The organism is Streptomyces hilarionis, from assembly GCF_024539675.1.
GTDB classification, from domain to species: Bacteria; Actinomycetota; Actinomycetes; order Streptomycetales; family Streptomycetaceae; genus Streptomyces; species Streptomyces hilarionis.
On the sequence record NZ_JAHHIT010000043.1, the window covers coordinates 1 to 57,215 of the forward strand.

General features: G+C 70.0%; 49 protein-coding genes (1 of these 49 running past the window's edge). 27 read left to right on the forward strand and 22 right to left on the reverse strand.

The genetic code is table 11. The features are described 5' to 3' along the window. Positions 1-322 precede the first annotated feature (322 nt). The 7 genes from KMS84_RS09730 (at position 323) to KMS84_RS09760 (ending at position 7,221) form a co-directional block, all read left to right on the forward strand. The gene (locus tag KMS84_RS09730; protein ID WP_256915704.1) at positions 323-1,147 is read left to right on the forward strand and encodes a M24 family metallopeptidase; all 825 of its coding nucleotides are present in this window, start codon (positions 323-325) and stop codon (positions 1,145-1,147) included. Further along, positions 1,144-2,994, forward strand: coding sequence for an SDR family oxidoreductase (locus KMS84_RS09735; protein WP_256915705.1), 1,851 nt, complete (start codon positions 1,144-1,146; stop codon positions 2,992-2,994). Before KMS84_RS09730 ends, KMS84_RS09735 begins: the two co-directional genes overlap by 4 nt. 190 nt (positions 2,995-3,184) lie before the next feature. Then, positions 3,185-4,135: a MerR family transcriptional regulator gene (locus KMS84_RS09740; RefSeq protein ID WP_256915706.1), complete on the forward strand. Its 951-nt coding sequence runs from the start codon at positions 3,185-3,187 to the stop codon at positions 4,133-4,135. A gap of 122 nt (positions 4,136-4,257) precedes the next feature. Beyond that, positions 4,258-4,821 (forward strand): RNA 2'-phosphotransferase, encoded by a 564-nt coding sequence (locus KMS84_RS09745; protein ID WP_256915707.1) that lies wholly within the window; start codon positions 4,258-4,260, stop codon positions 4,819-4,821. A gap of 51 nt (positions 4,822-4,872) precedes the next feature. Then, positions 4,873-5,316 carry a hypothetical protein gene (locus tag KMS84_RS09750; RefSeq protein ID WP_256915708.1) on the forward strand — a complete coding sequence of 148 codons (444 nt, stop codon included), beginning with the start codon at positions 4,873-4,875 and terminating at the stop codon, positions 5,314-5,316. Positions 5,317-5,357: 41 nt separating this feature from the next. After that, a complete protein-coding gene (locus KMS84_RS09755; protein ID WP_256915709.1) occupies positions 5,358-6,260 on the forward strand; it encodes an LLM class flavin-dependent oxidoreductase in 903 nt (300 codons plus the stop codon). A 73-nt stretch (positions 6,261-6,333) separates the two neighbouring features. Further along, on the forward strand, positions 6,334-7,221 hold the full coding sequence (locus KMS84_RS09760) for a Cof-type HAD-IIB family hydrolase (RefSeq protein WP_256915710.1): 888 nt from the start codon (positions 6,334-6,336) through the stop codon (positions 7,219-7,221). Here KMS84_RS09760 and cydD read toward each other — a convergent pair. The 4 genes from cydD to hisC form a co-directional block, all read right to left on the reverse strand. After that, entirely contained in the window at positions 7,205-10,765 is a 3,561-nt protein-coding gene (gene cydD / locus KMS84_RS09765; RefSeq protein WP_256915711.1) for a thiol reductant ABC exporter subunit CydD, read from the reverse strand. The two genes, KMS84_RS09760 and cydD, sit on opposite strands and share 17 nt — an antisense overlap. Before the next feature lie 95 nt (positions 10,766-10,860). Next, a complete protein-coding gene (cydB, locus tag KMS84_RS09770) occupies positions 10,861-11,865 on the reverse strand; it encodes a cytochrome d ubiquinol oxidase subunit II (protein ID WP_256915712.1) in 1,005 nt (334 codons plus the stop codon). 20 nt (positions 11,866-11,885) lie between these two features. Further along, positions 11,886-13,394 (reverse strand): cytochrome ubiquinol oxidase subunit I, encoded by a 1,509-nt coding sequence (locus tag KMS84_RS09775; protein ID WP_256915770.1) that lies wholly within the window; start codon positions 13,392-13,394, stop codon positions 11,886-11,888. Positions 13,395-13,569: 175 nt separating this feature from the next. Continuing rightward, positions 13,570-14,649 (reverse strand): histidinol-phosphate transaminase, encoded by a 1,080-nt coding sequence (gene hisC, locus KMS84_RS09780; RefSeq protein ID WP_256915713.1) that lies wholly within the window; start codon positions 14,647-14,649, stop codon positions 13,570-13,572. Between the two features lie 417 nt (positions 14,650-15,066). Between hisC and KMS84_RS09785 the strand changes: the two genes are divergently transcribed. The 3 genes from KMS84_RS09785 to KMS84_RS09795 all read left to right on the forward strand — a co-directional run bounded on the left by KMS84_RS09785 (position 15,067) and on the right by KMS84_RS09795 (position 19,387). Next, positions 15,067-16,179, forward strand: a complete 1,113-nt coding sequence (locus KMS84_RS09785) for a LacI family DNA-binding transcriptional regulator (RefSeq protein WP_256915714.1) — start codon at positions 15,067-15,069, stop codon at positions 16,177-16,179. A 967-nt stretch (positions 16,180-17,146) separates the two neighbouring features. Continuing rightward, positions 17,147-18,232, forward strand: a complete 1,086-nt coding sequence (locus KMS84_RS09790; RefSeq protein ID WP_256915715.1) for a metallophosphoesterase — start codon at positions 17,147-17,149, stop codon at positions 18,230-18,232. A 279-nt stretch (positions 18,233-18,511) separates the two neighbouring features. Further along, positions 18,512-19,387 carry a hypothetical protein gene (locus KMS84_RS09795; protein ID WP_256915716.1) on the forward strand — a complete coding sequence of 292 codons (876 nt, stop codon included), beginning with the start codon at positions 18,512-18,514 and terminating at the stop codon, positions 19,385-19,387. A 514-nt stretch (positions 19,388-19,901) separates the two neighbouring features. Here KMS84_RS09795 and KMS84_RS09800 read toward each other — a convergent pair. Further along, entirely contained in the window at positions 19,902-21,335 is a 1,434-nt protein-coding gene (locus KMS84_RS09800; protein ID WP_256915717.1) for a VWA domain-containing protein, read from the reverse strand. A 285-nt stretch (positions 21,336-21,620) separates the two neighbouring features. Further along, positions 21,621-23,546 (reverse strand): phosphomethylpyrimidine synthase ThiC, encoded by a 1,926-nt coding sequence (thiC, locus tag KMS84_RS09805; RefSeq protein WP_256915718.1) that lies wholly within the window; start codon positions 23,544-23,546, stop codon positions 21,621-21,623. 697 nt (positions 23,547-24,243) lie between these two features. Here thiC and KMS84_RS09810 point away from each other — a divergent pair. Then, positions 24,244-25,815 carry a YibE/F family protein gene (locus tag KMS84_RS09810; protein ID WP_256915771.1) on the forward strand — a complete coding sequence of 524 codons (1,572 nt, stop codon included), beginning with the start codon at positions 24,244-24,246 and terminating at the stop codon, positions 25,813-25,815. A gap of 224 nt (positions 25,816-26,039) precedes the next feature. On the opposite strand, the gene KMS84_RS09815 is transcribed toward KMS84_RS09810, so the two are convergent. The 4 genes from KMS84_RS09815 to KMS84_RS09830 all read right to left on the reverse strand — a co-directional run bounded on the left by KMS84_RS09815 (position 26,040) and on the right by KMS84_RS09830 (position 28,380). After that, complete coding sequence (locus KMS84_RS09815; RefSeq protein WP_256915719.1) at positions 26,040-26,486, reverse strand: SsgA family sporulation/cell division regulator; 447 nt, start codon at positions 26,484-26,486, stop codon at positions 26,040-26,042. 100 nt (positions 26,487-26,586) lie between these two features. Beyond that, on the reverse strand, positions 26,587-27,450 hold the full coding sequence (locus tag KMS84_RS09820) for an IclR family transcriptional regulator (protein WP_256915720.1): 864 nt from the start codon (positions 27,448-27,450) through the stop codon (positions 26,587-26,589). 217 nt (positions 27,451-27,667) lie between these two features. Further along, positions 27,668-27,880 (reverse strand): DUF5326 family protein, encoded by a 213-nt coding sequence (locus KMS84_RS09825; RefSeq protein WP_256915721.1) that lies wholly within the window; start codon positions 27,878-27,880, stop codon positions 27,668-27,670. A gap of 182 nt (positions 27,881-28,062) precedes the next feature. Then, a complete protein-coding gene (locus tag KMS84_RS09830) occupies positions 28,063-28,380 on the reverse strand; it encodes a cupin domain-containing protein (protein WP_189923720.1) in 318 nt (105 codons plus the stop codon). A 58-nt stretch (positions 28,381-28,438) separates the two neighbouring features. On the opposite strand from KMS84_RS09830, the gene KMS84_RS09835 reads away from it, so the two are divergent. The 5 genes from KMS84_RS09835 to KMS84_RS09855 all read left to right on the forward strand — a co-directional run bounded on the left by KMS84_RS09835 (position 28,439) and on the right by KMS84_RS09855 (position 32,173). Then, on the forward strand, positions 28,439-28,816 hold the full coding sequence (locus KMS84_RS09835) for a phage holin family protein (protein ID WP_256915722.1): 378 nt from the start codon (positions 28,439-28,441) through the stop codon (positions 28,814-28,816). Positions 28,817-28,823: 7 nt separating this feature from the next. Next, complete coding sequence (locus KMS84_RS09840; protein WP_256915723.1) at positions 28,824-29,315, forward strand: low molecular weight protein-tyrosine-phosphatase; 492 nt, start codon at positions 28,824-28,826, stop codon at positions 29,313-29,315. Next, on the forward strand, positions 29,312-30,469 hold the full coding sequence (locus tag KMS84_RS09845; protein WP_256915724.1) for a cystathionine gamma-lyase: 1,158 nt from the start codon (positions 29,312-29,314) through the stop codon (positions 30,467-30,469). The genes KMS84_RS09840 and KMS84_RS09845 overlap by 4 nt, the downstream gene beginning before the upstream one ends. 228 nt (positions 30,470-30,697) lie before the next feature. After that, a complete protein-coding gene (locus tag KMS84_RS09850) occupies positions 30,698-31,603 on the forward strand; it encodes a LysR family transcriptional regulator (protein ID WP_256915725.1) in 906 nt (301 codons plus the stop codon). 87 nt (positions 31,604-31,690) lie between these two features. Next, the gene (locus KMS84_RS09855; RefSeq protein WP_069769274.1) at positions 31,691-32,173 is read left to right on the forward strand and encodes an NUDIX domain-containing protein; all 483 of its coding nucleotides are present in this window, start codon (positions 31,691-31,693) and stop codon (positions 32,171-32,173) included. Positions 32,174-32,246: 73 nt separating this feature from the next. Here the strand turns inward: KMS84_RS09855 and KMS84_RS09860 are convergent, their stop codons facing one another. Further along, positions 32,247-33,536, reverse strand: a complete 1,290-nt coding sequence (locus KMS84_RS09860) for a globin domain-containing protein (RefSeq protein WP_256915772.1) — start codon at positions 33,534-33,536, stop codon at positions 32,247-32,249. Between the two features lie 483 nt (positions 33,537-34,019). Here KMS84_RS09860 and KMS84_RS09865 point away from each other — a divergent pair, with 483 nt between their 5' ends. After that, positions 34,020-34,886 carry a GNAT family N-acetyltransferase gene (locus tag KMS84_RS09865; protein ID WP_256915726.1) on the forward strand — a complete coding sequence of 289 codons (867 nt, stop codon included), beginning with the start codon at positions 34,020-34,022 and terminating at the stop codon, positions 34,884-34,886. A gap of 74 nt (positions 34,887-34,960) precedes the next feature. Here KMS84_RS09865 and KMS84_RS09870 read toward each other — a convergent pair whose 3' ends face one another. Beyond that, the gene (locus KMS84_RS09870) at positions 34,961-35,380 is read right to left on the reverse strand and encodes a GlcG/HbpS family heme-binding protein (protein WP_256915727.1); all 420 of its coding nucleotides are present in this window, start codon (positions 35,378-35,380) and stop codon (positions 34,961-34,963) included. 106 nt (positions 35,381-35,486) lie between these two features. After that, on the reverse strand, positions 35,487-36,704 hold the full coding sequence (locus KMS84_RS09875; protein WP_256915728.1) for an MFS transporter: 1,218 nt from the start codon (positions 36,702-36,704) through the stop codon (positions 35,487-35,489). Between the two features lie 144 nt (positions 36,705-36,848). On the opposite strand from KMS84_RS09875, the gene KMS84_RS09880 reads away from it, so the two are divergent. Next, complete coding sequence (locus KMS84_RS09880) at positions 36,849-37,319, forward strand: MarR family winged helix-turn-helix transcriptional regulator (RefSeq protein WP_256915729.1); 471 nt, start codon at positions 36,849-36,851, stop codon at positions 37,317-37,319. Positions 37,320-37,329: 10 nt separating this feature from the next. Further along, complete coding sequence (locus tag KMS84_RS09885; RefSeq protein WP_256915730.1) at positions 37,330-37,782, forward strand: GNAT family N-acetyltransferase; 453 nt, start codon at positions 37,330-37,332, stop codon at positions 37,780-37,782. Between the two features lie 82 nt (positions 37,783-37,864). Here KMS84_RS09885 and KMS84_RS09890 read toward each other — a convergent pair whose 3' ends face one another. Both KMS84_RS09890 and dnaB read right to left on the reverse strand, forming a co-directional pair. Continuing rightward, positions 37,865-39,250 (reverse strand): serine hydrolase domain-containing protein, encoded by a 1,386-nt coding sequence (locus tag KMS84_RS09890; protein ID WP_256915731.1) that lies wholly within the window; start codon positions 39,248-39,250, stop codon positions 37,865-37,867. A gap of 204 nt (positions 39,251-39,454) precedes the next feature. Next, entirely contained in the window at positions 39,455-40,948 is a 1,494-nt protein-coding gene (dnaB, locus tag KMS84_RS09895; protein WP_256915732.1) for a replicative DNA helicase, read from the reverse strand. A gap of 459 nt (positions 40,949-41,407) precedes the next feature. Between dnaB and KMS84_RS09900 the strand changes: the two genes are divergently transcribed. Next, positions 41,408-42,745, forward strand: coding sequence for an MATE family efflux transporter (locus KMS84_RS09900; RefSeq protein WP_256915733.1), 1,338 nt, complete (start codon positions 41,408-41,410; stop codon positions 42,743-42,745). 121 nt (positions 42,746-42,866) lie between these two features. Here KMS84_RS09900 and rplI read toward each other — a convergent pair whose 3' ends face one another. The 4 genes from rplI to rpsF form a co-directional block, all read right to left on the reverse strand. Continuing rightward, complete coding sequence (gene rplI / locus KMS84_RS09905; protein ID WP_256915734.1) at positions 42,867-43,313, reverse strand: 50S ribosomal protein L9; 447 nt, start codon at positions 43,311-43,313, stop codon at positions 42,867-42,869. An 18-nt stretch (positions 43,314-43,331) separates the two neighbouring features. Next, positions 43,332-43,568, reverse strand: a complete 237-nt coding sequence (gene rpsR, locus KMS84_RS09910; RefSeq protein ID WP_020130672.1) for a 30S ribosomal protein S18 — start codon at positions 43,566-43,568, stop codon at positions 43,332-43,334. A gap of 81 nt (positions 43,569-43,649) precedes the next feature. Then, on the reverse strand, positions 43,650-44,255 hold the full coding sequence (locus KMS84_RS09915) for a single-stranded DNA-binding protein (protein ID WP_256915735.1): 606 nt from the start codon (positions 44,253-44,255) through the stop codon (positions 43,650-43,652). 78 nt (positions 44,256-44,333) lie between these two features. Then, positions 44,334-44,624, reverse strand: coding sequence for a 30S ribosomal protein S6 (gene rpsF, locus KMS84_RS09920; RefSeq protein ID WP_006604399.1), 291 nt, complete (start codon positions 44,622-44,624; stop codon positions 44,334-44,336). 286 nt (positions 44,625-44,910) lie between these two features. On the opposite strand from rpsF, the gene KMS84_RS09925 reads away from it, so the two are divergent. The 3 genes from KMS84_RS09925 (at position 44,911) to KMS84_RS09935 (ending at position 47,661) form a co-directional block, all read left to right on the forward strand. Continuing rightward, positions 44,911-45,222 carry a hypothetical protein gene (locus tag KMS84_RS09925; RefSeq protein ID WP_256915736.1) on the forward strand — a complete coding sequence of 104 codons (312 nt, stop codon included), beginning with the start codon at positions 44,911-44,913 and terminating at the stop codon, positions 45,220-45,222. A gap of 210 nt (positions 45,223-45,432) precedes the next feature. Beyond that, entirely contained in the window at positions 45,433-46,554 is a 1,122-nt protein-coding gene (gene femX, locus KMS84_RS09930) for a peptidoglycan bridge formation glycyltransferase FemX (protein WP_256915737.1), read from the forward strand. A gap of 75 nt (positions 46,555-46,629) precedes the next feature. Further along, positions 46,630-47,661, forward strand: coding sequence for an alanine racemase (locus tag KMS84_RS09935; protein WP_190148210.1), 1,032 nt, complete (start codon positions 46,630-46,632; stop codon positions 47,659-47,661). 127 nt (positions 47,662-47,788) lie between these two features. On the opposite strand, the gene KMS84_RS09940 is transcribed toward KMS84_RS09935, so the two are convergent. Together KMS84_RS09940 and KMS84_RS09945 are read right to left on the reverse strand one after the other, a co-directional pair. Continuing rightward, positions 47,789-49,288 (reverse strand): glycosyltransferase family 87 protein, encoded by a 1,500-nt coding sequence (locus tag KMS84_RS09940; RefSeq protein WP_256915738.1) that lies wholly within the window; start codon positions 49,286-49,288, stop codon positions 47,789-47,791. Between the two features lie 131 nt (positions 49,289-49,419). Continuing rightward, positions 49,420-52,098 (reverse strand): transglycosylase domain-containing protein, encoded by a 2,679-nt coding sequence (locus KMS84_RS09945; protein WP_256915739.1) that lies wholly within the window; start codon positions 52,096-52,098, stop codon positions 49,420-49,422. 352 nt (positions 52,099-52,450) lie between these two features. Here KMS84_RS09945 and KMS84_RS09950 point away from each other — a divergent pair, with 352 nt between their 5' ends. From KMS84_RS09950 to KMS84_RS09965, 4 genes are all read left to right on the forward strand, one after another. Further along, positions 52,451-53,134, forward strand: a complete 684-nt coding sequence (locus tag KMS84_RS09950) for a PadR family transcriptional regulator (protein WP_256915740.1) — start codon at positions 52,451-52,453, stop codon at positions 53,132-53,134. 44 nt (positions 53,135-53,178) lie between these two features. Next, complete coding sequence (locus tag KMS84_RS09955) at positions 53,179-54,261, forward strand: inositol-3-phosphate synthase (protein WP_256915741.1); 1,083 nt, start codon at positions 53,179-53,181, stop codon at positions 54,259-54,261. 94 nt (positions 54,262-54,355) lie between these two features. Then, positions 54,356-55,630, forward strand: a complete 1,275-nt coding sequence (locus KMS84_RS09960; protein WP_256915742.1) for an MFS transporter — start codon at positions 54,356-54,358, stop codon at positions 55,628-55,630. A gap of 110 nt (positions 55,631-55,740) precedes the next feature. Continuing rightward, complete coding sequence (locus KMS84_RS09965) at positions 55,741-56,256, forward strand: LppU/SCO3897 family protein (RefSeq protein WP_256915743.1); 516 nt, start codon at positions 55,741-55,743, stop codon at positions 56,254-56,256. Positions 56,257-56,364: 108 nt separating this feature from the next. Here KMS84_RS09965 and KMS84_RS09970 read toward each other — a convergent pair whose 3' ends face one another. Continuing rightward, positions 56,365-57,215 carry the 3' portion of a CCA tRNA nucleotidyltransferase gene (locus KMS84_RS09970; protein WP_256915744.1) on the reverse strand. 616 nt of this gene lie beyond the right edge of the window, so only the last 851 of its 1,467 coding nucleotides appear in the window; its start codon lies off the right edge, out of view — the gene reads right to left on this strand; its stop codon occupies positions 56,365-56,367.

A 57,215-nucleotide genomic window follows, 5' to 3' on the forward strand; every position in this document is an offset into this window, starting at 1 on the left:
GGACCGGGGGGACAGGGGGGCGGCGGAGGTCTCTCCACGGGCCGGGTTCCGGCTATTGACGCAGCCTCTAACAACTGTCACATTCGGTGATGTCAGGTTACGGACGCGTAGCGCAGTCGACGGGCCCGCGAGGCCCACGGGACCGGCGGGACGGGGCGGCATGACGGCGACACCGGCGCAACCGACGACACCCACGCCCGCGACTTCCACGGCCACGGCCACGGCTTCCGCCGCTGCCACGGCCACAGCCACAGCCACAGCCACAGCCACAGCCACAGCCACAGCCCGTGAACTCCCCGACCGACTTCAGGGGTTCCGGCGGGTGCAGCGGCTGGCCTACGCGTGCGCGCAGGCCGTCGCCGCAGAGCTGCGCCCGGGCGTGACGGAACGCGAGGCGGCGCGGATGCTGCGCGAGTGGTGCGGCGAGCGGGGCGTGCGCGACTGGTTCCATCTGCCGTTCGCCTGGTTCGGCGACCGCACGGCGTTCACCGGCTTCCGGATCCCGCTGCAGTTCTTCCCGACGGACCGCCGCCTGGAGCAGGGGATGCCGTTCATCCTCGACCTGGCGCCGGTGCTGGACGGGTACACCGCGGACGTCGGCCACTCGGGAGCCCTGGGCCCGAACCCGGTGCAGGAGAGACTGCTGGCCGATCTGGAGGCGCACCGGGAGCTGATCCTGCGCGAGGTGCGCGAAGGGCGCTCGCTGCGCGAGATCTACGCCGACGTCGACCGCCTCATGGCCCGCCAGGGCTACACGAACCGGCACCGCGCCTATCCGTTCGGCGTGATCGCGCACAAGGTGGACCGGGTGCGGGAACGCCGTTTCGCACCCCGGGTGTTCGGGTTCGGCACGCAGTCGCTCAAGGGGCTGGTCTCCGACGCGCTGCACGGCCACCGCGAGGGCTGGTCGCCCCTCTGGTCGCCGTACCGCTTCTCCGACCACCCGCCGCAGCCGGGCCTGTGGGCGGTCGAACCGCATCTCGGGTTCCGTGGCACGGGTGCGAAGTTCGAGGAGATCCTCGTGGTCACCGACTCGGCCGATCCGCGCGAGCGCGCCTTCTGGCTGGACGACGACCTGCCGCACGTGCGGCGTTGGGCGCAGGGAAAGGCGGAGACGATGCCGAAGGACGAGGGGGAGGGCCCGTGACACTGCCGCAGGGCGCGCGAGAGCGCCGGGTGCGGACCGGTGGGATCGACCTGTGCGTGGCCGAACTGGGCGATCCGGGCCGGCCGACGGTCGTCCTGGTGCACGGCTACCCGGACAGCAAGGAGGTGTGGACCGAGGTCGCGACGCGGCTGGCGGACCGCTTCGGGCTGCACGTGGTGCTGTACGACGTCCGGGGCCACGGCCGGTCCGGCGTCCCGAAGCCGCTGCGCGGCGGTTTCACCCTGGAGAAGCTCACGGACGACTTCCTGGCCGTGGCGGACGCGGTCAGCCCTGACCGGCCGGTGCACCTGGTCGGGCACGACTGGGGCTCGGTGCAGGCGTGGGAGTTCGTGACCGTGCGGCGCACCGAGGGGAGGATCGCGTCCTTCACGTCCATGTCCGGCCCGTCCCTCGACCACTTCGGGCACTGGATCGACAGGCGGCTGAAGCGGCCGACTCCGCGCCGGGTCGGCCAGCTCCTCGGCCAGGGCGCGAAGTCCTGGTACGTGTACCTGCTGCACACCCCCGCGCTGCCCGAACTCGCCTGGCGGGGCCCGCTCGGCAAGCGCTGGCCGGGCATTCTGCGGCGGATCGAGAAGGTCTCCACGGACGGGTACCCGACGCCCTCACTGCCGTCGGACGCCGCCCACGGAGCGTGGCTGTACCGGGACAACGTGCGCGGCCGGCTGCGTCGTCCGCGACCCGACGCGCACGCGCACGCGCCCGTGCAGCTGATCACGCCCCTGGCGGACCGGTTCCTCTCGGAGCGGCTGTACGACGAACTGGAGGAGTGGGTGCCGCGGCTGACCCGGCGCACCCTCGCGGCCGGGCACTGGATCCCGCGCACCAGGCCCGACCAGGTCGCCTCCTGGATCGACGACTTCGTCGCCTCGGTGGAGCGGGAGCGGGCGGGCGAGGCGGACGGACACGGCCGGGAGGCGGCAGGACAGGGCCGGGAGGCGGGCGGACGGGGTCGGCAGGCGGGCGGCGGGCCGGTGCGCACGACCGCCGCCGGCCGGTACGCCGAGCGCTTCGGCGGCCGGCTGGTGCTGGTCACCGGCGCGGGCAGCGGCATCGGGCGGGCCACGGCGTTCGCGTTCGCCGAGGCAGGCGCGCGCGTGATCGCCGTCGACCGTGACGGGGAGGCCGCCGCGCGAACGGCCGAGCTGTCCCTGCTGATCGGCGCGCCCGGGGCCTGGGCCGAGACGGTCGACGTCTCCGACGAGCAGGCGATGGAGAAGCTCGCCGCGAGGGTCCACGCCGAACACGGCGTACTGGACGTGCTGGTGAACAACGCGGGCATCGGCATGTCGGGCTCCTTCTTCGACACGACGTCCGACGACTGGCGCAAGGTCCTGGACGTCAACCTGTGGGGGGTGATCCACGGTTGCCGTCTGTTCGGCCGGCGGATGGCCGAGCGGGGGCAGGGCGGCCACATCGTCAACACGGCGTCGGCGGCGGCCTATCAGCCCTCCAAGGCGCTGCCCGCCTACAGCACCTCCAAGGCGGCCGTCCTGATGCTGAGCGAGTGCCTGCGCGCGGAGCTGGCCGGCCGGGGCATCGGCGTCTCGGCGGTCTGCCCGGGCCTGGTCAACACGAACATCACCGGCACGGCCACGTTCGTGGGCGTGGACGCCGAGGAGGAACGACGCCGCCAGAAGCGCTCCACGCGCGCGTACCGGCTGCGCAACTACCCGCCGGAGAAGGTCGCGGACGCGATCCTGCGGGCCGTCCTGCGTGACGAGGCGATGGTCCGGGTCACCCCGGAGGCGAAGGTCTCCTACGCCCTGTCCCGGTTCCTGCCGAGGGCGTTGAGGGCGCTGGCGCGGGTGGGACCGCCGCTGTGAGCGGCGGCCGAACGGGCCCTGCGCGCACGGTCGGCCCCGACGCGGCCTCCGCCGTGAGCGCGGGCTGCCGTCGGGGCGCGGACGCGGGCTCCGTGGTGGGCGCGGGCTCGGGTGCGGGCGTGCTCACGGGGGCGCGCGGAGGCGCGAGCTGCGGTGCGGGCGGGACGAAGGCGGCCTTGGTGAGGGCGAGTTGACCGCGCCTGCGGGGTCCGGGCCGCCGTACCGCATCGAGACCCTCGCGCACCTTTCGGGCGCGACCGTCCGCACCATCCGCGCCTACCAGGACCGCGGCCTCCTGCCCCGCCCGGAGCGCAAGGGGCGGGCCAACCACTACGCGGACGCCCATCTCGCCCGGCTCCACCAGATCGCCGACCTCCTCGACCGCGGCTACACGCTCGCCTCCATCAAGGAGCTACTCGACGCCCATGACACCGGCCGCGGGCTGGGCGGCGTGCTGGGCCTGGTCGCGGAGGTGGACGGCCCGTGGACGGACGAGGAGCCCGCGCGGGTCTCCCGAGCCGAACTGACCGCCCGCTTCGGGGGCGTCCCCGACGGCGCCGCGATCGCCGACGCGGTGGCTCTCGGCGTACTGGAGCCCGTCCCCGGCGACGACGACGCCTTCCTCGTGCCCAGCCCCCAAGAGCTGTCGGTGGCGGTGGAGTTGCACGCGGCGGGCGTTCCCCTCGACGCGATCACCGCGCACCTGCGGGAGTTGAGGACGCAGGTCGAGCACATCGCCTCCCGTTTCCTGGAGTTCACCACTGAGCACGTCTTCGCCCGCTACCTCGACGGCGAGCAGCGTCCCACCGACGCCGACGCGGCCGAAGCGGCCTCGCTCGTTCGACGGCTGCGCCCCCTCGCCCGGCAGACCGTCGACGCCGAACTGGCGCGGGCCATGCGCTTGTTCGCCACGCTCCACCTGCGCCGGCACCTCGGCTCCGAGGAACCGGCGGCCATCCCGGCCAGAACGCGTTCCGTGGCGGTCCCGGAAGCGACAATGCGGGCTGTGGAAAGCCTGATCGGGCCGGAGAACGCTGCCACGTTCCTGTCCCTGGCGGCCGAACGCGAGGTGCGTGCCAGGCGATTGGACGACCTGGCCTCAAGCGGTCGCGACGCGAACCCTGTTGACGAACACGGCTGACGGACCGGTCGGTTGTCCACAGAATCGCCAACTAACCTGTGGATAACCGTAGTTGCTTGTGGATCAAACCTCGGCCGCAAAACAAAATGCGTGATCCGCGTCTCTCCCGCCATGCTGAGTGGATGAACGAGAACGACCAGGACGAGAGACGCACCGTGAAGGTGTCGAAGTACCTCTCGAAACACCTCCGCCACCAGCCCGAACGCATCGGCCTCACTCTGGACGAGGCCGGCTGGGTCGAGATCGACGAGCTGATCGCGGCGTGCGCCGCCCACGGTTTCCGCATCACCCGCGCCGAGCTGGACCACGTCGTCGCCGCCAACGACAAGAAGCGCTTCGCCATCGACGGCACCCGGATCCGCGCCAGCCAGGGCCACAGCGTCGAGGTCGACCTCGGACTGCCCCCGGCGACCCCGCCGCCGTACCTCTACCACGGAACCGTGGGCCGCCTGCTGGACGCGATCCGGGCCGAGGGACTGCGCCCCATGAACCGCCACGACGTACATCTGTCCGCCGACCGGGAGACCGCGACCCGTGTCGGCGCCCGCCGAGGCCGCCCCGTGGTGCTCTCCGTCGACGCGGGAGCCATGCACCGCGACGGCCACGTCTTCCACGTGAGCGCCAACGGCGTGTGGCTGACGAAGTCCGTGCCCCCGCGGTACCTGCGCTTCCCCGGGCCACGCTGAGACACCGGCCCGCATCGACGGGCCGGGCCCGCGTTCGGGATGATCACGGACATGACTCACCTTCCCTCCACCGAGGCGGCCGTCACCGCCCTGCGCGCCATCGCCGCCACGTACGCGCGCGAGATCGAGGTGACCCACGACATCGGGGCCGACCAGACCTCCCGGCGCACCTCCGCCGGCGTGGGCGTCACCGCCGACCCGGACGGATCGCTGCCGCACGAGGCCCATGTCGAGCTCGGTGGGCGCCCCAGCGTGAGCGTGCGGCTCTATCCCGACGACGACGCCCTGATCACCGTCGAGGGCGTCGAGTGCCCGGACGTCGACCGCGACGACGTTCCCGACTTCCTGCGCTCCCTCTACGACGGCCACGCCTGGGTGAAGGCGCGCCGCTTTCCGCCCGGCCATTTCCTGATGGTGCCGCTGCCGCGCGACCGGGTGCACAAGGAGTACATCCTGGTCGGGCTCAGTCCGTGGCTGGCCCGACGCGCCCGGTGACCGTTTCACGTGAAACCGGCCGTCCGCATACGCTCGACGACATGAGTCTGCGTCTGAGCACCGTGATCCTCCCCTACCGCCGCTGGCACGAGGGGGGTCGTTCCGCATGGACGCGGGCCGAGCAGCTCGGCTTCCACACCGCGTACACCTACGACCACCTGTCCTGGCGAAGCTTTCGGGACGGCCCCTGGTTCGGCGCCATCCCCACGCTGACCGCCGCCGCGGGCGCCACCGAGCGACTGCGCCTGGGCACGCTGGTGACCTCGCCGAACTTCCGGCACCCGGTGACCCTCGCCAAGGAGCTGATCTCCCTCGACGACATCTCGGGCGGCCGGGTGACCCTGGGCATCGGCGCCGGCGGCACCGGTTTCGACGCCACCGCCCTCGGCCAGGAACCGTGGACCCCGCGCGAGCGGGCCGACCGGCTCGGCGAGTTCGTGCCCCTGCTCGACCGGCTCCTCACCGAGGACTCCGTGTCCTACGAGGGCGACCACTACTCGGCGCACGAGACACGCAACATCCCCGGCTGCCTCCAGCGCCCCCGGCTCCCCTTCGCGATCGCCGCGACCGGACCGCGCGGCCTGCGTCTCGCCGCCCGGTACGGACAGGCCTGGGTGACCACCGGTGACCCCAAGCTGTACGAGAACGGCACCCCCGAGCAGTCGGTGCGGGCCCTGCGCGACCAGACCGAGAAGCTCGCCGACGCCTGCGCCGCCCGCGGCCGGGACGTGACGGAGCTGGACAAGATCCTCCTCACCGGGTTCACCCCGGACCGTGCCCGGCCTCTGGAGTCCCTGGACGCCTTCGTCGACTTCGCGGGCCGGCACCAGGAGCTCGGCTTCACGGAGCTCGTGGTCCACTGGCCCATCCCGGACTCCGATTTCGCCGCCGACGAGAAGGTCTTCGAGCGGATCGCCATGGAGGCCCCGGCCCAGCTGCGCTGAGCCCGGCGTCCGGACCCGCCGTGCCCCGCCCCCGGCCCGCTGTGGGCGGGCTCTCGCACGGCCGTACGGGCCGATGCGCGAGAATGACCCGGTGACCTCAGCGACTCGACAGCCCGTGACCCCGGCCGCAGCCCTCCCGCCGCGGCTGATCGCCACCGATCTCGACGGCACCCTGCTGCGCGACGACAAGTCGGTGTCCGACCGCACGGTCGCCGCACTCGCCGCCGCCGAGAAGGCGGGCATCGAGGTCTTCTTCGTCACCGGCCGCCCGGCCCGCTGGATGGACGTCGTCAGCGACCACGTTCACGGACACGGACTGGCGATCTGCGGCAACGGCGCCGCCGTGGTCGACCTGCACGGCGGTCCGGGCGCACACCGGTTCGTCAAGGTGCGCGAGCTGGCGCGCGACAACGCGCTGGACGCCGTCCGGCTGCTGCGGGAGGCCGCGCCCGGCACCATGTACGCCGTCGAGCAGACCTACGGCTTCTACCAGGAGCCGGAGTACCCGAAGATGCACATGGAGATCCCCGACCACCTCGCGCCGGCCGAGCAGCTGCTGGCGCCGGACGCCCCGGGGGCCGGCGAGCCGGTGCTGAAGATCCTGGCGTTCCATCCCACGCTCGACCCCGACGCCTTCCTCACCCTGGCCCGGCTGGCCATCGGCGACCGGGCCACCGTCACCCGCTCCAGCCCCAGCGCCCTGCTGGAGATCAGCGGCCCCGACGTCTCCAAGGCCAGCACACTCGCCCTGTGCTGCGCGGAGCGAGGCATCTCCCACGAGGAGGTCGTCGCGTTCGGGGACATGCCCAACGACGTCGAGATGCTCACCTGGGCGGGCCGGTCGTACGCGATGGGCAACGCCCATCCGGACGTCCTGGCGGCGGCCTCCGGCCGGACCGCCGCCAACAACGAGGACGGGGTCGCCCTCGTCATCGAGCAGCTGCTCACCGAGCGGGCGTAGCGCTCACGACTCGACGCCCGCGCCGCGGGTCGTGACCCGGCCCCGCGCCGGTGATCAGCTCCGCGGCCTCCTCCCGCTCGGCCATCCTCCGCAACGGGCCCTCCACGAGCGTCAGCTCCTGGTACGACCCGCGCTGCACCACCCTGCCCGCGTCCAGGACGATCACCTCGTCGACGGCGTCGAGTCCGGCCAGCCGGTGGGTGATCAGCAGCGTCGTCCGGCCCTCGGTCGCGGCCAGCAGGTCCCGGGTCAGCGCGTCGGCGGTCGGCAGGTCCAGATGTTCGGCCGGCTCGTCGAGCACCAGGACGGGGAAGTCGGCGAGCAGGGCGCGGGCGAGCGCGAGCCGCTGTCGCTGCCCGCCGGAGAGCCTCGCCCCGTGCTCGCCGACGAGCGTGTCCAGACCGTCCGGCAGCCCGTCGGCCCACTCCAGCAGCCGTGCTCGCGCCAGCGCGTCCCGCAGGTCCTCCTCGCTCGCCCCCTTCCGCGCGAGCAGCAGGTTCTCGCGCACCGAGCTGTCGAAGAGGTGCGCGTCCTGGGCGCACAGCCCGACGAGCGCGCGCACGTCGTCGCCGTCCAGGGACCGCGCGTCCACCCCGGCCAGCGTGTACGAGCCCGCGTCCGCGTCCAGGAACCGCAGCAGCACCTGCGCGAGGGTGGTCTTGCCGGACCCGGAGGGCCCCACGAGCGCGACCCTGCGGCCCGGGGTCAGGGTCAGGCCCACGCCGGTGAGCGCGTCGCGGTCCTGCCCGGCGTACCGGGCGGACAGGTCCTCGACGACGAGCGGGAAGGGCGACGCGGGCGCCTGACGGGGCCGCTCCGGCTCCCGCACCGGCTCGGGGGAGTCCAGCACCTCGAAGACCCGCTCCGCGCTCCTGCGCACCCGCTGGCGGTACTGCACGGCCGGCGAAAGGCCCAGGACGGCCTCGAAGGCGGCCAGCGGGGTCAGCACGACCACCGCCATGATCACACCGTCGAGTCGGCCGTCGCCCACCGCCCGGGCGCCCACGAGGGCCGCCGCCATGACCGTCAGGCCGGAGACGAGGGCGGTCAGTCCGTCACCGAGCGCGGTGGCGGTCGCCGCACGCGAGGCGATCCGGGTGAGCACGCCGTCGGCCGCGCGCACCCCGGCCGTACGGGCGGGCAGGGCGCCCGCGACGGTCAGCTCGGCGGTGCCGGTGAGCAGGTCCGCCGTGCGGGTGGCGAGCACGCCCCGAGCGGGAGCGAGCCTGCGCTCGGCCCGGCGCGCCACGGCGCCGGTGACCAGCGGGACGCCCACCCCTGCCGTCAGCAGGCCGAGGGCGAGCACGGCCCCGGCCTCGGGCAGCAGCCACGCGGTGAAGGCGACCGATCCGGCCGAGACGACGACGGCCGAGCCGGCGGGCAGCAGCCAGCGCAGCCAGTAGTCCTGAAGGGCGTCCACGTCGGCGACGAGCCGGGTCAGCAGATCGCCCCGACGGGTCCTGCGCAGTCCGGCGGGCGCCAGCCGCTCCAGCCGCCGGTAGACGGCGACCCTGGTGTCGGCCAGCATCCGCAGCACGGCGTCGTGGGAGACGAGGCGTTCCGCGTACCGGAACACGGCCCGCCCGATGCCGAAGGCACGGGTCGCCGTCACGGCCACCATCAGATACAGGACCGGCGGCTGCTGTGCGGCGCGCGAGATCAGCCACCCCGAGGTGGCCATGAGGCCCACGGCGCTGCCGAGAGCCAGACTGCCCAGCAGCAGCGCGAGGCCGAGCCGGCCCCGTCGGGCGCCCGCCATGGCGCGGACCCGGGCGAGGACGCCGCCCCCGGATGCTGCGGCCGCGGTCTCGCCGTCCCGTGCGGCGGGCGCCGCCGCCGCCACCGCCGCCGCCGTCGTCCGTACCGGAAGGACCGGGGCGTCCTTGGGGGCGGCCGGCACGGACTCGCGCGACTCGGTCCCGGCCAGCCGCACCACCCGGTCCGCCACTGCCAGCAGCGCGGGCCGGTGCACGACGAGCAGCACCGTGCGCCCGGCCGCGAGCCGCCGCACGGCCGCCACGACCTCTGCCTCGGTCCTCCCGTCGAGTGCGGCTGTCGGCTCGTCCAACAGCAGGACGGGGCGGTCCGCGAGGAAGGCGCGGGCCAGCGCCAGGCGCTGCCGCTGGCCGGCCGACAGTCCGGCCCCGTCCTCACCGAGCACGGTGTCGGCCCCGTCGGGCAGCGCGTCGACGAACTCCAGCGCGCCCGCGTCCGCCAGCGCTCCGCGCAGGGCCGCGTCGTCGGCCTCCGGACGCGCCAGCCGGACGTTCTCGGCGATCGTCCCCGCGAACAGGTGCGGGCGCTGCGGCACCCAGGCGATCCGCGACCGCCACTGCTCCAGGTCGGCCACCGCCAGGTCGACTCCCCCGGCCAGCACCCGCCCCTCGGCCGGCTCCACGAAGCCCAACAGGGCGTGCAGCAACGTCGACTTGCCCGCGCCGCTCGGGCCGACCAGCGCGACCGTCTCACCGGGCTCGACGGTGAAGCTCACGTCCGAGACGGCATCACCGGAACGTCCCGGGTAGCGGACGGTCACCCCCTCGAAGGCCACCCCGCCCTCGGTCACCGCGACCGTCCCCGGCGTGGGCGCCGGGGTCTCCAGTACCTCGAAGATCTCCTCCGCCGCCGCCAGCCCCTCGGCCGCCGCGTGGTACTGCGCGCCGACCTGCCGGAGCGGGAGGTAGGCCTCGGGGGCCAGCACGAGGATCACCAGCCCGACGTACAGATCCATCTCGCCGTGGACGAGTCGCATGCCGATCGTCACGGCGACGAGGGCCACCGAGAGCGTCGACAGCAGCTCCAGCGCGAACGACGAGATGAACGCGATGCGCAGCGTCCTCATGGTCGCCTGACGGTATTCGCCGGTGATGCGACGAATGGACTCGGCCTGCGCCTTGGCCCGCCCGAACACCTTCAGCGTGGGCAGCCCCGCGACGACGTCCAGGAAGTGCCCGGACAGGCGGGACAGCAGCCGCCACTGGCGGTCCATCCGCGCCTGGGTGGCCCAGCCGATCAACATCATGAAGACCGGGATCAGCGGCAGCGTGCCGACGATGATCGCGGCGGACACCCAGTCCTCGGTCACGATCCGCGCGAGCACCGCCACCGGCACGACCACGGCCAGACCGAGCTGGGGCAGATAGCGAGAGAAGTAGTCGTCGAGAGCGTCCACGCCCCGGGTGGCGAGGGCCACCAGCGAACCGGTGCGCTGTCCGCTGAGCCAGCCGGGCCCCAGGGCCGCGGCCCGCTCCAGCAGCCGTCCCCGCAGCTCCGACTTCACGGCCGCGCTCGCGCGATGCGCGGCGAGTTCGGTGCACCAGGCCACCAGGGCACGGCCGCCCGCGACGGCCGCCAGCAACAGCACCGGGGTGCGCAGTTCGCTGACCGACATACCGTGCTGGAACGCGCCGACCACCATCTCGGCGATGAGCATGGCCTGAGCGATGACCAGCGCGGCCCCGACAGCGCCCAGACCGACGACGGCCGCCAGGAAGACGCGCGTGGCGCCGGCGTACCGCAGCAGACGCGGGTCGATCGGTTTCACGTGAAACACCCTCTTCTCGCCGAGCGTGTTTCACGTGAAACACGCTCTCTCGCCTCACGAGGGGTGTTTCCCGTGAAACACCCCTCAGCAGGGACTCAGTGCACGGACTCGGCGATGTGCTGCGTGCCGATCCGCTTGCGGAACACCCAGTAGGTCCACCCCTGGTAGAGCAGCACCAGGGGGGTGGCGATCCCCGCGCACCAGGTCATGATCTTCAAGGTGTACGGGCTCGACGAGGCGTTGGTGACGGTCAGGCTCCAGTCCGCGTTCAGCGTGGACGGCATGACGTTCGGAAAGAGCGTCAGGAAGAGCATCGCCACGGCGGCCACGATGGTGACTCCGGAGAAGGCGAACGACCATCCCTCACGCCCCGCCTGGTTCGCCACGAGCGCCGCGACCAGTGCGGCCACCGCCACGACAGCCGCGACCAGGCTCTTGGCGTCGCCGCTGTCGATCTGCGTCCACAGCAGGAAGACCAGTGCGAGGACAGCGGTCACGACGCCCACCTTCAGCGCCAGTTTCCGCGCCCTCTCCCGGATGTCGCCGACGGTCTTGAGCGCCGTGAACACCGCGCCGTGGAAGGTGAACAGGGTCAGCGTCACCAGGCCGCCGAGCAGTGCGTACGGGTTCAGCAGATCCCAGACGTCGCCCACGTAGTCGAAGTTCCGGTCGATCTTCACGCCCCGCACGATGTTGCCGAAGGCGACGCCCCACAGGAACGCGGGGAGCAGCGAGGTCCAGAAGATCGCGGTCTCCCAGTTGCGCTGCCAGTTCTCCTCGGGCCGCTTGGCCCGGTACTCGAAGGCGACACCGCGCACGATCAGGCAGACCAGGATGAACAGCAGGGGCAGGTAGAAGCCCGAGAAGAGGGTGGCGTACCACTCGGGGAAGGCGGCGAACGTCGCGCCGCCCGCCGTGAGCAGCCATACCTCGTTGCCGTCCCAGACCGGCCCGATGGTGTTGATGAGCACGCGCCGCTCGGGCCGGTCGCGGGCGAGCAGCCTGGTGAGGATGCCGACCCCGAAGTCGAAGCCCTCAAGGAAGAAGTAACCGGTCCACAGGACGGCGATGAGGACGAACCAGACGTCGTGAAGTTCCATGACTGTGCAGCTCCCTCGGCCTAGTAGGAGAAGGCCATCGGCTTGTCGGCGTCACGGGAGTCGCCGCCGATCTTCGTGGGCGGGTTGAGGTCGGCCTCGGTGAGTTCGGGCGGGCCGGCCTTCACGTACTTGACCAGCAGCTTGACCTCCACGACGGCGAGCACCGCGTACAGCGCCGTGAAGACGATCATCGAGGTGAGCACCTCGCCCTGGGAGACGCCGGGGGAGACCGCGTCCCGGGTCTGCAACACGCCGTAGACGACCCAGGGCTGGCGGCCCATCTCGGTGAAGATCCAGCCCCAGGAGTTGGCGATCAGCGGGAAGCCCAGGGTCCAGATCGCCGCGAGCCAGTAGAGCCTGGTGAGCTGCGGGCCCAGCGCCTTGGTGCGGAAGAGCACCACGTGCGGCACCTCGTCCTCACCGACCCTGAGGTGCTGTGGCAGCAGGAACTTCTTGCGGGTGAGCCAGAGTCCGGCCAGGCCGATCGCGAAGGACGTCATGCCGAAGCCGATCATCCAGCGGAAGCCCCAGTAGGCGACCGGGATGTTGGGCCGGTAGTCGCCGGGGCCGAACTTCTCCTGCTCGGCCTTGTTCACGTCGTTGATGCCGGGGACGTACGAGCTGAAGTCGTCGTTCGCGAGGAAGGACAGCAGTCCCGGGATCTCGATGGCGACCTTGTTGTGCCCTTCCTCGACGTCGCCGTAGGCGAAGACCGAGAAGGGCGCGGGCGCCTCGCCGTCCCACAGCGCCTCGGCCGCGGCCATCTTCATCGGCTGCTGCTTGAACATGACCTTGCCGAGCACGTCGCCGCTGACGGCGGTGAGCAGGCCGGCGACGACCACGGTGACCAGGCCCAGCCGCAGCGAGGTCTTCATCACCGGGATGTGCTTCTTGCGGTACAGGTGGAAGGCGGCGATGCCGACCATGAAGGCGCCGCCGGTGAGGAAGGCCGCGGACATCGTGTGGAAGACCTGGCTGAGCGCGGTGTTCTGGGTCAGCACGGCCCAGAAGTCGGTGAGCTCGGCCCGGCCCTTCTCCTTGTTGATCCGGTAGCCGACCGGGTGCTGCATCCACGAGTTGGCCGCGAGGATGAAGTAGGCCGACAGGATCGTGCCGATCGAGACCATCCACATGCAGGCCAGGTGGATCTTCTTCGGCAGCTTGTCCCAGCCGAAGATCCACAGGCCGATGAAGGTGGACTCGAAGAAGAAGGCGATCAGGGCCTCGAAGGCCAGCGGGGCGCCGAACACGTCGCCGACGAAGCGCGAGTAGTCGGACCAGTTCATGCCGAACTGGAACTCCTGCACGATGCCGGTGACGACGCCCATCGCGATGTTGATCAGGAAGAGCTTGCCCCAGAACTTCGTCGCCCTCAGGTACTTCTCGTTCTCCGTCCGTACCCAGGCGGTCTGCAACCCGGCGGTGAGCGCCGCGAGGGAGATCGTCAGGGGAACGAAGAGGAAGTGGTAGACGGTGGTGATGCCGAACTGCCAGCGCGCCAGTGTCTCCGGCGCCAGAGCCAGGTCCACGTCGTCACTCCTAACCTCACGCTCGTGGATCACGCTTGTGAAAGCGTTCACATTCACAAGCTAGTATGCCGCAAGGATTTTCGACATGGCAAAGGGGGTCCCCTTACCCGCGGGAACCCCCTGGACCACACTTACGGACACCGGGCCTGACCAGCAGAAACCCGCAGAACAGCGCCTACAGGTCCTTGCGGAACCCTTCTGCCGCCTTCAGGAAGATGTCGTTCGCCTCGTTCTCGCCGATCGTCACCCGCACCCCTTCACCCGGGAACGGCCGCACCACGACGCCGGCCTGCTCGCACGCCCCCGCGAAGGGAACCGTGTGCTCGCCCAGCCGCAGCCAGACGAAGTTGGCCTGTGTCTCGGGCACCGTCCAGCCCTGCGCGCGCAGCGCCTCGACCACGCGCAGCCGCTCGCACACCAGGGAGCCGACCCGGCCCAGCAGCGCGTCCTCGGCGCGCAGCGAGGCGATCGCCGCCTCCTGCGCCAGCTGGCTGACCCCGAACGGCACCGCCGTCTTGCGCAGCGCCTCGGCCACCGGCTCGTGGGCGACGGCGAAGCCGACGCGCAGCCCCGCGAGACCGTACGCCTTGGAGAAGGTCCGCAGGACGCACACGTTGGGCCGGTTGCGGTACAGCTCGACGCCGTCGGGCACCTCGGGGTCGCGGATGAACTCCCGGTAGGCCTCGTCGAGCACGACCAGCACATCGCCCGGCACGCGGTCGAGGAACCGTTCCAGCTCGGCCCGCCGCACGACGGTGCCGGTGGGGTTGTTGGGGTTGCAGACGAAGATCAACCGGGTCCGGTCGGTGATCGCGTCGGCCATCGCGTCCAGATCGTGCACGTCACCCGCCGTCAGCGGCACCTGCACCGCCGTGGCGCCGCTGATCTGCGTGATGATCGGGTACGCCTCGAAGGACCGCCAGGCGTACATCACCTCGTCGCCGGGCCCCGCGGTCGCCTGCACCAGTTGTTGGGCGACGCCGACGGAGCCGGTGCCCGTGGCCAGGTGCGAGGCCGGCACCCCGAAACGGTCGGCGAGCTCGCTCACCAGGCCCGAGCAGGCGAGGTCCGGGTAGCGGTTGAAGGAGGCGGCAGCGGCCGTCACGGACTCCATCACGCCCGGCAGCGGCGGATAGGGGTTCTCGTTGGAGGACAGCTTGTAGGCCACCGGGCCACCGGCCATGGCCGGCCTGCCCGGCTTGTAGGTGGGGACCCCTTCCAGCTCGGCGCGCAGCTTGGGGCTCGTCTCGCTCACCGCAGTCCTCCTCTTGACCACCACCGGCTTCAATACTGCTCACCTTATGAGGATTCGGCCCGGGTGCGTACAGGTTGTCGGTCGGAGACCGACGCCCGGAGCGGAGGGATCTCTACGACTTCTGAGGACGAAGGCGCACGAAGGCGTACTCCTCAGGGGGCGCGCTGCACATATATCTACGCGCCGGTGGCTCACTCCGTGGCGCGCATCCCTCGTGCAGGTGAGTTGAGACCTCTTCGAAACATCCGCGCCTTGGCAGGCTCATCCGTGTAGACAGGTCACGTCCTGGCATGGAAGTCGACAATCGGCTTTGTTTCCAAGGCACTTGACCCCGATAAGCCTTGCAGAAACGTGCCTGTCAACGCGTGCATATGCGTCCGCCCTACCCCACCCAATGAGCCCTACTATCGGCTCGCCATGACAGCAGCAGGGAAGCACCAGGTGAGCCGCGCGGAAACCTCACGCCGAGGCAACCGGCCGGGCCGGGCGGGCATCAGGGACGTGGCCGCCGCCGCCGGAGTCTCCATCACGACCGTCTCCGACGCCCTCAACGGCAAGGGCAGGCTCCCGGACGCCACCCGCCGCCATGTCCGCGAGGTCGCCGACCGACTGGGCTACCGCCCCTCCGCGGCCGCCCGAACCCTCCGTACCGGCAAGTCGGGCCTCATCGGCCTGACCGTGACCACGTACGGGGATGAACCTTTCACCTTCACCGAGTTCGCGTACTTCGCGGAGATGGCGCGCGCCGCCACCTCCGCAGCGCTCGCCCGCGGCTACGCGCTCGTCATCCTCCCGGCGACCTCGCGCCACGACGTGTGGTCGAACGTCGCCCTGGACGGCACGGTCGTCATCGACCCCTCCGACCAGGATCCGGTGGTCAGCGAGCTGGTCCGGCAGGGCTTACCGGTCGTCTCCGACGGCCGCCCGGCCGGCACGCTCCCGGTCACCGCCTGGGTGGACAACGACCACGAGACCGCCGTCCTCGACATCCTCGACCATCTGGCCGACGCCGGCGCCCGCCGCATCGGCCTGCTCACCGGCACCACGACCGACACGTACACCCACCTGTCGACCAGCGCCTATCTGCGCTGGTGCGAGCGCGTGGGCCAGGAACCCGTCTACGAGGCCTACCCCGCACACGACCCGTGCGCCGGCGCCGTCGCCGCCGACCGGCTCCTGGCGCGCCCCGACCGCCCCGACGCCGTCTACGGCCTGTTCGACCCCAACGGAACGGACCTGCTGGCCGCCGCCCGCCGGTACGGGCTGCGGGTGCCGGAGGAGCTGCTGATCGTCTGCTGCAGCGAGTCCACGGTCTACGCCAACACCGAGCCGCCCGTGACGACGCTCTCGCTGAAACCGCGCCGCATCGGCACCGCGGTCGTCCAGCTCCTCATCGACGCGATCGAGGGCGTGCAGACGGACGGAACGGTCGAGCAGGTGATACCGACCGAGCTGATCGTGCGGACCTCCTCCCAGCGACGCCCGCCCCGTACGACGGTCAGCCCGCCGAGGGCCCCGGAGGGCAAGTAGCCGGAGCCCCCGGCGCCACGACCTGGCCGCGCGGCCGAGCGGCATGACCGGGCCGGACGACCGGGCCGCCGTCGTGCTCCGCCCGCCCCTCCGGGGAAGGGCGGGACGGTGGCGGCCTTTCGGTTGCCTGCGCCGCATGTTCGTGGGTTCTGCCGGTCGATGCCGGTCGGATTTCCGCCGGCCCGCGCCGGTTCCCGCCGGCCCGCGCCGGTTCCCCCGGCTTCCGCCGGCCGCCTCTGGTTCCCGCCGGTATCGCCGCTGGTCGCTCGTCCCGCCGGTCCACGGCGGCGCCCACCGGGGCTCGTCGGGTTCGGCGTGTTCGACGATGGTCGCCGGGTGCCGGCGGTTATAGGGGGTCGCCGGGTGCCGGCGGTTGTAGGGGGTCGCCGGGTGCCGGCGGTTGTAGGGGGTCGCCAGCAGTGGTCGTCGGGTTCCGGCGGGGGGGCGTCGGAGGTCGTCAACGTGGGCGGGCAAAGGGCACGTACGGGCGATTCTCACGGGATCGTCCGACCGCCGTCAGCCGCGTGGTGTGCTCGCTCTGACGCACAGCAGAGCACCCCCGCCGAGCCCGTCGAGCCCGGAGGGCGACGACCTCGTCGTCCACCCGCGAGGGCCGTGGAACGCGCTCCGCGGCCCGCCCGAGATCCCGCCCGGCCCACGGAAAGCGCCTCTCTGACGTCGCCGGAGTCCCCCACCCGGCCGAAAAGCCCCCTCACCCGGGTCGCTGGAACCGGTCGTCGCTGTGGCGCGCGGGTGGGAGCGCGCTGCGCGCCGGGTGAGTTCGGGTGGCCGAAGCCCGGTCCAATCGGGGCGAAAGCCGCGATGAACTGGAGCCTTGCTCCGATTCAGCACCCCTGGGTCATCACACGGCACGATCCGCATTCCTATGATGGGCGCACGGCACCGCGGGCCGCTGCGACCAAGCAGCCCGCGCAGTGCAGATGCGGCGCGATGGTGGAGGGGTCTGATGACTCAGGGGGCCGGTCAGGGACCCGAGGTGGAGCGGACGGCGACGTTGCGCGACTTCCGGGTGCCCGCGTACGTCAACGAGACCGGTCCGTACGACCACGGCACACAGCCCGGCGATGCGGCGCCGCCCGTCGAGGAGCCCCTGGAGCACCCCGACGGCTACACGCCCACCCAGCGCGACCTGCCCGTCATCAACCGCCGCGGAGACACCCTCCAGGTCGTGGTGGACCCGGCGCCCGCGCAGGCCCCGGCGCCCGCGACCGGGCCGGGCCCGCTCTTCGTCGTCGGCGACGTGCACGGCTACCTCGACGAACTGGTGGCCGCACTCCAGGAGAAGGGCCTCATCGACGAGGCCGGCAACTGGTGCGCGGGCACCGCCCGGCTGTGGTTCCTCGGTGACTTCACCGACCGTGGACCGGACGGCATCGGCGTCATCGACCTCGTCATGCGGCTGTCCGCGGAGGCCGCCGCGGCCGGCGGGTACTGCAAGGCCCTCATGGGCAACCACGAACTGCTGCTGCTCGGCGCCAAGCGCTTCGGCGACACCCCGGTCAACTCCGGCGCCGGCACCGCCACCTTCCAGGCGGCCTGGCTGCTCAACGGCGGCCAGAAGTACGACATGGACCGTCTCCAGGACCATCACCTGCAGTGGATGGCCCGGCTCGACGCCGTCGAGGAAGTCGACGGCCACCTGCTCGTCCACTCCGACACCACCGCCTACCTCGACTACGGCGACTCGATCGAGGCGGTCAACGACACCGTCCGCGAGACCATCACGCGCAACGACGCGGACGAGGTGTGGGATCTGTTCCGCAAGTTCACCAAGCGCTTCTCCTTCCGCGACGAGGGCGGCGCCGACGCCGTCCGCTCCCTGCTCGATACGTACGGCGGCACCCGCATCGTTCACGGCCACAGCCCGATTCCCTACCTGCTCGGCGAAGTCGGCTCCGAGGAGGACGAGGACAACGGCGGCCCGCACGTCGCAGGGCCCCACGTCTACGCCGACGGGCTCGCCATCGCGATGGACGGCGGCGTGACGATGGCCGGCAAGCTCCTGGTCCAGCAACTCCCCCTGGAAGCCTGACCGTTCGAGGCTCCGGCCACTGGCTTCCGGAGCCTCGCCGGGGCCTCGCCGGGGCCTCGCGGCCCCCTCCACGGGCCTTCCCCGGGCCGCCCGGGGCCGAGCGCGCCCCCTGCCCCTCGGCCTCCGGCGACACCGCAGGCCAAGGGCCAATTTCGGCAAACCCCCTGTCACCGCATGCCGTCGCCGCTCTACCATCGCCTTATCCGTAGCAGGCTCCCCTCCGTTTCTGCCCGACGGCTCGTTGGCATGCGAGCCCCAAGCCCTACGGAGCATCGGGGGATGCACATGAACAGCGTTCCGCAGCACCTGCACAGCGAGGACCGCCAGGAGTACGAGCGGATCCTCGACGAGGCGCTGCGCTCCGCCCCACACCACCCGGACCTCGCCGCTGTGGGACAGCGGCTCAACTCCGAGCAGCTGCGCACCATGGCGCTCAACGCCTCCGCGCTCATCACGGTGGCCGCGGCGGCCGAGTACCAGCACTACGTGAAGGTCCGCGAGGAACTGCGCCACCCCGCACCGTCCACCGCGACGGACGCGCCCGGGTCCGGCTCCGCCGAATCCGGCGTCGCCACGATCGGCCTGGCCACCACCATGGGCGAGGCGACCCAGGCCGCCGAGGCCGCCGGGGCGGGCGCCGTCGCCGCCGTCCTCACCCCCGTGCTCGCCGGGACCGCCGCGGTGATCTTCCTGCTCGTCGGTTACATCCTCAGAACCGTCGCCCCCGAGCAGGCGTTCGCCCAGACCATGGTCGCGGCCGGGTGGGCGTTCGGAGCCGTGGCCGCGGCCGCGATCCTCGTCGCCACCGTCGCTCTGCTGCTGACCGCCCTGCGCAATCGGCCCTCCCTGGAGGCCGCGGCGTACGGCGAACAGAACGAGGAGGTCACCCAGGCCAAGGAGGCCTGGCGTGAAGCCCTGCTGGAACGCGGGATCCTGCCGTTTCTCCGCGAGGCCCTCGCCAACCCCGGCGCGGCGACGGCCCTGCACACCGAACCGGCCCCGCCTGCTCCCACCGGTCGTCTCCCGAAGATCGGCTACGGCCGGCCGGGCTTCAGCAGTCCCGACGACGGCCGCTCGACCGGCCCGCGGCCGAGCTTCAGCAGCCCGGACTACACCAGCCCCGAGTTCGGCGGCCCGGAAAACCACCCGGAATAGGCGTCACGGCGCGCCCCTCGACTCAGGGACTCAGGGCGGGGATGTTGGACGTGGACTGGACCGGAACGTGGGACAGGACCTTGCGGCGGGCAGGGGCAGGGGCAGGGGCGCAGGCCGGGGGCGGAAGGACACCCGTCCACCGGCTCGGAACCGGCCGGAAGGAAGCCCAGTGCCCCGGTGCCCCGGCGCCTGGGCCCTCGACCCGCGCCGATCCGCCCCTGTCCTGCGCCGCCTGCCCAGGGACCGCCGAACTACGGACGGACGCCCGGACCGGGCGGGGCCTAACGTCCGGCGAGGCCGGCGAACAGCCGACGCGCCGGTGGTCGGCCGGCGGGGCCCGGTGGACGGCCGGCGGGGCTCGGTGGACGGCTGGCGGGGCTCGGTGGACGGCCGGACTCGGCCGGAGCGGCCGGAGACGGACGGCCGCACTCAGACGGAGGCTGACGGCCGGACCGAGCGACCCGATCCGACCGGTTCGACGATCCGACCGGTTCGACCTCTTCGACCGGGACCGTCAGAGGATGCCCGCCCGGGTCGCCGCCTTGATCCAGTCGGGGAACTCCGACAGCAGCCGGTCGTAGAGTTCCTGATCCGGGACGGTGCTGATGTCGTCGACCGCGAAGAAGCCCACGTTGTCGACGCGTCGGCCCGGCAGCGTGTCGAACCGCTCCAGCACCCCGTAGTTGGACCGTCCGAGCCCCACGAACTGCCAGAAGATGGGTTCCTCGACCGCCGCTCTCAGTTCCCGCTCGATCGCCGCGTCGCGATACACCCCGCCGTCGGAGAAGAAGAGCACCAACGTCGGAGCGTCCGCCGGATGCTCCCGGACAAAGTCTCTGACCTGGGCGATCGCCTTCTGCTCTTCGTTCTGGATACCGACCGTGCGCATGTCGACCTGCCCCGGCTCCATCCCCTTCCGAGGCTTCTTGGACCGACGGAACAGACTCATCTCGCCCACCCTCACATGCAGCCGCAGCCACTCGGGGAGTTCGCCGAGCCTCAGGTCGGGCAGTCGAGCCGCCTCACTGGCGAACGTCCACGCCTGCATCTCCCCGTCGTCGTCCAGCTGAGCCGCCACCGCCGCCATCCGCTCCACGACGTCCGCCACCACGCCCTTGGAGTACAGGAACGACATGGAGCCCGAGGCGTCGAGCACGAGCAGGATCCGCGCGCTGATGCCGGCGGCTCCCCGCTTGCTCAGGCTGACGGCGACCTGCTCCTTGCGCAGCGACAGCCGTTTGCGCATGTCGACGGGGAGCCGTTCCTCGCCCTTCGTCAGGCGAGGTCCCGAAGGCGGAGCGGAGGGAACCGATTCCGGACGGCCGGGCGCGGGCGTGGCCGCAGGCACGGGCGTGGCCGCAGGGGGCGGACCGGGCGGCAGCGGCGGAACGGACGCCGCGGTCGCCTCCCCCGGCTCCTCGTCGACCGTGATGCCGAAGTCGGTGGCCAGCCCCGCGAGTCCGGAAGCGTAACCCTGGCCGACCGCCCGGAACTTCCACCTCCCTTCGCGCAGGTACAACTCGCCCCCGATGAAGGCCGTCTCCGTGTCGGCCTGCATCTCGAAGCGGGCGATCTCATACCCGCCGCCCGTACCGAACAGCCGCAGCGTCAGGTCCCTCACCTGCCCGAAGACGCCACCGTCGGCGGACGCGCACAGCACCACCCGGGTGATCGCGCTCTCCAGCGAACGGAAGTCGACGTGGACGGCGTCGGTCACGACTGCGCCGTCCCGGCGCTTGCCGACGTGCCGCACGGCTCCGGACGCGTGGAGCGGCTGGTTGTAGAAGACGAAGTCCCCGTCGTTCCGCACCTGCCCGGCATCGGTCAGCAGCAGCGCCGAGACGTCGATGTCCGGCCCGCCGGCTCCCTCGGCCCAACTGAGATCGACCCGGACATCCGGTGAGTCGACCGGCAGATTGGCGCCCTTGCTCATGGATCGCGCTGTCATGGGGGCCAGTCTGCCGAGTAGCCGTCCGACTTCAACCCTGCGACGGGCCCTCTGCCGAACCGCTCATCGGCCCTCCGGTCGGCCGCGGCCGCCCTTCCGCCCCACCGGCCCCCCACCGGTACCTTCATCGCTCCCCCCTGTCAGTCGGCCTGTCGGTTCCCCACCGGCGCCGCCCGGCCGGCCGTCCGAACGGGCAGGCCGAATGGCCGGACCGAACGGGCGGTGCGGATCGGACGGCGCGGATCGGGTGGCGCGGATCGGGTGGCGCCGACGGAGGACGGCTTCTCAGTCGGCTATCGGCAGGTACACCCGGTTCCCGCTCGCGGCGAACTCCTTCGACTTCTCCAGCATTCCCTCGGCGATCTCGTCCGCCGAGGCGCCCTCGGTCACCCCGCCGCCGAACCGCTCGTTGATGCTCTGGCTGATCTTCATGGAGCAGAACTTCGGCCCGCACATGGAGCAGAAATGGGCTGTTTTCGCGGGCTCCGCGGGCAGCGTCTCGTCGTGGAACTCCCGTGCCGTGTCCGGGTCCAGAGCAAGATTGAACTGGTCTTCCCAGCGGAACTCGAAACGCGCGTCGGACAGCGCGTCGTCCCATTCCTGTGCACCGGCGTGTCCCTTGGCAAGGTCGGCCGCGTGGGCGGCGATCTTGTAGGTGATGACACCGGTCTTGACGTCATCGCGGTTGGGCAGTCCCAGATGTTCCTTGGGCGTGACGTAGCAGAGCATGGCCGTGCCCCACCAGGCGATCATCGCGGCGCCGATGCCCGAGGTGATGTGGTCGTAGGCCGGCGCGACGTCCGTCGTCAGCGGGCCGAGCGTATAGAACGGAGCTTCATCACAGATCTCCTGCTGAAGGTCGATGTTCTCCTTGATCTTGTGCATCGGGACATGTCCCGGGCCTTCGATCATCGTCTGTACATGGAAACGCTTGGCGATCGTGTTGAGTTCCCCGAGCGTCCTCAACTCCGCGAACTGAGCCTCGTCGTTGGCGTCCGCGATCGAGCCCGGCCGCAGACCGTCGCCGAGCGAATAGGTGACGTCGTACGCGGCGAGGATCTCGCAGAGTTCCTCGAAGTTCTCGTAAAGGAAGGACTCCTTGTGGTGTGCCAGGCACCAGGCCGCCATGATCGAGCCGCCGCGCGAGACGATGCCGGTCTTGCGGTTGGCGGTGAGCGGGACGTACGCAAGGCGGACGCCGGCGTGGACCGTCATGTAGTCGACGCCCTGTTCGGCCTGCTCGACAACCGTGTCCTTGTAGATCTCCCAGGTCAGCTCCTCGGCACGGCCGTCGACCTTCTCCAGCGCCTGGTACAGCGGCACCGTGCCGATGGGGACGGGGGAGTTGCGCAGGACCCACTCGCGGGTGGTGTGGATGTTGCGCCCCGTGGACAGGTCCATGACCGTGTCGGCGCCCCACCGGGTCGCCCAGGTCATCTTCTCGACTTCCTCCTCGATGGAGGACGTCACAGCGGAATTGCCGATATTGGCGTTGACCTTGACCAGGAACCGCTTGCCGATGATCATCGGCTCGATCTCCGGGTGATTGACATTGGCCGGCAGCACGGCGCGGCCCGCTGCGATCTCCTCGCGGACCACCTCGGGAGAAACGTTCTCTCGGATGGCGACGAACTCCATCTCGGGCGTGATCTCCCCGCGCCGCGCATAAGCGAGCTGAGTGACCGCCTTGCCGTCCCGACTGCGACGCGGCAGCCGGGGCCGACCGGGGAAGACGGCGTCGAGGTTGCGCAGACCACCGCGCGGCGAGGTGTGCTTGATGCCGTCGTCCTCCGGCCGGACCGGACGACCCGCGTACTCCTCGGTGTCCCCACGGGCGATGATCCAGCTCTCACGCAACGGCGAAAGCCCCCTGCGGACATCGGTCTCGACGAGCGGATCGGTGTACGGGCCCGAGGTGTCGTACAGAGTGACCGACTTCCCGTTGGTCAGATGCACCTGACGGACCGGCACCCGGAGGTCGGCCCGGGCGCCTTCGCCGCCCTCGAGGTACCCCTTGTGCCAGCCGATGGACGGCCGGCTCTCCGCGTCGTTCTCGTCGACGGCGCTCGCGGCGCCCGCGTCCACGCCGGCTGCCTTCGCGTTGATCGGGTTCGCGGTGAGCGGGTTCGCGTCGAGCGGGTTGTCTTCCGCCGCGTTGTCGCTGGCCGCGTTCTGCATGGAGGCAGGCGTGCGTGCGTCCTTCTTGGTCATGAGACCTACTCCCTACGCCGGCATTACCCGGTAACAGGTTCGGCGGTCGACGCAGCGGCTACCGCCTGCCGACGTTTCATGTGAAACATCACTCGACGTGAGGGACGTTCCACGTGAAACATCGCGAAGACGGAGGTCAGCGCCCTCTCAGCCCGGTGCTCCGAGCTCCCGCGTGTGCAAAAGTGCCTCCACGCTAGCGTCAACTCGGGCGCGGTGAACAGGGGGCCCCTGTCGTTCTTGCGATGATCGGTCGGTGACCACGACACCCCATCCCCCACTCCCGCCCGAGCCGCCGCGTCGGTCCGGTGGCGGAAACGGCCCGGCCAACAGCCCCGGCGGCGCCTCCGGGGGCGGTCAAGGAGACCCTCGGGATCTCGGCATCGGCGGTCGCGGACCAGGGCGTCCGCACGGACCCGGGCGTGCCCAAGGCCCAGGCCCGGGACGGGAGCCGGGGTACGCGGGAGGGCTGGGCGGCCTGACACGCCGCGGTCGGCCTCCCGGCGGTCAGGGACCTGTCGCCGGGCCCGGCGTCGGGCCTGACACGGATCCCGGAGCGGCTCCCGGAGCGGGTCCTGGCCCCGGCCAGGGGATCGGAGACGGCTACGCGTACGGGTATGGCGGCCATGGGGGCGGCAACGGCCTTCATGAGAGCCGGGACCGTCACGGGAGCCGCCACGATGAGGCATACCAGGACGGCCTGAGTGAGGGACACAGCAGCGGTTCGGGTGACGGACACAGCGGCGGTCCGGATGGACACGGCGGCGGTCCGAGTGACGGACGCGGGGGCGGGCAGCGTGCGGGACACAAGCCCGGCCGCGACCACGACCACCACCCCGGCCAGGAGCAGGGGCAGGGGCAGGGGCAGCAGGGGCAGCAGGGGCAGGGGCACGGCGGGCACGGCGGGCACGGGCATTCCCACGGTCACAGCCACAGCCACGGTCCGGCCGCTCCCGTCTCCCGGCATCTGCGCAAGGTCATCGCGGCCGTCCTCATCCCGTTCGGCGTCGCCGTCCTGGTCGGGCTCGTGGTGCTGTGGCCCGGGGGAGCGCCGGCGCACGAGCGCACCGGGGTCGGTTTCGACCGGCAGACCCAGCAGGCGACGGTCACCAAGGTCGTGAGCGTGAACTGCGCCTCGGTGAACGCCTCGGGCGACACTCCGACCGGCGACACCTCCACGGCCGAGGGGTCCTCGGCGCAGCAGCAGGCGAAGGGCACCTGCAAGAGGGCCACGATCCGGGTGGACACGGGCGACGACAAGGGCCGTACGTTCACCGAGATCATCCAGCCGGACCAGACCCGGCAGCTGGACCAGGGCGAGAAGGTCGTGGTCGCCTACGAGCCCTCCGCGCCGAAGGACCTCCAGTACTCGGTCACCGACGTGAACCGTCGCATCCCGATGTCCGTGCTGGCCGGAATCTTCGCGATCGCCGTCGTGGTGGTCGGGCGGCTTCGGGGCGTGATGGCGCTGGTCGCGCTGGCCATCAGCTTCCTGGTGCTGAACTTCTTCGTACTGCCGGCCATCCTGCAAGGCTCGAACCCGTTGATCGTGGCGGTGGTGGGGTCGAGCGCCATCATGCTGATCGCCCTCTATCTGTGTCACGGGCTGTCGGCCCGTACCTCCGTCGCGGTGCTGGGCACCCTCGTCTCACTGCTGCTCATCGGCATCCTCGGCTCGGTGTTCATGGACTGGGCGGCGCTGACCGGCAACACGGACGACAACACCGGCCTCATCCACGGTCTGTACCCGTCGATCGACATGAGCGGCCTGCTGCTCGCCGGCATCATCATCGGCTCGCTCGGCGTGCTCGACGACGTGACGGTCACCCAGACGTCCGCGGTCTGGGAACTGCACGAGGCCAACCCCTCGATGGGCCGGCGAGGGCTCTACCGGGCCGGTATCCGCATCGGCCGGGACCACATCGCCTCGGTGGTCAACACGCTGGTCCTCGCCTACGCCGGAGCCGCCCTGCCGCTGTTGCTGCTCTTCTCCATCGCGCAGAGCAGCGTGGGCGCGGTCGCCAACAGCGAGCTGGTGGCGGAGGAGATCGTGCGGACGCTGGTGGGCTCGATCGGCCTGGTGGCCTCCGTGCCGGTCACGACGCTGCTGGCGGCCCTCGTGGTCTCCGCCGACCGCCCGGGAACCCACGCGGCCGCAGGGGCGGTTCCGGCGGCAGCTGTGGCCGGTACGACGGGCTCGACGGCTTCGGTGGGAGCGACGGCCGATCCCGTTCCGTCCCGGAGCGGCCGCGGCAGGCGCCGCAAACGCTGACCTGTCTTCCCGCCGCCCGGCCCTGGAGCCGGGCGGCGCGTGCCCATCCGTCCATCCGTCCGACCGTCCGTTCAGCCCTCCGACCCTCGAGTGGGCCGATGTGCGGCTTGACGCACGGTCGTCTTGACGGTGGGGCGTCTTGACGGATGAACCGATGGAGAAGCGTTCCTGCATAGTCCCGCCCGGTGACGAAGCGTTACGCCACCGCTCGCTGCGCCCGCCCGTCAGCCCGCGCTCTGCTCCTCCGCGAGGATGCGGCCCAGCGCCTCGTCCAGATGCGCGTCGAAGTCGGCCAGCGCGCCCTCCTGCCCGAGAGGGACCAGCTTGTCGGTTCGATCGAGGAACGCCACCAGAGGAGCCGCCGAGGAGCGGAACACCGCCTGATCTCCGCAGACCTGAAGCCGGATCAGCACTTCTCCGAGCACATCCGGATCGACGGGCGAGACGCGGACGTCGCCCTCACCGCACGGCCTGCCCACCCCGTCGATGAGCAACTCCCGACCGAAGGTCCAAGTCACCGGCGCGTCGCCGGGCAGGTGGAAGGTGAGCCGCACCGCGTAGGGATCGCACGACTCGTAACCCAGCTCCACCGGGATGCGGAACGAGAGCTCCTCGGAGACGAGGAAGCTCATCATGACCTCTGCCTGTACTGCCTGCACGGACTCGCGCATCGCCTAACCCCGTCATTTGCCGTCGATTGGCCGGGAATGAACCTTCTGACACTGCAGGCATCTTGCTGAACGTACACAACAGATCACAAGGAGTGAGTTTTCAGATACTGATAGAGATCGCGAGGGACCCCAGCAGGCGTCCGACCTCGTTCTGCAACTGCCGGGCCGCCACGTGCAGTCGGCCGGCGTGGTGGGCGGGCAGTGACATCGCCATCGTCGCCGCCGTGGTGCCCACGGTGATCGGAATGGCGGCGCATACGGTGCCGAGCGCGTACTCCTGTCGTTCGACGACCGGTTCCATGCGCGGCATCCGCTCGAGGCGCCGCAGCAGCGTGTGGTTGTCACGCACCGTATAGGGGGTGATCGACTGCGCGGGGTAACGGTGCAGGTGGTCGCGCCGTGCGTCCTCGTCCAGTTGGGAGAGCAGGCACTGGCCGATGGCGTGCGCGTGTCCCGTCTCGCGGAAGTCGGCCCATTCCTCCACCGCCGGGTTCCCCGGGGTGTCGGAGACGCACATGATCTCGATCTCGCCGTCCCGGTACCGCGCGTAGTACACGGGGACACCGATCGAATCGCGCCACTGGGCGAGAGTGTCGGCGACGGTGCTGCGACGTTTCTGCGCGGCCCCACTGCTGCCCAGCCGTTCGGCGGCCTCGCCGAGGAAGAACAGACCCTTGTCCCGGCGCAGATAGCCCTCGTGCACCAGGGTGCGCAACAGGTGGTAGGCCGTGGGCAGCGCGAGACCGGTCTCGCGGGCCAGTTGCTTCGCCGGGGCCCCGAACTCGTGCTCCGCGACGGTCTCCAGCAGCCTCATGGCCCGCTGCACGGAGCCGATCAGGGTGGCCGCCGGGTGCGGTTGCTCGGGAACTGCCGGGTTGGGCGGCCGCTGGAGCGGCGGTGCGAGCGATCGCGGCGGAGTGGGGGGCGCGTAGGTGTTTGCGGTTGCGGTGTCGACCGTGGACAAGGGGGGCACTCCCGGAGCGCGAGGGGGCGGTCCGTGCGGGGGAACACGGGAGGGGGCTACGCCGCATGCGGGGCGTCGTCCCCGCGTCGAATTCCGGACTTTAACCGCCTGCCACCGCTTGCAGACGGCCTGTGGGAAAACTTCCCCCGGCCGAGCGAACCGGTGATTCCTGTTACCGCTCACCGGCCTCCGGCGGGGCACTCACCGGCCCCGCGCCTCACCACCCGCCGCGCGACGACGAACTCGACGTGAACTTCCGCACCACGTAGATCAGTCCGCCGACGAGCGCCACGAAGACCAGCAGCTTGAAGAGCAGGCCGATCACGAAGCCGACGACGCTGGCTATCAGCCCCCCGAACACGACCAGCGCGATGACCGGCACCGCGACCCACTTCACCCACCACGGCAGTCCCGAGAAGATCTCCTGCATGGCCCTGGACCTCATCCTCTTCGATCGACGTCCGGCGCTCCTGCCGCGCCGGATCACTTCGATGTCCTGCGTCGATGCTAGGTCCGAAGAGGGGTCCGACGGGGGCCCCGCATCCCTTGTCCTCCCCTGATCGAACCCCTAGGGAACCCCGAGACCGCGGGTCGGCGGCAAGGTGGAGGGACTCAGCTCTCGGGCGGCGAGAACACCACCAGGACGCGCAGGTCCTCGCTGATGTGATGGAACTTGTGGGCGACGCCGGCCGGTACGTACACCACGCTCCCGCGCGCGACCTGTGTGGTCTCCAGACCGACCGTGATCGACGCCCGGCCGCTCACCACGAAGTACACCTCGTCCTGGTTGTGCGGGTTCTGTGGATCATGGGTGCCGGCGTCGAGCGCGTACAGGCCGACCGACATGTTCCGCTCGCGCAGAAACTGCAGGTAGGCGCCGTCGTTGGCGGCTCGTTCCGCCTCCAGTTCATCCAGCCGGAATGCCTTCATCGACCTTGTCCGCTCTCGTCCGGTGCTCGTTGGCGATCTCTCTGCCACGATCAGACACATGAAGAATTTCGTAGTCAAGACGATCGCCAACGCAGGCGCCCTGGCGGTCGCCGTCTGGCTGCTCGACAAGATCACCCTGACCGGTGACAGCACGGGCAAGAAGATCGGCACGCTCCTCGTCGTCGCACTGCTTTTCGGCCTGGTGAACTTCCTGGTCAAGCCGGTCGTCAAGGTGCTGACCTTCCCCTTGTTCATCCTCACGCTCGGTCTGATCACCCTGGTGGTCAACGCCCTGATGCTGCTGCTCACTTCATGGCTGGCCGGCAAGTTCGATCTGAGTTTCCACGTGGACGGCTTCTGGACCGCCGTCCTCGGTGGCCTGATCATTTCCGTCGTTTCCTGGGCGCTCAACGTCGTGCTGCCCGACGAGGACTGAGCCCGCGATGACCTATCGCGTCTGCTTCGTCTGCACGGGCAACATCTGCCGCTCTCCGATCGCCGAGTCGGTCTTCCGGGCGCGGGTGGAGGAGGCCGGTCTCGACACCCTGGTCGAGATCGACAGCGCCGGCACCGGCGACTGGCACGAGGGCGAGAACGCCGACCCGCGCGCCCGGTCCGTTCTGGAGGAGCACGGCTACGCGCTCGACCACCGCGCCCGGCGATTCGAGTCGTCCTGGTTCGCCGGCCTCGACCTGGTGATCGCCCTGGACCTCGGACACCTCAAGGCGCTGCGCCACCTCGCACCCACCGAGGAGGACGCGGCGAAGGTGCGCCTGTTGCGTTCCTACGACCCCGCGGCGGGCGACGACCTCGACGTCCCCGACCCTTATTACGGGGGCCGCGACGGCTTCCAGGAATGTCTTGAGATGGTGGAGGAGGCGAGCACCGGTCTGCTCGCCGCCGTGCGTGAGGACGTGGAAGGACGGATGGCATGAACGGTTCTCCTGGGAACGAGGGGGTCTCCCCGGGCGCCGGCGACGGCACCCGCGCGGTGCGTGCCGGACTGCCCGAGCCCGTGAAGTACGAGCCCACCCTCCCCGGGCCGGTCTTCGCGGCGCACTTCCACCTGCCGGGAGAACCCACGGGCCCCTACACCTACGGGCGTGACGAGAACCCGACCTGGACCCACCTGGAGCACGCCATCGGCGAGCTGGAGGCGCCGGGGCGGGACGGCGTCGAGACGCTCGTCTTCGCCTCCGGCATGGCAGCGATCTCGTCGGTGCTCTTCTCGCAGCTGCGCGCCGGGGACGCGGTCGTGCTGCCCGGCGACGGCTACCAGGCGCTGCCCCTGGCCCGCGCCCAGCTGGAGGCGTTCGGCATCGAGGTGCGTACCGCGCCGACCGGTGCGGACGCGCAGCTCGAGGTGCTCGACGGCGCGAAGCTGTTGTTGATCGAGTCCCCCTCGAACCCGGGACTCGACGTGTGCGACATCCGCAGGCTGGCCGAGGCGGCGCATGCGCAGGGCGCGCTGGTGGCCGTGGACAACACGCTCGCCACCCCGCTCGGGCAGCGCCCGCTGGAGTTGGGCGCCGACTTCTCGGTGGCCAGCGGCACCAAGCAGCTCACCGGCCACGGCGACATCCTCCTCGGTTATGTGACCGGTCGGGCCGGCGAGCCGATGACGGCCGTGCGGCGTTGGCGCAAAGTCGTCGGGGCGATCCCCGGGCCGATGGAAGCCTGGCTGGCACACCGCTCGATCGCGACCCTGCAGATGCGCGTCGACCGACAGGACGCGACCGCTCTGGCCGTCGCCGAGGCGCTGCGGGGCAGGCCCGAAGTGAGCGGCCTGCGCTATCCGGGGCTGCCCGACGATCCCTCCCACAAGGTCGCCTCGCAGCAGATGCGGCGTTTCGGGTGCGTGGTGTCCTTCACGCTCGCCACGCGCGCGCGGGCCGAGCGGTTCCTGGACGCGTTGCGGCTCGTGGACGAGGCGACGAGCTTCGGCGGCGTGCGATCCACCGCGGAACGGCGAGGGCGCTGGGGCGGCGACGCCGTGCCGGAGGGCTTCGTTCGGCTGTCGGTCGGGGCCGAGGATCCCGAGGACCTCGTGGCGGACGTGCTGCGTGCGCTGGAGGAATCGGAGCGGTGACCTGCTCGGGAGCGCCCCGTGTGACCCCCGCTGAACGCGTCGGGCGGTCCGAGCCTCCCCCCTCGTGGCTCGGACCGCCCCCGGTTCTGCGCGCGAAGAACCGCGCTCACAAGGCTAGTTGACTCTGTGTCAGTGTCCAATCACCGTAACGACAGTAGCCTATTGACTTATTTATAGTGGGAACCTGTTCGAAAGCCCTGCGAAAGGCGGCAAGGGGGAGGACGCTCCATGGATCTGGCCTTGCTGCGCACCTTCGTGACCGTGCACCGGGCCGGCTCCTTCACCCGCGCCGCCGCGCTGCTGGGCCTGTCCCAGCCGGCCGTCACCTCGCAGATACGCACACTGGAGCGGCAAGTGGGCCGCCCTCTGTTCCTGCGGCAGCCCCGCGGTGTGACGCCGACGAGCATCGGTAACGAACTCGCCCACAAGGCAGCTCCCCATCTCGACGCTCTGGTGGAGATCGCCGAGGTCGGCCTCGACGACGAGTCCGCAGCGCGGACGCTGCACCTCGCCGGGCCCCCCGAGTTCACCGCCGAGCGGGCCCTGCCGGCCCTCAGCGGGCTGTCCGGCGACGACGGCCAGGCGTTCGCTCTGCGCGCCTCTTTCGGCACCGCCGAAGAGGTTCTGGAGGGCCTGGCCGCGGGCCACCACGACCTGGTCATCAGCACGGCACGGCCCCGCGGGTCACTGCTCACGGCGACGCCGCTGTGCGACGAGGAGCACGTGCTGATCGCCGATTCCCGGTGGGCCGGGCGGATCGACTCCGGCAGGTTGCGCCGCAAGGACGCGTCCGCGCTGGTGAACCTCCCCGTCGTCGAGGTGCACGAGTCCCTGCCCCTGGTCACCCGCTACTGGGCCGCAGTCTTCGACGCCCGCCCCACCGCCTCGGGCACCGTCATCGTGCCCGATCTCCGGGCGGTCCTCGCCTGTGCGGTCGCGGGAGCAGGTCTGGCGGTCCTTCCGCGCTACCTCTGTGCGTCCGCTCTGGCATGCGGTGACGTCGTCGCGCTGCACGAGCCGGCGGTGCCGCCGCTGCGTACGTACGTCCTGGCAGTGCGCACCGGGACCCTCGCGATGCCGCATGTCGCGCGAGCGCACGACCTGCTGCTGGGCGCGGCCGCCGCGTGGTGCTGACACTCCCGGCGGCGAAGCCGAGGGATGAGCCCGACCAGTGACCTCTCGGGATGTTTCACGTGGAACCAGCCGGGCCACATTTCTCCCATGACCGTCCGACCCGTGGTCAAGCGCACCGCACGAGCCGTTCTCCTCGACGGCGACAACCTGATCCTGATCAAGCGCACCAAGCCCGGTGTCGATCCGTACTGGGTGACGCCCGGTGGCGGGGTCGAGCCGGATGACGCGACGGTCGTGGACGCACTGCATCGTGAGGTGTACGAGGAACTCGGCGCCAAGATCACGGACGTGGTGCCCTGCTTCGTCGACACCGTCGAGCACATCGGCGCGGACGGCGGTGCGACCGGCGTGAAGGTGCAGCACTTCTTCGTCTGCCGTCTGGAGTCCATGGATCCGGCGCTGCGCCACGGGCCCGAGGTCGAGGAACCGGCCGGCGAGTACGAGATCGTCCGGGTGCCGTTCACCCGGGTCGGCATCGCCTCCGTCCATCTCGTGCCGCTGTCCCTGCGGCACTATCTGGACGGGAACATCGAGGGCGTACGGGCCATGCACGCCCCCGACCTCGGCTGAGCCCACCCGGTCGGCGGACTGCCGCCTACACGGGCCGGTGCGGTCGAGTGCGGGGCGGCGGCGCGGCCGCTGCTCACCTCCCGGTGGCGGCCAGTTCCTCGACCGCGTCATGGCGTATGCGCTCCCGGGGAACACCGGCCTCGCGCAAGGCGTCCACCGCGCTGTGGATCATGCCGGGCGGACCGGCGACACAGGCGTCGCAGTCGGTCCAGGGGCCGAACGTGCGTAAGGCGTCGGGCAACTGCGGCAGGCCGTTCCTGTCGACGACGGGGCGAACCTCCAGCCAGGGGTGGGACCGCTGGAGACCGTGCATCGTCTCGAGTTCGTACAGGTCGTGATCGCTGCGGGCGCCGTAGAACACCTCGACCGAGCGCCGCGTGCCGTGCTCCGCCATCTCCTCGACCAGCGCCTTGACGGGGGCTATGCCGGTCCCACCGCCCAGACAGAGCAGCCCGCTGCCCCTGGTGTGGTCCACGGTCATCGAGCCGGTCGGCGGCCCCAGCCGGATGACGTCACCGGGCCGGGCGCGGTGGACCAGCGCGTTGGAGACCCAGCCCGCGGGAACGGCCTTCACATGGAAGGTCAGCAGACCGTCGGAGCGGGGCGCGGAGGCGAAGGAGTAGTGCCGCCAGATCCGCGGCCACCAGGGCGTCTCGAGACTGGTGTACTGCCCGGCGCGAAAGGCGTAGGGCTGGTCGGGGCGAACGGTCAGGATCGCCACGTCCGGCGTCCTGAGCTCGTGCGAGACGATCTCCGCGTGCCACCATGCCGGTGCCCGCAGCGCGTCGGCAGCAGCCGCGTCGATCATGACCTGGGAGAGCCTGGTGTAGGTCCGGACCCAGGCCGCTTCCGTCCGGCCGTCCCACACCGCGCTCGCGTACCTGCTCAGGGCACCGATGAGGCACTCGCCGACAGCCGGATAGTGCTCGGCCCGTGTGCCGTACTTGCGGTGACCGCGGCCCAGGTTCCGCAGGTAGTCGAGAAGGACGGGCGTGTCGTCGATGTGCTCGGCGGCGGTCAGCAGCGCCTTCAGCAACCGGTCCCGCTGGACGTTCATGGCGGGTGGGAAGAGCGCCCGCAGTTCGGGGTGGCGGACGAAGAGCATGGCGTAGAAGTACGAGGTGACCTCGTCGGCGACCGGGACCACCTCGGCCATGGTGCGGCGGACGAGGATGGCGTCCGGGGACGCCTCGGACGCCTGCTCGGCGGGCTCCGGCTGCTGAACGGGTCCCAGATGACCGCCGGCCGGGCCAGTGGGCCGCAGCTCGCTGTCCACGGGCGGTTTCGGCTGCTTCGGTGGAGCGAACCATCCACCCTTGCCGGACGTGCCGTCGTCGGCCGACCTGGTGGCCGGAACCTCCATGATGTGCCTCGCCTCGAACGTCTTCTGGGTCGGTCCGGGCACTCCCTGGAGAGACGACGTCCTGCTCCACCCGTGTCTCGTGCGCCTCGTCCCGGAAGCGAACCGGATTCGACCCTACCGGCCGCCAGTGCTCGCGCGAGTACCCCCGGGCACCCGAGGATCACAGCCTGGCGTCTGCCCAATCGCCCTGTGCGGCAGGGGGGATTCGCGGATGGGGAGTCGTGTCACAGCGGTTATGTGTGACACGGACGCACCGAGCCTTCTCGGACTTCGCGCATGCGCCGAGGTTTCACGTGAAACGTGCCCCGGCCTTGCAGGGGGAGGCCTCCGTCTCTCTGTTTCACGTGAAACACCGCCTGCCCGCCCCTGCGGAGCCATGTGCCTGTCGATGCAGTGCGCAAGGAGCCATGACGTGGCCAAAAGAGCGCTCGCCCAGGGGAATCGGGTGGACGCCGAGCACACGGTTCGGACAGCCTGACCTGCGTGCCGACTCCTCCTCTCACCGCTCTGCCCATCCGCCGTCTGACACACCGCGATCTCGCTGCCTGTGCCGACTTGTCCGAAGATCGGGGGTGGCCTCGTGAGGAACACAAATGGGGCCTCCTCCTTTCCGCGGGGAACGGCTATGGCATCGACGATCCCGCCGGGGGCCTCGTCGCCGCATGCGTCGTCACCGAGTACGGCCCGCACGGGCATCCCCGCCTCGGCGCGATCGGCATGGTCCTGGTCGCCGAGCGGCATGCCCGACAAGGCGTCGGCCGTCGCTTGATGCGCCATGTCGTGTCGCTGATGGACGCCACTCCCCTCACCCTGCACGCCACCCCGAGCGGCCGTCCGCTCTACGAGGAGCTGGGCTTCAAGGCGACGGGCCGCGCGGAGATGGTGCGCGGACGCCTCGCCACGCCGGAACCGGCCACAGACGTCATCACGCGTGCCGCCACGGCCGAGGACCTCCCGTCGATCCTGCGCCTCGACGAGGAGGTGTTCGGCGCCGATCGCACCCACGTGATCGCCCGCCTGCCCGCGTTCGCCGACCAGCTGCGGGTCGCGGAGGACGAGGGTCGGATCATCGGCTACGCCGCCGCATGGCCCAACATGGACACCCAGGTGGTCGGGCCGCTGATCGCCCGGGACACCGGGACCGCGAAGGCTCTTCTCTGTTCCCTCGCCGTACGCACCGACCGGCCGCTGCGCACCGACATCGACGTACGGCACGAGGAACTGCTGGACTGGGTGAAGGCGCGGGGCCTGGAAACCGTGGCCTTCAACTCCGTGATGACCTACGGGATCGCGGAGCTGCCCGGTGACTGGCGTCGCCGCTTCGCCCCGCTGACGGTGGCGGCCGGCTGACAACGCCTGGGTGCCGCGCAGAGCGCCGGTTCCTCGGGGGGAGGGCCGGCGCTCGACGCGGGTGACCGCCCGTGTCAGACCAGTGCCTTGACCGCCGCCGTGGCGAAGCCGTGGTCCTGCTCCGGGGCTCCCCCGCCCACCCCGAGCGCCCCGATCAGCCGCCCGTCGCGGTGGATCGGCACACCGCCCGCGATGAACAGCAGCGGCCGGTCGAGCGCGGTGGGCAGGGTGTGGAAGAGACCGCCGGGCTGTACGGCCTCCACGAGGTCGGCGGTGGCCGTGTTCAGCTGGAGCGCCGTGTAGGCCTTGCGGGTGCTCGTCTCTCCGGAGATCAGCACCGCTCGGTCGTCCCGGCGGAAGGCCAGCAGGTGGCCGCCCGCGTCCACAACGGTGACGCTGACCGTGACCCCGGCGGTCTCCGCGGCGGTTCGCGCCGCCGCCACGATGGTCTCGGCGTCGTGGGTGGTCAGGGGCGCGGCGGTAGGGGTGTTCATGACGGAGGTGCTCCTCGGGGGGTGGTGACGCTGTCGGGGGCTTACGGAAGGACGGGTCGGCCGGCGGCGGTCGCCGGGACGGTGTCGGCGCGGCGACCGTGCGGGCTCAGTGCTGGACGGCCGCCTGCCGCTCGGCGGAGGGACTGGCGGTGACGGCGGGCGTGGAACCGTCGCGGGCGTTGTCACGGCGCTCCAGCGCGGCCGAGGCGACGGCGAGCAGCAGGGCGCCCGCCGCCAGGGCTGCTCCGACCCAGTTCGGCGCGGTGTAGCCCAGTCCGGCCGCGATCACGAGGCCGCCGAGCCAGGCGGACAGCGCGTTGCCGAGGTTGAAGGCGCCGATGTTCACCGCCGACGCCAGCGTGGGGGCGCCGTGCGCCTGGTCCAGGACGCGCTTCTGCAGGGGCGGGACGGTCGCGAAGCCCAGGGCGCCGATCAGGGCGATCGTGACGGCTGCCAGGACCTTGTGATGGGCGGTGAGGGTGAAGAGCGCCAGGACGACGGCCAGAGCGCCCAGGGAGACGTACAGCATGGGCATCAGCGCTCGGTCGGCGTACCTGCCGCCGATCAGGTTTCCGCCGACCATGCCGAGTCCGAAGAGGACCAGCAGCCAGGTGACAGAGCCGTCCGCGAAGCCGGCCACGTGCGTCATCATCGGCGCGATGTAGGTGATGGCCGCGAAGACGCCGCCGAAGCCGAGGACGGTCATCGCCATGGCGAGCAGCACCTGGGCGTTCTTGAAAGCGGCCAGTTCGTGCCGCAGGCGGACGCCCTGGGGCCGCGGCATCTCGGGTACCAGCCTGGCGATGCCGGCCAGACCGATCACACCGAGCGCGGCCACGACGGCGAAGGTGACGCGCCATCCGATGCTCTGCCCGACGAGAGTCCCCAGGGGTACGCCGACCACGTTCGCGACCGTGAGGCCGGTGAACATCATCGCGATGGCTCCGGCCTTCTTGTCAGGGGCGACCAGGTCGGCCGCGACCACCGAACCGATGCCGAAGAAGGCACCGTGGGCGAGGGAGGCGACCACGCGGCCGATCAGCATCACGCCGAAGGCCGGGGCGGCCGCGGAGAGCAGGTTCCCGACGATGAACAGGCCCATCAGCAGCATCAGCATCCTCTTGCGGGAGATCCTGGTGCCGAGGGCCGTCATGAGCGGGGCGCCGAACAGGACGCCGAGCGCGTAGCCGGTCACGAGGAAGCCGGCCGTGGGGATCGAGACTCCGAAGTCGTCCGCGATCTCGGGGAGCAAGCCCATGATCACGAACTCGGTCGTTCCGATCCCGAAGGCCCCGATCGCGAGGGCCAGAAGCGCAAGAGGCATAGGGGTTGACACCTTCCCAGATGATTGCAGGAGCGCTTTACGTGCTTCCACAATAGTTGCACACGCGGGCTATCGGCAAGCGCCGACAATTGCAGAGGTGCTCTACCCTGGGTGTCAGCCGTTCCGGGACGGAGGAGAAACGCCATGACTGCGACGGACCCCGCGCTCACCGCACTCGCTCAGGGCTGGTGTGCCCTCTCTCTGCTGCACGGGAGGATCGAGGCCCACATCGAACGCGCACTACAGGCGAGCCACGACCTGAGCGTGCGCGAGTACTCCCTGCTCGACGTCCTCAGCAGGCAGCACGAGGGCGACGGCGGCCATCTACAGATGAAGCAGGTGGCCGACGCGGTGGTCCTCAGCCAGAGCGCGACCACCCGGCTGGTGACCCGGCTGGAGGACCGCGGGCTGCTGGAGCGCTACCTGTGCCCCACCGACCGCCGCGGCATCTACACCAACGTCACCGCCGCCGGCCTGACGCTGCTGGGCGAAGCCCGTCCGACCAACGACGCCGCGCTGCGTGAGGCTCTCGACGAGGCTGCCAGGAACCCGGAACTGGCCCCGCTCGTCAAGGTCGTGGAATCCCTCAAGGAGCCGGTGACGCTGCCTGCATAGGGTGGCGGCCATGGGAGATCTTGAGATACGGGCCGCCGTCGCCGAGGACGTCCCCGCGATCGTCGCGATGCTCGCGGACGACGCCCTGGGCGCACAACGTGAGTCACCGGACGACCTCGGCCCTTACCTGGCCGCACTCGAGCGGCTCACCGCCGACCCGAACCAGCGCCTGGTCGTCGCCGTCCGGGAAGGACGCGTGGTCGGCACCCTCCAGCTGACGATCGTCCCGGGCCTGTCCCGGCGGGGCGCGACCCGGTCCATCGTCGAGGGGGTCCGCGTGCACGCCGACGAGCGCGGCAGCGGGCTGGGCACGCGATTCATCGAGTGGGCCATCGAGGAATCACGGCAGGCCGGCTGCCAGTTGGTGCAGCTGACCTCCGACAACACCCGCACCGACGCCCACCGCTTCTACGAACGGCTCGGCTTCGTCGCTTCCCACGTGGGCTTCAAGTTGCAGCTCTGAGAGCCCCGTTCGCAAAGCAGCACATCACGCTCGGCGGGGTGGGCTGTTTCACGTGAAACAGCCCCCCCCCCGCCGCGTGCGTCTAGCCGATCCCCCGCCACCCCGCCGGATCGACGCCCCCGGGCACTGCGGCGCTCTCCTCGTACGGCCGGCGCGTGAACACGAACGACGCCAGGTCGAGGTGCTCCACGCTCCCGTCCGCCCGCCGCACCACCCGCAGGATCTCTCCCGCGTAGTAGCCGTCCAGTCCGGTCCAGGTCCCGTCTCCGTTCGGCCGGAACCGCGAGCGCCTGCCACCGCCGGACACAGGCCCCAGGGACAGCAGCCCGTCGGCGGTCACCCGCAGAGCGATGGGACTGGTTCCCCAGTGCCACTGCCCCGCCAGTTCCAGAATGGAGTCAGCGGCCTCGGACAGAGGCCGCCACGGCTCGGGGATCCGTGGCTCGGACTCGGCGACGATCCGGACGAGATCGGCCGCCACCTGGGACGTCATCAGCCCCGACGTGCAGTTCGCGAGCACGACCGCGGCCACGTCGTCCTCAACGCCTACGAGGAGCGTGGCCAGAAAGCCGGGGACCGAGCCGGAATGGCCGACGAGCAGCCGTCCGTCCCGGTGCTGGATCTGCAGTCCCAGCCCGTACGACGCGCCGTCCGCCAGCTCCGCCGGTCCCGCCGGCGCCGCGGGCGTCCCCATCTCGCGCAGTGTCTCCACGCTCAGCACCCGGTCGTCGCCCCGCGCCAGAAAGACGGCGAACCGCGCGAGGTCGCCGGTGGTGGACCAGAGCTGTCCGGCCGGCGCCATCCGTCCGAAGTCCTCGGCGGGCTCCGGCAGCATGACGTCGGCCCAGGGGTGCACCGCCCAGCCGCCCGCGGCCGGGGCCTGGGGGTGAGCGCTCGTGCGGCGAAGCTCCAGAGGTTCGAGGACTTCGCGCCGCAGCACCTCGTCCCACGGCTCCCCGCGAAGCCGTTCCACCAGTGCCCCCAGCACGGTGTAGCCGGGGTTCGAGTAGTGGAACCGGCGGCCGGCCGGATGCGGGGCCGCCCGTTCGCCCAGGACGTCGGCGAGTTCGGGCCGCAGGGAGCCCGGGGTCCGTTCCCACCACGGACCGGGCGTCTCGGCCGCCAGCCCGCCGGTGTGCGCGAGCAGCTCGGCGATGGTGGCCTCGCCGACGCCCGTCCCGGGCAGGTGCTTCTCCAGCGGGTCGCCGAGATCCAGCAGCCCTTCGTCCCGCAGTCGCAGGACGAGGACGGCGGTGAAGGTCTTGGTGAGGGAGCCGATACGGTACTGCACGTTCTCGTCCGGGCCGTGGCCTTCGACGGAGCTCCGCGCCCCGTGCCACACGGTTCGCCCGCCCCTCACGACGGCGGCGACGAGCGACGGCGCCCGCCCTTCGGTCTGCGCCACGGCGATCCTGTGCAGCAGCGCACGCCGGGTGCCGGGCAGCAGCTCTTCCTGAGGTGTCGTCATGGGGTCAGTCCACCCGGCGCCGCCACCGACGTCGAATCCATTTCGCTCCGGTCGCCCAGGACGTGTCCGCCGACGCGACGTACGTCAGCTCGACACGTCCGCGCGTACCGTCCCCCTGGCCGGGCCCCGGCCCGGAGACCGGCTTGTGCGAGACGACCCCGTGCGCGGCCCAACCCGCGGGCGGGCCCGGGGAGATCGACGGGATCAGGTCTGCGCCATGTCCACGAAGCGTGAGTAGTGACCCTGGAAAGCGACCGTGATCGTGGCCGTGGGGCCGTTACGGTGCTTGCCCACGATGATGTCCGCCTCGCCCGCGCGCGGGGACTCCTTCTCGTAGGCGTCCTCGCGGTGCAACAGGATGACCATGTCGGCGTCCTGCTCGATGGAGCCGGACTCACGCAGGTCGGACACCATCGGCTTCTTGTCCGTGCGCTGCTCGGGACCACGGTTGAGCTGCGAGAGCGCGATCACGGGCACCTCGAGCTCCTTGGCCAGCAGCTTGAGGTTACGGGACATGTCCGAGACCTCCTGCTGACGGCTCTCGGAGCGCTTGGAGCCGCCGGCCTGCATCAGCTGGAGATAGTCGATGATCACGAGCTTGATGTCGTTGCGCTGCTTCAGACGACGGCACTTCGCACGGATCTCCATCATCGACAGGTTCGGGGAGTCGTCGATGTAGAGCGGCGCGGAGGACACCTCGGGCATCCTGCGCGCCAGACGCGTCCAGTCCTCGTCCGTCATCGTGCCCGACCGCATGTGGTGCAGGGCGACCCGGGCCTCCGCGGACAGCAGACGCATCGCGATTTCGTTGCGCCCCATTTCCAGGGAGAAGATGACGCTCGGCAGGTTGTGTTTGATCGACGCCGCACGCGCGAAGTCCAGCGCCAGCGTGGACTTGCCCATGGCGGGACGGGCCGCGATGACGATCATCTGCCCCGGGTGGAGCCCGTTGGTGAGCGAGTCGAGGTCGGTGAAACCGGTGGGGACGCCCGTCATCTCGCCGCTGCGCGAGCCGATCGCCTCGATCTCGTCGAGGGCGCCCTCCATGATGTCGCCGAGCGGGAGGTAGTCCTCGCTGGTGCGCTGCTCGGTGACCGCGTAGATCTCCGCCTGAGCCCGGTTGACGATCTCGTCGACGTCGTCGTCGCCCGCGTATCCCATCTGCGTGATGCGGGTGCCGGCCTCCACCAGGCGGCGCAGGACCGCTCGCTCGTGGACGATCTCCGCGTAGTACTCGGCGTTGGCGGCGGTCGGCACCGTCTGGACAAGGGTGTGCAGATAGGACGCGCCGCCGATCTTGTTGATCTCGCCGCGCTTGGTGAGCTCGGCGGCGATCGTGATCGGGTCGGCCGGCTCGCCCTTGGCGTAGACGTCGAGGATCGCCTGGTAGATCGTCTCGTGCGCGGGCTTGTAGAAGTCGTGGCCCTTGAGCACCTCGACCACGTCGGCGATGGCGTCCTTGGACAGGAGCATGCCGCCGAGGACGGACTGCTCTGCGTCGAGGTCCTGGGGCGGCACCCGTTCGAAGGGGGTTCCCCCGCCTTCCCACTCTCCGGTGTCGCGCCCGCGATCATGCCGGTCGTCCCGGCCACGACCGCCACGGCCGCCGTCACCGTCGCCGCGTCGGCGGGAAGCAGGGAGACGATCGCTGGGGCCGCTGTCGGCCCACGGGTCGTCCAAGGGCTCGGAAATGCTCAACCGAGCCACCTCCTCCCGTCCGCCGAGCGGACCTCGCCGTGCCTCTTTTCTACGGCACGACACTGACAATTGAGAGGCCCAACTCCGTTTGTGGCGCGTCGTTTTTGTGCGGGTTTCTTCGGCCGACGTACGGAGCGGGCGCCGGACCACGGTAGGCCCGCGGGCACCTTCAGCCAATCTGGTTATCCACAGGGCATGTGGACGACGCCCCCAATGCTGTGGACAACCCTGCGAAACCTGTGCACGAGCCGGTGGACAGCCCTGTGAACAAGCCCTCTACTTTTCTTTCCGATCTCCTCTGACCTGCACTTTCCTCATCCACCGGCTGTGCAGAAGAAAAAGTTGCCCTATCGGGCCAAGATCTCTTCGAACGCAGCGCGAGCGGGTGGGCCACCGACGCAGAGGTAAGGGTCACAGGTGGATTGCATCTCTTACCTGTGGACGATTAGATTGGTGCTCATGACACAGGCTCCCGCGCCCCCCAAGGCCGCCCGGCGACAGCACGACCGAGAGATCGTCGCACTGGCCGTCCCGGCGTTCGGCGCGCTGGTCGCCGAGCCGCTGTTCGTGATGGCCGACAGCGCCATCGTGGGGCACCTGGGCACCGCCCAGCTGGCCGGTCTCGGCGTCGCCTCGGCTCTTCTCACCACAGCCGTCAGTGTCTTCGTCTTCCTCGCCTACGCCACCACCGCCGCCGTCGCGCGCCGCGTGGGCGCCGACGACCTTCCGGCGGCCATTCGGCAGGGTATGGACGGCATCTGGCTGGCGCTCCTGCTCGGAGCCGTGGTGATCGCGGCCGTTCTGCCCACCGCCCCGACCCTCGTGCAGCTCTTCGGCGCCTCGGACACGGCGGCTCCCTATGCGACGACCTATCTGCGCATCTCGGCTCTCGGCATCCCGGCCATGCTCGTCGTGCTGGCATCGACCGGTGTGCTGCGCGGCCTCCAGAACACGAGAACACCTCTCTATGTCGCCGTCGCGGGGTTTCTCGCCAACGCCGTTCTGAACGCCGCCCTCGTCTACGGGGCCGGTCTGGGCATCGCCGGCTCCGCCTGGGGCACCGTCATCGCCCAGTGGGGCATGGCCGTGGTCTACCTCGTGGTGGTCGTACGAGGAGCCCGCCGCCACGGCGCGTCCCTGCGACCCGACGCAGCGGGCATCAAGGCGTCTGCCCAGGCGGGCGCCCCCCTACTGGTACGCACGCTCTCGCTGCGAGCGATCCTTCTGATCGCCACCGCAGTGGCCGCCCGCCTCGGGGACGACGCCATCGCGGCCCACCAGATCGCTCTGGCCCTGTGGAGCCTGCTCGCCTTCGCCCTAGACGCCATCGCCATCGCGGGGCAGGCCATCATCGGGCGCTACCTCGGCGCCGACGACGCCCAGGGCGCTCGGGACGTCTGCCGACGGATGGTCGAGTGGGGCATCGCCGTAGGGGTCCTCCTCGGCCTGCTGGTCGTGCTCGCCAGACCGCTGTTCCTGCCCCTGTTCACCGGCGATCCGTCCGTGAAGGACGCGGCACTGCCGGCCCTTCTCGTGGTGGCGCTCTCCCAGCCCGTTTGCGGCGTCGTGTTCGTACTGGACGGTGTGCTGATGGGAGCGGGCGACGGACCGTATCTGGCCTGGGCGATGGTGTTCACTCTGGCCGTGTTCACTCCGGCAGCCCTGCTGGTACCGGTTCTCGGAGGCGGTCTCACCGCTGTGTGGGGGGCGATGACGCTGATGATGGTCGTGCGGATGCTGACCCTCTGGGTGCGCGCTCGCTCCGGCCGCTGGGTCGTCACCGGCGCGGCTCGCTGACCGTTTCACGTGAAACGGACGGCGGGCCCCGGTGCCGCGTTTCACGTGAAACGCGGCAAGCGGAAGGGGCCGCACCCCGTGGGTACGGCCCCTTCGTGGCTCTTCGAGCCGAACGCGGCGATCAGGCCGCGACAACCTCGATGCTGACCTTGGCGGCAACCTCGGGGTGCAGACGCACGGACGTCTCGTGGGCGCCCAGCGTCTTGATCGGCGAGCCGAGCTCGATGCGGCGCTTGTCGACCTCGGGGCCACCGGAAGCCTTGATCGCCGAAGCGACGTCGGCCTGGGTGACGGAACCGAAGAGACGACCGGCGTCGCCGGAGCGAACGGCCAGACGGACCTTGACGCCCTCGAGCTGGGCCTTCACAGCGTTGGCCTGCTCGATGGTCTGGATCTCGTGGATCTTGCGAGCACGACGGATCTGCTCGACGTCCTTCTCGCCGCCCTTGGTCCAGCGGATCGCGAAGTTCCGCGGGATCAGGTAGTTGCGAGCGTAGCCGTCCTTGACGTCGACGACGTCGCCAGCGGCACCGAGGCCGGAGACCTCGTGGGTGAGGATGATCTTCATTTGTCGGTCACCCTTCCCTTATCGCGCCTGGGCGGTGTAGGGCAGCAGCGCCATCTCACGGCTGTTCTTCACGGCCGTGGCGACGTCACGCTGGTGCTGCGTGCAGTTGCCGGTCACGCGGCGGGCACGGATCTTGCCGCGGTCGGAAATGAACTTCCGCAGCATGTTCGTGTCCTTGTAGTCCACGTACGTGACCTTGTCCTTGCAGAATGCGCAGACCTTCTTCTTAGGCTTGCGCACAGGCGGCTTCGCCATGGTGTTTCTCCTGTGTGATCAAGAAGTGGGGATACGACCCGCCCTCAACCCGACCGGGCCCGGACATCCGGGCCCGTGGGCCTAGAAGGGGGGTTCGTCCGAGTAGCCGCCGCCGCTGCCGCTGCCGCCGCCGGAGTTTCCACCCCAGCCGCCGCCACCGCCACTGCCGCCCTGGTTGCCACCGGCGGGAGCGCCGGTCGCCCACGGGTCGTCGGCGGGAGCGCCGCCGCCCTGCTGGCCGCCGCCGGAGTTCCCACCCCAGCTGCCGCCACCCTGGCCGCCACCGCCGCCGTAACCACCCTGGCCGCCCTGGCCACCGCGGCCGGAAGCCTTGGTGACCTTGGCCGTGGCACTGCGAAGGCTGGCGCCGACTTCCTCGACGTCCAGCTCGTAGACCGTGCGCTTGACGCCCTCACGGTCCTCGTAGGACCGCTGCTTCAGCCGGCCCTGCACGATGACGCGCATGCCTCGCTGAAGCGACTCCGCGACGTTCTCCGCCGCCTGACGCCAGACCGAGCAGGTCAGGAACAGGCTCTCGCCGTCCTTCCACTCGTTCGTCTGGCGGTCGAAGGTGCGGGGAGTGGACGCGACACGGAACTTCGCGACCGCCGCACCGGAGGGGGTGAAGCGCAGCTCGGGGTCGTCGACAAGATTGCCGACAACCGTGATGACGGTCTCGCCTGCCATGGGGGAACCTCTCGGCGGGTTTGCTGCTGGCTGCTAGTGCTGCTACTCAGAATCCCGAGATCGGCTGAGCTCGTGAGCTCAGTGGGTCTCGGGACGGAGGACCTTGGTCCGGAGGACCGACTCGTTCAGGTTCATCTGGCGGTCGAGCTCCTTGACGACCGCAGGCTCGGCCTGCAGGTCGATGACCGAGTAGATGCCCTCGGGCTTCTTCTTGATCTCGTACGAGAGACGACGGCGGCCCCAGGTGTCGACCTTCTCGACCTTTCCGTTGCCCTCGCGGACGACGGAGAGGAAGTTCTCGATCAGCGGGGAGACAGCGCGCTCCTCGAGATCGGGGTCGAGGATGACCATCACTTCGTAGTGACGCATGTGGAACCCACCTCCTTTGGACTCAGCGGCCACGGTCGATCCGTGGCAGGAGGGTTGTGATGCGTACGCAACGGTATCGGCCGCCACTGACAATGGGGGTCGGCAGGCGACTTCCCCGGTCTGAGCTGGGTGGACTCCCTGGCTCTGGCTGGGCAGACACCGGTGCAGAGGGTACAGACTACCTGCACACGCGCTTCCGGTTGAAATCCGGCGTGGTTGACCCTCAATCTGTACACGTCGGGTGTGTATGGCGCTACGATGCGCCGCGTTCCGCAGGAGGTGCCCTATGGCACAGACATTGCGACCGAACACCGCCGGTTCTCTCTTCGCCACCGACGGCAAGCCCCATCCCCTCCAGGACACGCTGCTCGCGGTGACGCTGGTGCTGGGTGTGACGGCCTTCATCACGTCGTTCTTCTACAGCCTGCATCTGCTCAGCTCCTGGGCCGGACTCGTGGGAATCCTGACCGGCGCCTACGGGCAGTGGATCTCCGAGACCACGCGCGAGCGTTTCGGCCTCATTCTCGGTCTCGGCGCCTCGGGCGTCGGTTTCTTCCTCGGCATGGCGCACGGCGGGCTCTTCGGCGGAATCTGGTGACCTCACCGGCACCGGCCCGGACACCGGCGACCCCGCCCTCCCCGAAGGGCTCGTAGGCGCCTGTGGACCCACACGCCACGCCCCGGCCGCACGAAGGCCGGGGCGCAGGTGGCGTACGCCCAGTGAGGCCGCTCGCACGGCGCAGTAGGCTTCGGCGCGAGAGCCGGAGCCCCTACCCATGGGGACACCCCAGCCCGAGGAGCGCCCCGAATGAGCCTGACCCTGAGGACGATCAGCCGCGAGCAGCATCTGGCATACATCCAGAGCCTGCCGTCGGCGAGCCACATGCAGGTTCCGGCCTGGGCCGATGTCAAGGCCGAGTGGCGTTCGGAGAACCTCGGCTGGTTCGACGAACGAACCGGTGAACTGGTCGGCGCGGGTCTGGTCCTTTACCGCCAACTTCCCAAGATCAAGCGCTACTTGGCCTACCTGCCCGAGGGCCCGGTCATCAACTGGTACGCGCCGAACCTGACGGAGTGGCTGGAGCCGATGCTCGCGCACCTCAAGCAGCAGGGCGCGTTCTCGGTGAAGATGGGCCCGCCGGTGATCATCCGCCGCTGGGAGGCAACGTCCATCAAGGCCGGCATCCAGAGCCCCGACGTGAAGCGGCTGCGCGACATCGAGGCCGACTTCATCGAGCCGCGCGCGTTCGAGGTGGCCGACAAGCTGCGCCGCATGGGCTGGCAGCAGGGCGAGGACGGCGGCGCCGGCTTCGGTGACGTCCAGCCGCGCTACGTCTACCAGGTGCCGCTGGCGAACCGCTCGCTCGAAGAGGTCCACAAGAACTTCAACCAGCTGTGGCGACGCAACATCAAGAAGGCCGAGAAGGCCGGCGTCGAGGTCGTCCAGGGCGGCTACCACGACCTCGAGGAATGGCAGCGGCTGTACGAGATCACGGCGGTCCGCGACCACTTCCGGCCGCGCCCCCTGTCCTACTTCCAGCGGATGTGGACGGCCCTCAACACCGAGGACCCCAACCGCATGCGGCTGTACTTCGCCCGGCACAACGGCGTGAACCTGTCGGCGGCCACCATGCTGATCGTGGGCGGTCACGTCTGGTACTCCTACGGGGCCTCCGACAACATCGGCCGGGAGTTCCGTCCCTCGAACGCGATGCAGTGGCGCATGCTGCGCGACGCCTACGCGCTGGGCGCCACCGTCTACGACCTGCGCGGCATCTCCGACTCACTGGACGAGACCGATCACCTCTTCGGCCTGATCCAGTTCAAGGTCGGCACGGGCGGTCAGGCCGCGGAGTACCTCGGTGAGTGGGACTTCCCGCTGAACAAGCTGCTCCACAAGGCGCTCGACATCTACATGTCGCGCCGCTGACGTCAGTGCACTGATTCCACAACCTCCGACGCACCTCCCCACACGGCAGCCACGAGAAAGGTCCCGGGTCCGGCCATGGCGCTCACGCTCTACGTCGACACCGCGCGCTGGCGGGCGCACCACAAGCACGTGCAGGAGCAGTTCCCGGGGCTCGTACCCGTCTGCAAGGGCAACGGCTACGGCTTTGGACACGACCGGCTGGCGGAGGAGGCCACCCGGCTGGGCTCGGACGTCCTCGCCGTCGGCACGACGTACGAGGCCGCGCGCATCAAGGACTTCTTCGGCGGCGACCTGCTGGTGCTGACGCCCTACCGGCGCGGCGAGGAGCCGGTGCCGCTGCCCGACCGGGTCGTGCGCTCGGTGTCGTCGGTGGACGGCGTGTACGGCCTCGTGGGCGCGCGGGTGGTCATCGAGGTGATGTCCTCGATGAAGCGGCACGGGATCAGCGAGCAGGACCTGCCGCAGCTGCACTCCGCCATCGAGAACGTGCGGCTGGAGGGATTCGCCATCCACCTGCCGCTGGACCGCACCGACGGCTCCGACGCCGTCGAGGAGGTCATCGGCTGGATGGACCGGCTGCGCGCGGCCCGCCTGCCGCTGCACACGATGTTCGTCAGCCACCTCAAGGCCGACGAACTCGCGCGGCTCCAGCAGCAGTTCCCGCAGACGCGCTTCCGCGCGCGCATCGGCACGCGGCTGTGGCTGGGGGACCACGAGGCCACGGAGTACCGCGGCGCGGTCCTGGACGTCACGAAGGTCACCAAGGGCGACCGGTTCGGGTACCGGCAGCAGAAGGCCGCCTCGGACGGCTTCCTGGTGGTCGTGGCGGGCGGTACGTCGCACGGGGTGGGCCTGGAGGCCCCCAAGGCGCTGCACGGCGTCATGCCCCGCGCCAAGGGCGTCGCCCGGGCCGGCCTGGCCACGGTGAACCGGAACCTGTCGCCGTTCGTGTGGGGCGGCAAGCAGCGTTGGTTCGCCGAGCCGCCGCACATGCAGGTGTCGATCCTGTTCGTGCCGTCGGACGCTCCCGAGCCGCACGTCGGCGATGAGCTCGTGGCCCATCTGCGGCACACCACCACGCAGTTCGACCGGATCGTGGACCGCTGAGCGGAGGGGGACCGGTCGAGCATCCCTGAGACAGCGAAAAGAGGCCGTACGCGGATCACGCGTACGGCCTCTCTCGCGTCCGATGCGCCCGTCCGGTGCCGGACGGACACGGCACCAGGATGTTCGCTCAGGGCGAACTGTCGACGGCGTCCTGCTTGCCCCACTCCACCTGCGGACCGTCGAAGTGGGAGGCGTGTCGGGGCGGGTGCGCCGCGGCGCCGAGAACGAAGACGTCTTCCGCTCCGTCCAGCACACCGCCCGAGGGGTCGTCCTCGCCGGCTCGTCGTACGACGTCCCGTTCCGGCATGAGGATGTCCCGGACGATCACACCGCACAGGTAGAGCGTCCCCAGCAGGTGCACGCCGATGACCCAGTGGTAGCCGTCGGTCGGCAGTCCCTTGTGCGCGTCTCCGCTCATCGTGTACGCGAGGTACATCCAGATGCCGAGGAAGTAGACGACTTCGCACGCCTGCCAGATCAGGAAGTCCCGCCACTTGGGCCGGGCCAGCACGGCCAGCGGCACCAGCCACAGCACGTACTGCGGCGAGTAGACCTTGTTGGTGACGATGAAGGCCGCCACGATCAGGAAGGCCAGCTGGGCGAAGCGGGGTCGGCGGGGGGCGGTGAGCGCCAGGGCCGCGATGCCCACGGCGCACAGGACGACGAGGAGCGTGGCCAGGGTGTTGACGCTGTCGGTGGTGAGCGGGTCGCTGGAGTTCTGGGCCAGGATCAGCCAGAACGAGCCGAAGTCGACGCCTCGTTCCTGGCTGAACCGGTAGAACTTCGACCAGCCCTCGAAGGCGAAGAGCATGACCGGCAGGTTCACCACCAGCCAGGAGACGACCGCGCCGCCCAGCGCCTTGCCGAAGTCCCGCCACTTGCCCGCGCGCCAGCACAGCACGAACAGGGGGCCGAGCAGGAAGACGGGATAGAGCTTGGCGGCCGTCGCAAGCCCCAGCAGGACCCCGAAGGCCAGGGACCGGCCGCGGGACCACATGAGCATCGCCGCGGCCGTCAGGGCGACCGCCAGGAGGTCCCAGTTGATCGTGGCGGTCAGCGCGAAGGCAGGGGCCAGGGCGATCAGCAGACCGTCCCAGGGGCGCCGAGCGTGCGTCCGGGTCACGCAGACGGCGATGACGGCCGCGCAGGCCATCAGCATCCCCGCGTTGACGATCCAGTACCACTGCTCCTGGTCCTGGATGCTGCCCCCGCCCGGCGTCAGCCAGTTGGCCACCTCCATGAACACACCGGTGAGTACCGGGTACTCCAGGTAGTCCATGTCGCCGGGGAGCTTGTCGAAGTACGGCACGAGTCCGTCGGCGAAGCCACGCCCCTGGTAGAGGTGCGGGATGTCCGAATAGCAGGCGTGCGTGTACTGGGTGGTGGCTCCGAAGAACCAGCCCCCGTTGTAGCAGGGCGCCTTCTGGATCAGTCCGAGGGCGAACATCCCGATCGCCACGAGCGCGATGATGCGGACGGGAGTCCACCAGGAGGTCCCCAGCAGGGCCCGTCGGCCGATGGGGCCGCCGATCAGCTCACTGCCGGCCGCGGCCACCGGGTCGTCGCTGGTCGGCTTTACCGGATCCGGCTCGTGCACGCGCGCCGGCGAGGATTCTGCACTGGGCATGGGCGCCATCCTGCCGTACCGGGCTGAGAAAAAGCCGAGGGCCGCCCCACCTGGTGCGGTGGAGCGGCCCTCGTTTCACGTGAAACATGCGCATGTTTCACGTGAAACAGGCAAGCCGGGCGAGGGCACGGTCACCCGCCGGGGCCTCCGAAGAAGCCGCCGTTTGTGTTGCCTCTGTTGTCTCCCTGGGACTCGGACGGGCTGGGTGAGGGGCTTGTGTCTCCCGTGCCGCCGTTGCCATTGCCGTTGCTCGTGCCGCCGTCGTTCTGACAGCCGAAGAACTTGTTGCAGGTCTCGGACGCCGACGGTGACGGCTCGACCGCAGACTTGCTCGGCGACGGGGAAGGCGACGGCTTCTCCTCCTCGGTCTCGGTGGCCGAGGGAGTCGGGGTCGGCGACGGTTCCGCGTTGACGACCTCACCGATGGGCTGGGGCTCCGGGAAGTCCTTCGCCGGCGTGCCCTTCAGCGCATCGAGCATGTAGTCGTGCCAGATCTGCGCCGGGAACGAGGCGCCGTGGATCTTCTTCTGGCCACCGGTACCGAACATCTTCAGGAACGTACGGTCCTTCTTGGACTCGTCGTCGTCGTAGCGGAACATCGTGACCGCCGTCGACAGCTGCGGGGTGTAGCCCACGAACCATGCCGACTTGTTGCCGTCGGTGGTACCGGTCTTGCCCGCGACCTCACGGCCCGGCAGCTGGGCGTTGGTGCCGGTGCCCTTCTCGACCACGGTCTTCAGGACGTCGGTCACGTTGTCGGCGACCTTGTCCGTGAACGCCTGCTGCGTCTGGGTCTTGTGCGTGAAGATCTGGCCCTTCTCGCTCGTGACCTTCTCCACCGAGTACGGATCGCGCTGCTTGCCGCTGGCGGCGAAGGTGGCGTAGGCGCCGGCCATCCGGATCGCGCTCGGGTCGGAGATGCCGATCGAGAACGACGGGAAGCCGCTGTTGGTCAGGCTGGACTCCTTCAGGCCCGCCTTGACGGCGGAGTCCTTCACCTTGTCCAGACCGACGTCCATGCCGAGCTGCACGAAGGCGGAGTTCACGGACTCGCGCATCGCCTCCCTCAGGTCGATCTTGTAGTCGGGCGGGTTCCCCAGAGAGACGTTGCCGTCATTGGTCTGGAGCCACTCCTCGCCCTTCTCGTTCTTCCAGATCGAGTCGTCGTAGTTCCTGATCTTGAGCTTGTTCTGTCCGCTGAACAGGCTCTTCGGCGAGACGATGGTGCGCTCGTCCTGGGCCTGCGAGGACCCCAGGTCCGGGTCGCGCACGCCCCAGGTCATCGCGGCGGCCAGCACGAACGGCTTGAACGTCGAACCGACCTGGGCGCCGGTCTGGTCGGCGTTGTCCGTGAAGTGCTTGGTCGCGTCCTCACCGCCGTAGATGGCCCGGATGGCGCCGGTGTCCGGCTCCACGGAGGCCCCGCCGAACTGCACGTGCGTGTCCGTGTCGGGGCGCTGCTCCGGCTTGATGTTGGCGTCCCGGACCTTCTTCACCGACGCCTGCAACTGGTTGACCTTGTTCTTGTCGAAGGTCGTGTAGATCGAGAAGCCGCCCTGCTGCAGCGTGTCCTGGGTGACCCCGGTCTCCTTGCTGTGGGTCACCAGGTAACCGTTGGCCAGGTCGACGAGGTAGCCGATCTGGCCCTTCAGATCGGTGTTCGACCGGGGGTTCTGCCACTTGGGGAGCGTGCTGTACTTCGCCCGCACCGACGCGTCGAGATGGCCGTACTCGACCATCTTGTCGAGGGTGTCCTGCATCTGGCGCAGGGCCCGCTTGCTGTTGGCCGCGGGCGTGGCGCCGACCGAGTCGACGGACGTCGCGCCCGCCGGGTCGTAGTACGTGGCGCCCTTCAGCATGGCCGCGAGGAACGCGCACTCACCCGGGTCGAGCTTGATCGCGTCCTTGTTGAAGTAGGCGCGCGCGGCGGCCTGGATCCCGTAGGCGTTGCGCCCGTAGTACGCGGAGTTCAGGTAGCCGGCCATGATCTGGTCCTTGTCGACCTCCGCGCCCACCTTTATGGACACGAAGATCTCCTTGAACTTGCGGGAGATCGTCTGCGACTGGTCGTTCAGCATGGCGTTCTTGACGTACTGCTGGGTGATCGTGGAGCCACCCTGCGTCTGGCCGCCCCGGGCCATGTTGAACACGGCGCGGGCGATGCCCTTGGGGTCGATGCCGCTGTCGTCGTAGAAGGTCTTGTTCTCCTGCGAGATCACCGCCCAGCGCATCTCCTCCGGGATCTGCGAGAGGTCGATGTTCTGCCGGTTCGTCTCACCACCGGTGGCAACCATCTGGCTGCCGTCCTTCCAGTAGTAGACGTTGTTCTGCGCCGTGGCCGTCTTGGCGATGTCCGGGATGCCGACCATGGCGTACCCGATGCCCGCGACGGCCACCAGGCTGCCGACGAAACCGACGAACAGACCCGCGACGAGCTTCCACGAGGGCATCCAGCGCTGCCAGCCGTACTTGTCGGCGCGCGGGTAGTCGATCAGGCGCTTGCGGTCCGGGGCCGAGCGTCCTCTGCCCCGTCCGGGGCCGCTCTGACCGCCGCGGCGGCCCGCCGCGGGCTCGGCTGCTCTGCGCCTGCTGCCGCCCGCACTCCTCTGGGACTCGCGTCGGGCGTCGGCGCGGCTGCCGATCGGCTGGTCCTCGCCTCCGGTTCCATGGCCCAACCCGTAGTCGGCAGGCGTTCCGGTGGCGCCTCGCGGTGCCGCGCGGCGGCCGGAGGACGCACCGGACTGGCCGCGTCGGGCCGCGGCACGTCCGCCTCCCTGCGGCTGCGGCGGTTTGCGACGGTGCTCGCTCATCGAACGATTACTCCTCGGGCAGGCGCATCCGTGCGCGCCTGGAAAAGGCGGCTGGTTTCCTGTCCCCCCGATGTACGGATGCGGTCGCTTGCGCATTCACCCGTACGGCACCGAGGACCTCGACGCCCCCCGGCGTCTCATGGGTCCCGGTGGTGTGCATGGCGCACAGACTACGCACCGCCAAAACCTGCCCAGCCCTGAAGTTCACCCCAAATCAGGCAAGTCGCCTGCAACGAATCAGTGATGTGATCCCGTTCACCATCCCCCCTCTTGTCGCATCCGGAAGGCCGTTCTATCGTCTAGATGTATCGAGTCGATACATCAGCGCGGCATAAGGCGAGAGGAGGCGACGATGAGCCGGCGTTCCGGCATCCTTGAGTTCGCCGTCCTCGGCCTGCTGCGCGAGTCCCCCATGCACGGCTACGAGCTGCGCAAACGACTCAATACGTCTTTGGGCGTGTTCCGTGCGTTCAGCTACGGCACGCTCTACCCCTGCCTCAAGACGCTGGTCGCCAACGGCTGGTTGATCGAGGAGCCGGGGAGCACCCCGGAGGACGCCCTCGCCGCTCCACTCGCAGGGCGACGCGCCAAGATCGTCTATCGGTTGACGGCGGAGGGCAAGGAGCATTTCGAGGAGCTCCTGTCCCAGACGGGTCCCGACGCGTACGAGGACGAGACCTTCGCCGCTCGTTTCGCCTTCTTCGGCCAGACGTCCCGTGATGTGCGCATGCGCGTGCTGGAGGGGCGTCGCAGCCGGCTGGAGGAACGTCTGGAGAAGATGCGCTCCTCTCTGGCACGCACCCGGGAGCGCCTCGACGACTACACGCTTGAGCTCCAGCGCCACGGAATGGAGTCCGTGGAGCGCGAAGTGCGCTGGCTGAACGAGCTCATCGAGAGCGAGCGGGCCGGACGGGACCTGAAGGGTCCACCGTCCGGGGGGTCCGCTCAGCAGCACACCACATCTGGATCGACGGGCGGCCTGCCCCGCCCCGGGGACACCCCCGGGACGGATTCGCCCGACGAAACCGCCACGTGAGCGCCTGTTCAGGGCCTCACTCGTACACACAGGGAGCAACCGGAATGGGTTCGGTTCGCGTAGCCATCGTCGGCGTGGGCAACTGCGCGGCGTCACTGGTGCAGGGCGTCGAGTACTACAAGGACGCCGACCCGGCGACCAAGGTCCCGGGCCTGATGCACGTGCAGTTCGGGGACTACCACGTCGGTGACGTCGAGTTCGTCGCCGCCTTCGACGTCGACGCGAAGAAGGTCGGCCTCGACCTCTCGGACGCCATCGGTGCCAGCGAGAACAACACCATCAAGATCTGCGACGTCCCGAACAAGGGCGTCACGGTCCAGCGTGGTCACACCCTCGACGGTCTCGGCAAGTACTACCGCGAGACCATCGAGGAGTCCGCCGAGACGCCGGTCGACGTGGTGCAGGTCCTCAAGGACAAGCAGGTCGACGTTCTCGTCTGCTACCTGCCCGTCGGTTCCGAGGACGCGGCGAAGTTCTACGCCCAGGCCGCCATCGACGCCAAGGTCGCCTTCGTCAACGCCCTCCCGGTCTTCATCGCCGGCACCAAGGAGTGGGCGGACAAGTTCACCGAGGCGGGCGTCCCGATCGTCGGCGACGACATCAAGTCCCAGGTCGGCGCCACCATCACGCACCGTGTGATGGCGAAGCTGTTCGAAGACCGCGGTGTCCGTCTCGAGCGCACCATGCAGCTCAACGTCGGCGGCAACATGGACTTCAAGAACATGCTGGAGCGCGACCGCCTCGAGTCCAAGAAGATCTCGAAGACGCAGGCCGTCACCTCGCAGATCCCCGACCGCGACCTGGGCGAGAAGAACGTCCACATCGGTCCGTCGGACTACGTGGCCTGGCTGGACGACCGCAAGTGGGCGTACGTCCGTCTCGAGGGCCGTGCCTTCGGTGACGTTCCGCTGAACCTGGAGTACAAGCTCGAGGTCTGGGACTCCCCGAACTCCGCGGGTGTCATCATCGACGCCCTGCGCGCCGCGAAGATCGCCAAGGACCGCGGCATCGGCGGCCCCATCCTGTCGGCGTCGAGCTACTTCATGAAGTCCCCGCCGGTGCAGTACTTCGACGACGAGGCGTACGCCAACGTCGAGAAGTTCATCCGCGGCGAGGTCGAGCGCTAACCCGACCCGTACGGAAAATTCGCTCCTGCCAGGGCTGAGAAGGGTCCCCGGGTCCAGTGACCCGGGGACCCTTCCCGTATGTGAGGCTGTGCCCATGGCCGCCCGTGATCTGCGTGTTCTGCTGTGCCTGAGGAACTTCCGGCGCCTGCTCGCCGTTCGGCTGCTCTCCCAGTGCGCGGACGGCGTCTTCCAGGTCGCGCTCGCCACCTACGTGGTGTTCTCGCCGGAGAAGCAGACCTCGGCCACCGCGATCGCCTCGGCCATGGCGGTCCTGCTGCTGCCCTACTCGCTGGTCGGGCCCTTCGCCGGGGTTCTGCTGGACCGTTGGCGTCGCCGGCAGGTCCTCCTGCACGGCAATCTGCTGCGGGCCCTGCTGGCCTCGGTGACGGCTGTCCTGATGATCAGCCAGGTTCCCGACCAGCTCTTCTACGCCTCGGCGCTCTGCGTGACCGCGGTCAACCGCTTCGTCCTCGCCGGACTGTCGGCCGCTCTGCCGCGGGTGGTCGACGACCAGCGGCTGGTGACGGCCAACTCCCTTTCGCCGACGGCCGGGACGCTCGCGGCGGTCGCGGGCGGCGGTCTCGCCTTCGTCGTCCGGCTGCTGGTCGCGGACACCGACGCGGCCGTGGTGCTGCTGGCGTGCGCGTTGTATCTGTGCGCCGCGCTGGTGTCCCTGTCGATGGCCGTGGAGCTGCTCGGCCCCGATGACGTGCTCGGCAGGCCCGGGCTCCTGGCCGCTGTCCGGGGGACCGCCCGCGGCCTCTCGGCCGGCGTACGTCACCTCGCCGAACCCCGGCGCACGGAGGCCGCCTGGGCGCTCGGCGCGATCGCGTTGATGCGGTTCTGCTACGGCGCCCTGACCGTCATGGTGCTGATGCTGTGCCGGTACGCCTGGTCGTCCGACCCGGACGACGGGCTGGCGCTCCTGGGGGTGGCGGTGGGCGTCTCCGGCGCCGGCTTCTTCGTCGCGGCGGTGGTGACCCCGTGGGCGGCGGAGCGGCTCGGCCCGATCGGCTGGATCGCCGTCTGTGCCGCGGTCGCCGCGGTTCTGGAACTCGCCCTGATGCTTCCGTTCGCTCAGCTCACCACGTTCGTGGCCGCGTTCGTCCTGGGGCTGGTCACCCAGGGCGCGAAGATCGCGACCGACACCGTCGTCCAGTCCTGCGTGGCGGACGGCTTCCGCGGCCGGATCTTCTCGCTCTACGACGTCCTGTTCAACGTCGCGTTCGTCGGCGCGGCGGGTGTCGCCGCCCTGATGCTGCCCGCTGACGGACGCTCACCGGCCCTGGTGGTCACGGTCGCCGTTATTTACGGAGCAGTTGCTGGTGCTATGGCCCGCTTTGCACGAGGGAGAGTGTCACATCAATGACACAGACTCCCTCTCGGCTACAAGGTTGTCAGTGGGGCCCGGTAACTTACGTGCGTCTTACGTCGCGAGTGATTTCGCGCCACGTCCAAGTTTTCTAGGGGGACCCCCAAGTGTCGACTCCGCCGCCCCAGGGCCAGAACCCGTTCGCGCAGCCGGGCCAGCAGCCCTACGGCCAGCCCCAGGGTCAGGCTCCGTACCCGCCGCAGGGCGGCTACCCCCAGCAGCCCGGCCAGCCCGGCTACCCCACCGCTCCTTACGGCGGGGTCCCCCCGGAGCAGCCCCGCCGCAAGGTCAGCTTCAAGCTGATCAAGAACATCGTCATCGTGCTGGCCGTCGTCGGCGTGGGCATCGGCGCGTACATATCCAGCCAGGACGACGCCAACACGGCGGCGGTCGGCGACTGCATGCACCGCGGCAACAGCGACAACGACAACCCCGACCTCGAGGTCGTCAAGTGCGACTCCACGCAGGCGCAGTACATCGTGCTGGCCAAGGTCAAGGGCACGTACTCGCAGCTCACCGCCGACAGCAAGTGCCAGGCCGAAGCGAAGGACTTCCAGTACTCGTACACCGAGAGCGGTGACGGCGACAACTTCCTGCTCTGCCTGAAGGACTACAAGAAGTAAGGCAGACGCGAACAGGGGCGGTGTTTCACGTGAAACACCGCCCCTACGCATGTCCGGCCAGCCATGCGGGGGCTTGTTTCACGTGAAACATGCCCCCGTCGCACAGCCTCAGTTCTGCTCGGCCCACCACTCCTTGAGGGCCGCCACCGCCGCGTCGTACTCCATCGGTCCGTTCTCCAGCCGCAGTTCCAGCAGATGCTTGTACGCCTTGCCGATGGCAGGGCCGGGACTGACGCCCAGGATGTCCATGATCTGGTTGCCGTCCAGATCGGGACGGATCGCGTCCAGCTCCTCCCGCTCCTTCAGCTGCGAGATGCGCTCCTCCAGCCCGTCGTAAGCGCGGGAGAGCGTGGCGGCCTTGCGCTTGTTACGCGTCGTGCAGTCCGAGCGCGTCAGCTTGTGGAGCCGTTCGAGCAGTGGTCCCGCATCCCGTACATAACGGCGTACCGCGGAGTCGGTCCACTCACCCGTGCCGTACCCGTGGAAGCGCAGGTGGAGTTCGACCAGACGGGAGACGTCCTTCACCAGTTCGTTGGAGTACTTCAGGGCGGTCATCCGCTTCTTCGTCATCTTGGCGCCCACCACCTCGTGGTGGTGGAACGAGACGCGGCCGTCCTTCTCGAAGCGGCGGGTGCGCGGCTTGCCGATGTCGTGCAGCAGGGCGGCGAGCCGCAGGACGAGGTCCGGTCCTTCCTCCTCCAGCGCGATGGCCTGTTCGAGAACGATCAGGGTGTGCTCGTAGACGTCCTTGTGCCGGTGGTGCTCGTCGCTCTCCAGCCGCAGCGCCGGGAGCTCGGGCAGCACCCGCTCGGCGATGCCGGTGTCGACCAGCAGGGAGAGTCCCTTGCGCGGGTGAGAGGAGAGGATCAGCTTGTTCAGCTCGTCCCGGACCCGCTCGGCCGAGACGATCCCGATCCGGTCGGACATCTCCTTCATCGCCGTGACGACGTCCGGAGCGA

Excerpts from the sequence above, each read along its gene's own strand:
- KMS84_RS09745 (WP_256915707.1), top strand. The coding sequence starts at position 4,258 with ATGAACGAGAACGACCAGGACGAGAGACGCACCGTGAAGGTGTCGAAG.
- KMS84_RS09750 (WP_256915708.1), top strand. The coding sequence starts at position 4,873 with ATGACTCACCTTCCCTCCACCGAGGCGGCCGTCACCGCCCTGCGCGCC.
- KMS84_RS09755 (WP_256915709.1), top strand. The coding sequence starts at position 5,358 with ATGAGTCTGCGTCTGAGCACCGTGATCCTCCCCTACCGCCGCTGGCAC.
- KMS84_RS09760 (WP_256915710.1), top strand. The coding sequence starts at position 6,334 with ATGCGCGAGAATGACCCGGTGACCTCAGCGACTCGACAGCCCGTGACC.
- cydB (WP_256915712.1), bottom strand. The coding sequence starts at position 11,865 with ATGGAACTTCACGACGTCTGGTTCGTCCTCATCGCCGTCCTGTGGACC.
- KMS84_RS09785 (WP_256915714.1), top strand. The coding sequence starts at position 15,067 with ATGACAGCAGCAGGGAAGCACCAGGTGAGCCGCGCGGAAACCTCACGC.
- KMS84_RS09790 (WP_256915715.1), top strand. The coding sequence starts at position 17,147 with ATGACTCAGGGGGCCGGTCAGGGACCCGAGGTGGAGCGGACGGCGACG.
- KMS84_RS09795 (WP_256915716.1), top strand. The coding sequence starts at position 18,512 with ATGCACATGAACAGCGTTCCGCAGCACCTGCACAGCGAGGACCGCCAG.
- KMS84_RS09800 (WP_256915717.1), bottom strand. The coding sequence starts at position 21,335 with ATGACAGCGCGATCCATGAGCAAGGGCGCCAATCTGCCGGTCGACTCA.
- thiC (WP_256915718.1), bottom strand. The coding sequence starts at position 23,546 with ATGACCAAGAAGGACGCACGCACGCCTGCCTCCATGCAGAACGCGGCC.
- KMS84_RS09815 (WP_256915719.1), bottom strand. The coding sequence starts at position 26,486 with ATGCGCGAGTCCGTGCAGGCAGTACAGGCAGAGGTCATGATGAGCTTC.
- KMS84_RS09825 (WP_256915721.1), bottom strand. The coding sequence starts at position 27,880 with ATGCAGGAGATCTTCTCGGGACTGCCGTGGTGGGTGAAGTGGGTCGCG.
- KMS84_RS09830 (WP_189923720.1), bottom strand. The coding sequence starts at position 28,380 with ATGAAGGCATTCCGGCTGGATGAACTGGAGGCGGAACGAGCCGCCAAC.
- KMS84_RS09835 (WP_256915722.1), top strand. The coding sequence starts at position 28,439 with ATGAAGAATTTCGTAGTCAAGACGATCGCCAACGCAGGCGCCCTGGCG.
- KMS84_RS09840 (WP_256915723.1), top strand. The coding sequence starts at position 28,824 with ATGACCTATCGCGTCTGCTTCGTCTGCACGGGCAACATCTGCCGCTCT.
- KMS84_RS09845 (WP_256915724.1), top strand. The coding sequence starts at position 29,312 with ATGAACGGTTCTCCTGGGAACGAGGGGGTCTCCCCGGGCGCCGGCGAC.
- KMS84_RS09850 (WP_256915725.1), top strand. The coding sequence starts at position 30,698 with ATGGATCTGGCCTTGCTGCGCACCTTCGTGACCGTGCACCGGGCCGGC.
- KMS84_RS09855 (WP_069769274.1), top strand. The coding sequence starts at position 31,691 with ATGACCGTCCGACCCGTGGTCAAGCGCACCGCACGAGCCGTTCTCCTC.
- KMS84_RS09860 (WP_256915772.1), bottom strand. The coding sequence starts at position 33,536 with ATGGAGGTTCCGGCCACCAGGTCGGCCGACGACGGCACGTCCGGCAAG.
- KMS84_RS09870 (WP_256915727.1), bottom strand. The coding sequence starts at position 35,380 with ATGAACACCCCTACCGCCGCGCCCCTGACCACCCACGACGCCGAGACC.
- KMS84_RS09875 (WP_256915728.1), bottom strand. The coding sequence starts at position 36,704 with ATGCCTCTTGCGCTTCTGGCCCTCGCGATCGGGGCCTTCGGGATCGGA.
- KMS84_RS09880 (WP_256915729.1), top strand. The coding sequence starts at position 36,849 with ATGACTGCGACGGACCCCGCGCTCACCGCACTCGCTCAGGGCTGGTGT.
- KMS84_RS09885 (WP_256915730.1), top strand. The coding sequence starts at position 37,330 with ATGGGAGATCTTGAGATACGGGCCGCCGTCGCCGAGGACGTCCCCGCG.
- KMS84_RS09890 (WP_256915731.1), bottom strand. The coding sequence starts at position 39,250 with ATGACGACACCTCAGGAAGAGCTGCTGCCCGGCACCCGGCGTGCGCTG.
- KMS84_RS09900 (WP_256915733.1), top strand. The coding sequence starts at position 41,408 with ATGACACAGGCTCCCGCGCCCCCCAAGGCCGCCCGGCGACAGCACGAC.
- rplI (WP_256915734.1), bottom strand. The coding sequence starts at position 43,313 with ATGAAGATCATCCTCACCCACGAGGTCTCCGGCCTCGGTGCCGCTGGC.
- rpsR (WP_020130672.1), bottom strand. The coding sequence starts at position 43,568 with ATGGCGAAGCCGCCTGTGCGCAAGCCTAAGAAGAAGGTCTGCGCATTC.
- KMS84_RS09915 (WP_256915735.1), bottom strand. The coding sequence starts at position 44,255 with ATGGCAGGCGAGACCGTCATCACGGTTGTCGGCAATCTTGTCGACGAC.
- rpsF (WP_006604399.1), bottom strand. The coding sequence starts at position 44,624 with ATGCGTCACTACGAAGTGATGGTCATCCTCGACCCCGATCTCGAGGAG.
- KMS84_RS09925 (WP_256915736.1), top strand. The coding sequence starts at position 44,911 with ATGGCACAGACATTGCGACCGAACACCGCCGGTTCTCTCTTCGCCACC.
- femX (WP_256915737.1), top strand. The coding sequence starts at position 45,433 with ATGAGCCTGACCCTGAGGACGATCAGCCGCGAGCAGCATCTGGCATAC.
- KMS84_RS09935 (WP_190148210.1), top strand. The coding sequence starts at position 46,630 with ATGGCGCTCACGCTCTACGTCGACACCGCGCGCTGGCGGGCGCACCAC.
- KMS84_RS09940 (WP_256915738.1), bottom strand. The coding sequence starts at position 49,288 with ATGCCCAGTGCAGAATCCTCGCCGGCGCGCGTGCACGAGCCGGATCCG.
- KMS84_RS09945 (WP_256915739.1), bottom strand. The coding sequence starts at position 52,098 with ATGAGCGAGCACCGTCGCAAACCGCCGCAGCCGCAGGGAGGCGGACGT.
- KMS84_RS09950 (WP_256915740.1), top strand. The coding sequence starts at position 52,451 with ATGAGCCGGCGTTCCGGCATCCTTGAGTTCGCCGTCCTCGGCCTGCTG.
- KMS84_RS09955 (WP_256915741.1), top strand. The coding sequence starts at position 53,179 with ATGGGTTCGGTTCGCGTAGCCATCGTCGGCGTGGGCAACTGCGCGGCG.
- KMS84_RS09960 (WP_256915742.1), top strand. The coding sequence starts at position 54,356 with ATGGCCGCCCGTGATCTGCGTGTTCTGCTGTGCCTGAGGAACTTCCGG.